At 61.4% G+C, this 50,469-nt stretch carries 53 protein-coding genes and 1 riboswitch (1 of these 54 cut by a window edge); of the genes, 8 read left to right on the top strand and 45 right to left on the bottom strand.

Annotated features, from left to right (window positions below):
- From H7C19_RS26215 to H7C19_RS26380, 34 genes are all read right to left on the bottom strand, one after another.
- On the bottom strand, positions 1-146 hold the beginning of the coding sequence (locus H7C19_RS26215) for a sensor histidine kinase (protein ID WP_185672040.1). Its footprint begins 1,282 nt before the window's first position; only the first 146 of its 1,428 coding nucleotides appear in the window; it begins with the start codon at positions 144-146; the stop codon falls past the left edge of the window.
- Between the two features lie 3 nt (positions 147-149).
- The gene (locus tag H7C19_RS26220) at positions 150-863 is read right to left on the bottom strand and encodes a response regulator transcription factor (protein ID WP_185672041.1); all 714 of its coding nucleotides are present in this window, start codon (positions 861-863) and stop codon (positions 150-152) included.
- A 61-nt stretch (positions 864-924) separates the two neighbouring features.
- Positions 925-2,184, bottom strand: coding sequence for a cytochrome c biogenesis protein CcsA (gene ccsA, locus H7C19_RS26225; protein ID WP_185672042.1), 1,260 nt, complete (start codon positions 2,182-2,184; stop codon positions 925-927).
- Positions 2,181-3,860 (bottom strand): cytochrome c biogenesis protein ResB, encoded by a 1,680-nt coding sequence (resB, locus tag H7C19_RS26230; RefSeq protein WP_185672043.1) that lies wholly within the window; start codon positions 3,858-3,860, stop codon positions 2,181-2,183. The genes ccsA and resB overlap by 4 nt, the downstream gene beginning before the upstream one ends.
- A 16-nt stretch (positions 3,861-3,876) precedes the next feature.
- Positions 3,877-4,413, bottom strand: coding sequence for a redoxin domain-containing protein (locus H7C19_RS26235; protein ID WP_185672044.1), 537 nt, complete (start codon positions 4,411-4,413; stop codon positions 3,877-3,879).
- 100 nt (positions 4,414-4,513) lie between these two features.
- Positions 4,514-5,251 carry a pseudouridine synthase gene (locus H7C19_RS26240; protein WP_185672045.1) on the bottom strand — a complete coding sequence of 246 codons (738 nt, stop codon included), beginning with the start codon at positions 5,249-5,251 and terminating at the stop codon, positions 4,514-4,516.
- Positions 5,252-5,928: 677 nt separating this feature from the next.
- The gene (locus H7C19_RS26245; protein WP_185672046.1) at positions 5,929-6,459 is read right to left on the bottom strand and encodes a spore maturation protein; all 531 of its coding nucleotides are present in this window, start codon (positions 6,457-6,459) and stop codon (positions 5,929-5,931) included.
- Between the two features lie 3 nt (positions 6,460-6,462).
- A complete protein-coding gene (locus H7C19_RS26250) occupies positions 6,463-7,104 on the bottom strand; it encodes a nucleoside recognition domain-containing protein (RefSeq protein WP_185672047.1) in 642 nt (213 codons plus the stop codon).
- A gap of 34 nt (positions 7,105-7,138) precedes the next feature.
- On the bottom strand, positions 7,139-8,248 hold the full coding sequence (locus tag H7C19_RS26255) for a D-alanyl-D-alanine carboxypeptidase family protein (RefSeq protein WP_185672093.1): 1,110 nt from the start codon (positions 8,246-8,248) through the stop codon (positions 7,139-7,141).
- 261 nt (positions 8,249-8,509) lie between these two features.
- The gene (gene ytfJ / locus H7C19_RS26260) at positions 8,510-8,989 is read right to left on the bottom strand and encodes a GerW family sporulation protein (protein ID WP_185672048.1); all 480 of its coding nucleotides are present in this window, start codon (positions 8,987-8,989) and stop codon (positions 8,510-8,512) included.
- 114 nt (positions 8,990-9,103) lie between these two features.
- Entirely contained in the window at positions 9,104-9,796 is a 693-nt protein-coding gene (locus tag H7C19_RS26265) for a DUF2953 domain-containing protein (RefSeq protein WP_185672049.1), read from the bottom strand.
- Between the two features lie 67 nt (positions 9,797-9,863).
- The gene (scpB, locus tag H7C19_RS26270) at positions 9,864-10,481 is read right to left on the bottom strand and encodes an SMC-Scp complex subunit ScpB (RefSeq protein WP_185672050.1); all 618 of its coding nucleotides are present in this window, start codon (positions 10,479-10,481) and stop codon (positions 9,864-9,866) included.
- Positions 10,450-11,244: a segregation and condensation protein A gene (locus H7C19_RS26275; protein ID WP_313732005.1), complete on the bottom strand. Its 795-nt coding sequence runs from the start codon at positions 11,242-11,244 to the stop codon at positions 10,450-10,452. The genes scpB and H7C19_RS26275 overlap by 32 nt, the downstream gene beginning before the upstream one ends.
- A 97-nt stretch (positions 11,245-11,341) precedes the next feature.
- Entirely contained in the window at positions 11,342-11,812 is a 471-nt protein-coding gene (gene ribH / locus H7C19_RS26280; RefSeq protein WP_281384969.1) for a 6,7-dimethyl-8-ribityllumazine synthase, read from the bottom strand.
- Positions 11,813-11,817: 5 nt separating this feature from the next.
- Positions 11,818-13,104, bottom strand: a complete 1,287-nt coding sequence (locus H7C19_RS26285) for a bifunctional 3,4-dihydroxy-2-butanone-4-phosphate synthase/GTP cyclohydrolase II (protein ID WP_185672052.1) — start codon at positions 13,102-13,104, stop codon at positions 11,818-11,820.
- Between the two features lie 18 nt (positions 13,105-13,122).
- Positions 13,123-13,791, bottom strand: a complete 669-nt coding sequence (gene ribE / locus H7C19_RS26290) for a riboflavin synthase (protein ID WP_185672095.1) — start codon at positions 13,789-13,791, stop codon at positions 13,123-13,125.
- Positions 13,772-14,929, bottom strand: a complete 1,158-nt coding sequence (ribD, locus tag H7C19_RS26295; RefSeq protein WP_185672053.1) for a bifunctional diaminohydroxyphosphoribosylaminopyrimidine deaminase/5-amino-6-(5-phosphoribosylamino)uracil reductase RibD — start codon at positions 14,927-14,929, stop codon at positions 13,772-13,774. Before ribD ends, ribE begins: the two co-directional genes overlap by 20 nt.
- A gap of 251 nt (positions 14,930-15,180) precedes the next feature.
- A riboswitch (FMN riboswitch) is annotated at positions 15,181-15,358 on the bottom strand.
- A gap of 251 nt (positions 15,359-15,609) precedes the next feature.
- The gene (locus H7C19_RS26300; protein WP_185672054.1) at positions 15,610-16,044 is read right to left on the bottom strand and encodes a peptidylprolyl isomerase; all 435 of its coding nucleotides are present in this window, start codon (positions 16,042-16,044) and stop codon (positions 15,610-15,612) included.
- Between the two features lie 122 nt (positions 16,045-16,166).
- Positions 16,167-17,498, bottom strand: a complete 1,332-nt coding sequence (gene lysA, locus H7C19_RS26305; protein WP_185672055.1) for a diaminopimelate decarboxylase — start codon at positions 17,496-17,498, stop codon at positions 16,167-16,169.
- 244 nt (positions 17,499-17,742) lie between these two features.
- Entirely contained in the window at positions 17,743-19,431 is a 1,689-nt protein-coding gene (locus H7C19_RS26310; protein ID WP_246469809.1) for a spore germination protein, read from the bottom strand.
- Positions 19,432-19,448: 17 nt separating this feature from the next.
- Complete coding sequence (locus tag H7C19_RS26315; RefSeq protein WP_376775442.1) at positions 19,449-19,877, bottom strand: stage V sporulation protein AB; 429 nt, start codon at positions 19,875-19,877, stop codon at positions 19,449-19,451.
- On the bottom strand, positions 19,870-20,508 hold the full coding sequence (locus H7C19_RS26320) for a stage V sporulation protein AA (protein WP_185672056.1): 639 nt from the start codon (positions 20,506-20,508) through the stop codon (positions 19,870-19,872). The genes H7C19_RS26315 and H7C19_RS26320 overlap by 8 nt, the downstream gene beginning before the upstream one ends.
- A 243-nt stretch (positions 20,509-20,751) precedes the next feature.
- Positions 20,752-21,510, bottom strand: a complete 759-nt coding sequence (gene sigF / locus H7C19_RS26325; protein WP_185672057.1) for an RNA polymerase sporulation sigma factor SigF — start codon at positions 21,508-21,510, stop codon at positions 20,752-20,754.
- A 21-nt stretch (positions 21,511-21,531) separates the two neighbouring features.
- Entirely contained in the window at positions 21,532-21,978 is a 447-nt protein-coding gene (spoIIAB, locus tag H7C19_RS26330; protein ID WP_185672058.1) for an anti-sigma F factor, read from the bottom strand.
- A complete protein-coding gene (gene spoIIAA / locus H7C19_RS26335; RefSeq protein ID WP_185672059.1) occupies positions 21,975-22,328 on the bottom strand; it encodes an anti-sigma F factor antagonist in 354 nt (117 codons plus the stop codon). Before spoIIAA ends, spoIIAB begins: the two co-directional genes overlap by 4 nt.
- 169 nt (positions 22,329-22,497) lie before the next feature.
- On the bottom strand, positions 22,498-23,640 hold the full coding sequence (locus H7C19_RS26340) for a D-alanyl-D-alanine carboxypeptidase family protein (protein ID WP_185672098.1): 1,143 nt from the start codon (positions 23,638-23,640) through the stop codon (positions 22,498-22,500).
- A gap of 659 nt (positions 23,641-24,299) precedes the next feature.
- Entirely contained in the window at positions 24,300-25,046 is a 747-nt protein-coding gene (locus tag H7C19_RS26345; RefSeq protein WP_221469484.1) for a hypothetical protein, read from the bottom strand.
- Between the two features lie 203 nt (positions 25,047-25,249).
- Positions 25,250-26,557 (bottom strand): pyrimidine-nucleoside phosphorylase, encoded by a 1,308-nt coding sequence (locus H7C19_RS26350; RefSeq protein ID WP_185672061.1) that lies wholly within the window; start codon positions 26,555-26,557, stop codon positions 25,250-25,252.
- A 150-nt stretch (positions 26,558-26,707) separates the two neighbouring features.
- Positions 26,708-27,532 (bottom strand): purine-nucleoside phosphorylase, encoded by an 825-nt coding sequence (locus H7C19_RS26355; protein WP_185672062.1) that lies wholly within the window; start codon positions 27,530-27,532, stop codon positions 26,708-26,710.
- A 19-nt stretch (positions 27,533-27,551) separates the two neighbouring features.
- Positions 27,552-28,727 (bottom strand): phosphopentomutase, encoded by a 1,176-nt coding sequence (locus H7C19_RS26360; RefSeq protein WP_185672063.1) that lies wholly within the window; start codon positions 28,725-28,727, stop codon positions 27,552-27,554.
- A 16-nt stretch (positions 28,728-28,743) separates the two neighbouring features.
- Positions 28,744-29,661: a site-specific tyrosine recombinase XerD gene (xerD, locus tag H7C19_RS26365; RefSeq protein WP_185672064.1), complete on the bottom strand. Its 918-nt coding sequence runs from the start codon at positions 29,659-29,661 to the stop codon at positions 28,744-28,746.
- Positions 29,662-29,742: 81 nt separating this feature from the next.
- Complete coding sequence (locus tag H7C19_RS26370) at positions 29,743-29,976, bottom strand: DUF4227 family protein (protein WP_185672065.1); 234 nt, start codon at positions 29,974-29,976, stop codon at positions 29,743-29,745.
- A 353-nt stretch (positions 29,977-30,329) separates the two neighbouring features.
- Positions 30,330-30,875, bottom strand: coding sequence for a glutathione peroxidase (locus H7C19_RS26375; protein ID WP_185672066.1), 546 nt, complete (start codon positions 30,873-30,875; stop codon positions 30,330-30,332).
- 30 nt (positions 30,876-30,905) lie between these two features.
- Entirely contained in the window at positions 30,906-31,370 is a 465-nt protein-coding gene (locus H7C19_RS26380) for a MarR family winged helix-turn-helix transcriptional regulator (RefSeq protein ID WP_185672067.1), read from the bottom strand.
- A 155-nt stretch (positions 31,371-31,525) separates the two neighbouring features.
- Here H7C19_RS26380 and H7C19_RS26385 point away from each other — a divergent pair, with 155 nt between their 5' ends.
- Positions 31,526-32,002 (top strand): glutathione peroxidase, encoded by a 477-nt coding sequence (locus tag H7C19_RS26385; RefSeq protein ID WP_185672068.1) that lies wholly within the window; start codon positions 31,526-31,528, stop codon positions 32,000-32,002.
- Positions 32,003-32,222: 220 nt separating this feature from the next.
- Here H7C19_RS26385 and fur read toward each other — a convergent pair whose 3' ends face one another.
- The 4 genes from fur to H7C19_RS26405 all read right to left on the bottom strand — a co-directional run bounded on the left by fur (position 32,223) and on the right by H7C19_RS26405 (position 35,502).
- Entirely contained in the window at positions 32,223-32,711 is a 489-nt protein-coding gene (gene fur / locus H7C19_RS26390) for a ferric iron uptake transcriptional regulator (RefSeq protein ID WP_185672069.1), read from the bottom strand.
- 86 nt (positions 32,712-32,797) lie between these two features.
- On the bottom strand, positions 32,798-33,457 hold the full coding sequence (gene spoIIM / locus H7C19_RS26395) for a stage II sporulation protein M (protein ID WP_313732006.1): 660 nt from the start codon (positions 33,455-33,457) through the stop codon (positions 32,798-32,800).
- A 292-nt stretch (positions 33,458-33,749) separates the two neighbouring features.
- A complete protein-coding gene (locus H7C19_RS26400) occupies positions 33,750-34,934 on the bottom strand; it encodes an endonuclease Q family protein (protein ID WP_185672071.1) in 1,185 nt (394 codons plus the stop codon).
- 1 nt (position 34,935) lies between these two features.
- Positions 34,936-35,502, bottom strand: a complete 567-nt coding sequence (locus tag H7C19_RS26405; RefSeq protein ID WP_185672072.1) for an NUDIX domain-containing protein — start codon at positions 35,500-35,502, stop codon at positions 34,936-34,938.
- A gap of 108 nt (positions 35,503-35,610) precedes the next feature.
- Here H7C19_RS26405 and mciZ point away from each other — a divergent pair, with 108 nt between their 5' ends.
- A complete protein-coding gene (gene mciZ, locus H7C19_RS26410; protein ID WP_185672073.1) occupies positions 35,611-35,784 on the top strand; it encodes a Z-ring formation inhibitor MciZ in 174 nt (57 codons plus the stop codon).
- 90 nt (positions 35,785-35,874) lie between these two features.
- Here the strand turns inward: mciZ and H7C19_RS26415 are convergent, their stop codons facing one another.
- Both H7C19_RS26415 and H7C19_RS26420 read right to left on the bottom strand, forming a co-directional pair.
- On the bottom strand, positions 35,875-36,699 hold the full coding sequence (locus H7C19_RS26415) for an anti-sigma factor (protein ID WP_185672074.1): 825 nt from the start codon (positions 36,697-36,699) through the stop codon (positions 35,875-35,877).
- Positions 36,692-37,297, bottom strand: coding sequence for an RNA polymerase sigma factor (locus H7C19_RS26420; RefSeq protein WP_185672075.1), 606 nt, complete (start codon positions 37,295-37,297; stop codon positions 36,692-36,694). Before H7C19_RS26420 ends, H7C19_RS26415 begins: the two co-directional genes overlap by 8 nt.
- A gap of 207 nt (positions 37,298-37,504) precedes the next feature.
- Between H7C19_RS26420 and H7C19_RS26425 the strand changes: the two genes are divergently transcribed.
- From H7C19_RS26425 to H7C19_RS26435, 3 genes are read left to right on the top strand one after another with little or no spacing between them, the layout of a single operon-like run.
- A complete protein-coding gene (locus H7C19_RS26425) occupies positions 37,505-38,656 on the top strand; it encodes a COG1470 family protein (protein WP_185672076.1) in 1,152 nt (383 codons plus the stop codon).
- Position 38,657: 1 nt separating this feature from the next.
- Positions 38,658-39,653, top strand: coding sequence for an ABC transporter ATP-binding protein (locus tag H7C19_RS26430; RefSeq protein WP_185672077.1), 996 nt, complete (start codon positions 38,658-38,660; stop codon positions 39,651-39,653).
- Positions 39,634-40,707 (top strand): ABC transporter permease, encoded by a 1,074-nt coding sequence (locus H7C19_RS26435; protein ID WP_185672078.1) that lies wholly within the window; start codon positions 39,634-39,636, stop codon positions 40,705-40,707. Before H7C19_RS26430 ends, H7C19_RS26435 begins: the two co-directional genes overlap by 20 nt.
- 832 nt (positions 40,708-41,539) lie before the next feature.
- Here H7C19_RS26435 and H7C19_RS26440 read toward each other — a convergent pair.
- The 5 genes from H7C19_RS26440 to H7C19_RS26460 all read right to left on the bottom strand — a co-directional run bounded on the left by H7C19_RS26440 (position 41,540) and on the right by H7C19_RS26460 (position 47,491).
- Positions 41,540-43,198 carry a glycoside hydrolase family 13 protein gene (locus tag H7C19_RS26440; protein ID WP_185672079.1) on the bottom strand — a complete coding sequence of 553 codons (1,659 nt, stop codon included), beginning with the start codon at positions 43,196-43,198 and terminating at the stop codon, positions 41,540-41,542.
- A gap of 55 nt (positions 43,199-43,253) precedes the next feature.
- Complete coding sequence (locus tag H7C19_RS26445; RefSeq protein WP_185672080.1) at positions 43,254-44,090, bottom strand: carbohydrate ABC transporter permease; 837 nt, start codon at positions 44,088-44,090, stop codon at positions 43,254-43,256.
- Positions 44,090-44,923 (bottom strand): carbohydrate ABC transporter permease, encoded by an 834-nt coding sequence (locus H7C19_RS26450; RefSeq protein WP_185672099.1) that lies wholly within the window; start codon positions 44,921-44,923, stop codon positions 44,090-44,092. Before H7C19_RS26450 ends, H7C19_RS26445 begins: the two co-directional genes overlap by 1 nt.
- 147 nt (positions 44,924-45,070) lie before the next feature.
- Entirely contained in the window at positions 45,071-46,351 is a 1,281-nt protein-coding gene (locus H7C19_RS26455) for a sugar ABC transporter substrate-binding protein (protein ID WP_185672081.1), read from the bottom strand.
- A gap of 171 nt (positions 46,352-46,522) precedes the next feature.
- Positions 46,523-47,491 (bottom strand): LacI family DNA-binding transcriptional regulator, encoded by a 969-nt coding sequence (locus H7C19_RS26460; RefSeq protein ID WP_185672082.1) that lies wholly within the window; start codon positions 47,489-47,491, stop codon positions 46,523-46,525.
- A gap of 227 nt (positions 47,492-47,718) precedes the next feature.
- Between H7C19_RS26460 and H7C19_RS26465 the strand changes: the two genes are divergently transcribed.
- The 3 genes from H7C19_RS26465 to H7C19_RS26475 form a co-directional block, all read left to right on the top strand.
- Complete coding sequence (locus tag H7C19_RS26465) at positions 47,719-48,243, top strand: PadR family transcriptional regulator (protein ID WP_185672083.1); 525 nt, start codon at positions 47,719-47,721, stop codon at positions 48,241-48,243.
- A gap of 21 nt (positions 48,244-48,264) precedes the next feature.
- Positions 48,265-49,794 carry a DHA2 family efflux MFS transporter permease subunit gene (locus H7C19_RS26470; protein ID WP_185672084.1) on the top strand — a complete coding sequence of 510 codons (1,530 nt, stop codon included), beginning with the start codon at positions 48,265-48,267 and terminating at the stop codon, positions 49,792-49,794.
- A gap of 112 nt (positions 49,795-49,906) precedes the next feature.
- The coding region (locus H7C19_RS26475) for a helix-turn-helix domain-containing protein (RefSeq protein WP_185672085.1) at positions 49,907-50,469 on the top strand (563 nt) is incomplete at its 3' end.

Consider the following 50,469-nt stretch of genomic DNA (forward strand, 5'->3'; position numbering starts at 1 on the left):
AAGAGATGCTTGATCTGGACGAGCGAATCGGTCAGCGTCACGTCGATGACCTTCAGCAGGAACAAGCCTACCGTCGAGATGACGACCGCGACGAGCAGCATGATCGTCAGCCAAAGCTTGCCGACGACGGTTCTCCAGATCGCCATCGCTTACTTCGCCACCTCGAGCTTGTATCCGACGCCCCAGACGGTCGTGATCATCGACGCCGCTTCGGTCGATACCCGGTTCAGCTTCTCGCGAAGCCGCTTCACGTGCGTATCGACGGTCCGCAGATCGCCGAAGAAGTCGTAGTTCCAGACATCCTTCAGCAGGTCCTCGCGCGAGAAGACTTTGTCCGGAGAGCTCGCGAGATAGTGGAGCAGCTCGTATTCCTTCGGAGTCAGGTTGACCTCCTGGCCGCCGGCGGTCACGCGGTGAGCGTCGTGCTCGATGACCAGGTGGGGGAAAACGATGTTGTTGCTGGTGTTCAGCTCCTTGGAGAGGAACGCGGTTGCCGACGAACGGCGCAGAATCGCTTTGATCCGGAAGATCACCTCGCGCGGGCTGAACGGCTTCACGACATAGTCGTCGGCGCCGACCTCGAAGCCTTGCACGCGATTGACTTCCTCGCCTTTCGCCGTCAGCATGATGATCGGCGTCGCCTTCGTCTGCCGCAGCCGCGTACACACTTCCATGCCGTCGATACCCGGCAGCATGAGATCGAGGACGATCAGATCGAATTCCTCCTGCTGCGCCCGGCGAAGGGCGGTCTCCCCGTCCTCCGCCTCTTCGATGGCGTAACCTTCTTTCTCCAGATACATCCGCAGCAGCCGGCGAATCCGCTCTTCATCGTCGACGACCAATATCCGATTGCCTTGATTCATGCGAGACGACCCCTTTCCACGATTGGATTCGGCAATTCTCTATACGTACGCTGGCTGTCGCTTAAGCGCCGGCATAGGAATGCAAGCCCGCGATAACCAGGTTGACCCCGATGAGGGTGAAGAGGACGACGAGGAAGCCGATGACGGCGAGCCACGCCGAACGCGTCCCCTGCCAGCCGCGAGAGAGACGCAGATGCAGATAGGCGCTGTAGAAGAGCCAGGTGATAAGCGCCCAGACTTCCTTCGGATCCCATCCCCAGAAGCGGGACCAAGCGATCTGCGCCCAGATCATCGCGAAGATGAGCGCCCCGAGCGTGAAGATCGGGAAGCCGATCGCGATGGCGCGGTAGCTAATCTCGTCCAGATCCTCCGGATCGATGTCGCCCAGATACGGATGAATGCGGGCGGCCAGCGGCTTGCGGGAGATCAGGCGAAGCACCGCGTACAGGATCAAGCCGGAGAGGACCGACCAGATGACCGTGTTGAGCTTGCGTCCCGCGTTGACGCCGTTCATCCAGGAAGGCGCTTCGAACAGAGGCTCCTTCATGCCGAGGAAGGCGTCCATCGAGAGCTTTTCGCTATTATAAGGTTTGACGATCGGAGGCAGTCCGTATTCGACGGTCTGCACTTTGGAGTGTTCGACGCCCTGCTGGTCGATCGACACCGACTCTTGCTGGAACTTGGCTTCGTAGCCGCCCGCGCGGAAGCCGAACACCGCCACGAGGAAGCCGACGATGATGACCATGAAGAAGAGGACGAACTCCGTCCACCGCTGCTCGCGGCGTCCCTTCTTGTCCGTGCGGGAGAAGTCCACGACGCGCAGCAGCTGAACGAGCGCCGCCGCGAACCCGACCGCGAAGAACGCTTCCCCCGTCGCCGCCGTCGTGACGTGAATTTTCAGCCAGTAGTTGTTCAGGGCAGGAATCAGCGGCTGGACTTCCGAAGGGAAAACGGAAGCATAAGCGACGATGATGACCACGAGCGGGAGCGCGAAGGCGCCCAGCAAGTTGTTCTTGTAGATGAGATGAACGATAATGAACGCGAACATGATTGCCATGGCCAGGAAGGTCATGAACTCGTACATATTGCTGGTCGGGATGTGCCCGCCGCCTGCCCAGCGGGTGAAGAAGAAGGTTAGATGCGCGGCCCAGCCGAGAATGGCGGTCGCGAAGGCGATCCGGCCCCAGCGGCGGTTGTGGGCTTCGGGATCGCGATTGCTCCAGCGCTTGCCGCCGATCGCTACCGCATAGAAGATAAACGCGGCACAATAAAGAAAGAACGCGATTATAAACGCCGTGCTGCTAATGTCCAACCAATTCAACTTGAACTCCTCCTGTTATCCAGCGTCTTCGGCTCTACGGCGACGCCGCATTTGCCCAGCGCCGATGCCACTTCGCTGCGAATGCCGTACGTGTTCTTGTTCGTATGCGCGCCGAGCGAGAGCCGACCGTCGTCGATACGCAGCCAGATCCGGCGATGCTGCCAGTAGAAGCCCATGACGAGGCCGATCATCGAGATGGTCGCCCCGACCCAAACGTAAGGCATGGCCCGGTCTACGCGCACATTCAGGTAAGTCGTGTACTGCGAGAAGCTGACGTTCTCCATCTTGCCTACCTGGAACGAGAAGCGCCCCGTATTGCTGCCGAGTTTCTTGAAGCTGTCGTTGATCTGCTTCTGTACGGCTTTGTCGTCGCCGCTCGGCATCGGGAAGTAGATGTACATCTCGCCCTTCTCGTTCAGGCCGGGCCCGGTGACGACGAAGACGAACGCCGGATTGTTCGGATCCCGGGTCTTCGTCATCGGTCGGCCTTGCGCGTCGAGCCCGAAGTCCGGGAAAACGGCCGACAGCGTCAGCTTGTACGGTCCCGCCTCCACGGAAGGAGGCGGATCGTTCATCGGCAGATCGAACGGGCCGTACGACTCTCCCGTCGTACTGTCCACGAGCATCGGCTTCACCTCGATCAGGCGAACCCGTTCTTCGTAGTTGTACTGATAGAGATTGAGTCCCTTGTAGGAGAGCGGCGAATTCACTTCGATGGCGTGCGCTTCGACTTCCTTCAGCTCCGGCTCGTGCAGCGGATCGTCGTTGCAATACTTCGTACACGTGTAGAGCTTGGCGTCCGTTCGGTACAGCTTCGCCCGGTTCGTGCCCTTCAGCTTGTCCGGGAGCTCTTCGTCCTTGTAGTACTCGACGGTGAACTTCTCGTTCTGGACGTAGTAGTTCGTGTTCGGAATTTGTACGGTCTGATGCTCGTCGACGCCGATGTACTTGTCCATATGCCAGGCCGGAACGCCGCGGCCGAGTACCGCCAAGAGGAAGATGATCAACCCGATATGATTGATATAAGGCCCCCACCGGCTGAACCGGTTCTTCTCGGCGAGCAGCGCGGTCCCGTCCGTCCACACTTTGTAACGCTTGCGCTTCAACTGCTTGCCGAATCGCTCGATCCACTCGTTCGGCTCCGCCGCGAGCTCGGAGGCGTATACGGTCTGCTGCCGGTCGATGAAGGTCTGATGCTTGCGCACCTGCTGCTTGGAGAGCGCCTTGTAGAGCGGCAGCACCCGGTCCAAGCTGCAGATCACGAGCGAGGTGCCGATCATGACGAGCAGTCCGATGAACCACCATGACTCGTAAGTCCGCGACAGCCCGAGCGCATGATAGACCGTGCCCCACGTGCCGTAAGTTTCTTTGTAGTACTTACCCGGATCGTCCAAATTAATGAACGTGCTCTCCTGTGGATAGATCGTGCCCAGCGCAGCCCCGATCAGGGTCAGTACGATGAGGTAGATCGCGATCTTCACCGAGGAGAAGAAGTTCCATATCCGGTCGATAACGGCCGGATTCGCTTTCTGAGAGCGACGGGCCGCGCCGTCGTATCTCATCTCGAGCGGACTGTCCAGCGGCAAGTCCGGGTCCAGCGGCTTTCCGCACGATTCGCACAAGACGGTGCCTACCGGGTTCTGGTGTCCGCATTCGCATTTGGTGTTCTTAATCAACCCCCGCTGCCTCCCATCACTGTCGATCGGACGCGAACAGTTTTTCGATCCGCGTGCCGATCGTCTCCTCGCTCATCGGCCCCCCGATGACGATGTCTTGAATCTTGCCGTCCGCCGTGATGAAGTACGTGGTCGGATACTCCTTGAGTCCGTATTTCTTCTCGGTCTTCTTGTTCTTGTCGAGCAGAATCGGAAAATGGACGCCGTACGCCCGAACGAAGCTGTTCACGCTGACGCGGTCTTCGCTCAGGTTGATGCCGACGAGCTGCAGCCCTTTGTCCTTCCACTTGTCGTACTGCGCCTGCAGCGCAGGCATCTCGTCCCGGCACGGCGGGCAGAACGACCCCCAGAAATTAAGCACCAGCGGTTTGCCTTGGTAGGAAGCCAAGTCGTGGACTTGTCCGTCAAGCCCGAGCAGCTCGAATTCGGGTGCGGCATTACCGGTCGTCAGAACCGTCTTAGACGTGAAAAAGGACTGGCCGATCGCGTATCCTCCAATGAGCAGGACGGCTGCCAGAATAACATATTGTATCGGTTTCCGATAACGCTTCACTGTTTCACCACCAACCGCTTTTTTACCATTATAACGAAAATACCGGGGTCAGAGACAATCGCCCCGACCTCCGGTTTGAACATTGTGTGACATAGGGGTACTATGTACGGGGTCCCGCCTGCTCGGCCGCGTCGCGCAGCATTTGCACCTCTTGGGCGCTCAGCTTGCGGTACTTCCCGCGCTGGAGATTGTCGAGCGTCAATCCCGCGAACGACACCCGCTTCAAGCGGATGACGGGGTGATGGATCGCCTCGAACATCCGGCGTACCTGACGGTTGCGTCCTTCGCGGATCGTGATCGCGATCGTCGCCTGCTTGCCCTCCGGATCGACGTCGTGGTACTCGACCTCGGCCGGGGCGGTCATGCCGTCTTCCAGCTTGATGCCCTTCTGCAGCTTCTCGAGGGCGGCGCCGTGGGGCACCTTCTCGACGGTCGCATGATACGTCTTCGGCACGTGATGGCGGGGATGCGTCAGCAGATGCGCGAGATCGCCGTCGTTGGTCAGCAGCAGCAGCCCTTCCGTATCGTAGTCCAGCCGTCCGACCGGATAGACGCGCTCCTTGACGTCCTTCAGGTAGTCGGTCACGACGCTGCGTCCCTTTTCGTCGTGCACGCTCGTAATGACGCCCTTCGGCTTATTGAATAACAGGTACAATTTGCTCTCGGTTCGAATCCGTTTGCCGTTCACCGCGATGACGTCCTTCGTCGGGTCGGCTTTGACGCCGAGCTCCTTCACGACTTCGTCGTTCACGGTCACTTTGCCGCTCGCGATCAGTTCTTCGCATTTGCGCCGCGAAGCGACGCCGGCATTGGCGAGTATTTTCTGCAATCGTTCCACTGGTCGTTCACCTCACCCCTCATCATACTCTGTTGGCAGGGTTTTCACAACATTCGGCCGGGGCAAACCGCTGGCGGAGAGGCTAAGGCCGCACGCGCCTCGCAACCTCTAGCTCTAGTTCGAGGCTTCATGCCTTCGCTCCGGAAATGCACGTTTGCTTCCGCCCACGGTTGCGCCCCCGTTCCTCTGTTCGGATGAGGCGGTGAGGACGGGGCCGCAAAGGCGGGACGTAGACTCTCCAGCAAACGTGATTTCCTCCCGCTACGGCCGCCTTCTACTGGCATTGCCTCTTGCTCGCTGCTTCGCAACCCCTAGCTCTAGTTCGAGGCTGCATGCCTGCGCTCCGGAAATGCACGTTTGCTTCCGCCCGCGGTTGCGCCCCCGTTCCTCTGTTCGGATGAGGCGGTGAGGACGGGGCCGCAAAGGCGGGACGTAGACTCTCCAGCAAACGTGATTTCCTCCCGCTACGGCCGCCTTCTACTGGCATTGCCTCTTGCTCGCTGCTTCGCAACCCCTAGCTCTAGTTCGAGGCTGCATGCCTGCGTGCTCCGGCCGCCTCTTGCCTAGGAGACCTCTTCCGGCCAGCCTGCATCAACGCCAAACAGGATGCCTCACGCCTTACGGCCCGATGCACCCTGTTTAGGGAGCTATTGGCGGAATTGCGAAAAGCCTCTCCGCTAGAACAACAACCAACAGGCAAACACGGCCGCAAAGAAACCGACCGCGTCGGAGAAGAGGCCGACCTTGAGCGCATAACGGGCGTTGCGGATGCCGATCGCGCCGAAGTAGACGGTGAGCACGTAAAGCGTCGTATCGGTACTGCCCTGGATGGTGGAAGCGATGCGGCCGATGAAGGAATCGGGGCCATGGGCTTTGATCAGGTCGGTGGCGAAGGCGAGAGAACCCGCGCCCGTGATCGGACGAAGCAAGCCGAGGGGCAGCACGTCGCCGGGGATGCCGAGGCGCTCGAAGAGCGGCTTCACGGCAGCGACCAGCATGTCCATCGCGCCGGAAGCGCGGAACATGCTGATCGCCGTCAGCATGCCGACCAGATGCGGGATAATGCTAACGGCCGTCGAGAAGCCGTCTTTGGCGCCGTCCACGAACGTTTCGTAGACCGGCACCTTGCGAAAGGCCGCATAGAGCGGGATCAGCACGATAAACATCGGGATCGCCCAGGCGGACAAAGCGTGCAGAAAGGCGACCATCCGTCATCCCCCCTTGAACGGCATCGCGCCGGTTCCAGCCGGCGCATGCGGCAGCGATGCCGGAGGGCGGCCCGCGCGTCGGCGGTACCAGCGGTCGGCCAAGATCGCGGCGCCCGTCGAGATGGCGGTCGCGAGCAGCGTCGGCGCGATGATATCGGCCGGGTGCGCCGACCCGAAGTTCATCCGGATCGCGATCAGCGTGGTCGGCACGATGGTGATGCTCGCGGTGTTGAGCGCCAGGAGCGTGCACATGGCCGGCGTCGCGGTTCCCGGATCCGGGTTCAGCTTCTGCAGCTCCTGCATCGCGCGAATGCCCATGGGCGTGGCGGCGTTGCCGAGTCCGAGCAGGTTGGCGCTCATGTTGGACAGGATGAATCCCAGCGCGGGATGATCCTTGGGCACATCCGGAAACAGCCATCGCACGATCGGCGCGAGCAGCCTGGACAGCTTGCGGACGAGACCGGATACTTCGGCGATGCGCATCAGCCCCATCCAGAAGACGAGGATGCTGATGAGGCCGAAGCAGACGGTGACGCCGGTCTGCGCGCCGCTGAAGGCGGCTTCCGTCACTTGGTCGACCCGGCCGGTCGCAGCCGCGAAGACGACGCTGAATACGATCATGCCGAGCCAGATCCAATTGACCAAGCGAATCGCCCCTTCCCAACAGAATGATCGTGCGTCAGCCGAACGACAGGATCGAACGCAGCGAGCGGCGCAGCGCTTCGCCGAAGGTCATCCGGAGCGTGCCGTCCATCACGTCCGGCTCCGCCAAGGTTGGCGCAGCCGTATCCGGACTTGCATTCGCCACGCCGGGCTGCGGCAGCAGGAAGACGCTGCCCAGCGTCTGCTCGCCCAGCCGGAAGGTCAGCTTGCCGCGATAGCCGAGCGCGTAGTCGGTGCCGCCGCTCTTGTACGGCGTGAGCCGAATGCGCAGCTGCTCCCGCTCGCCCGCTGCGAACGGGTAACGAAAATCGGCGGACGTGCGGTAAGGGTAACCGGCTACGCCCTCATCCTGCTTGACGACCTGCTGAAGCGGATAGTTCATGAAGCCGAAGTCGAGCAACCGTTGATGATCCGCCCAGTCGTCCCCGTCGTTCAGCGTGACGGCGACCAGCTGTTGGCCGTTGCGGGTCGCGGAGCTGACCAGGCAGCGCAGCGCTTGCTTGGTGTAGCCGGTCTTGACGCCGTCCGCGCCGTCGTACATGCGCAGCATCTTATTTTTGTTGAGCCATTCGTAATCGCGGTTGGAGACGAGCTTTTCCTTGGTCTTGACGATCTCCTTGAACGTCTTGTTGTGCATGGCGTAAGCGGTCAGCTTGGCCAAGTCGTTCGCGGACGAATAATGGTCTTTGTGATCGAGACCGGACGGATTGACGAAATGACTGTTCGCGAGCCCCAGCTCTTCCGCCTTGCGGTTCATCAGGAAGGCGAATCCGTCGATCGACCCGCCGACATGCTCGGCGATCGCCGTAGCGGCGTCGTTGCCGGAGCGCAGCATCAGTCCGTACAACAAGTCTTGTAGCGGCATCTTCTCCCCGGCTTTCAGGTAGATCGACGAGCCTTCCACCTTTGCCGCGCGCGGGCTGACCTTGACGACATCCGTGAGCTTGCCGTTCTCGATCGCGACGATGGCGGTCATAATCTTCGTCAAGCTGGCGATGAGCATCCGATCGTCTCCGTGGTCGCTGTACAGCAGACGGCCGGACGTGACGTCGATCAGCGCCGTCGCTTTGGCGTGGGAGACGGGCTTGTCCGGCGCCGCATAGGCCGTCCCGCCCGGCCGGACCATCGAGGCCCAGAGGACGGCGATCGATGCGATGCATAGAAGCCCGATGCGGCGGGCATGCCAATCCGTAGCGTTCAATCGTATTCCTCCTTGCTTGGCGCGCCTCGGCGCTTGCTACCATAGTATGCGGGCGTGTCCCAAAATATGATGAGCGGCGCTCGATCCGCCAATGGCCTGCGAATTCGCCTTCTTTAATTAACCCCGCTTTTTCCAACCTTTATCGAATCCCGCAAAAAAGCCGGCCTTCCGGCCGGCGCTCTGCCGTCAGTGCGAGGAACCGTGCGTTTTCGACACGTTGGCCGACAGCGTGGAGGACTCCGTCTCGTCCATCCGGTTCGGCCGCTGAATCATGGATTGAATCTTGTCCACCCAATGCGGCGCCGCGTCGATCAGCCGCTCGAACAGATGCGTTTGGTTATCGAGCGGCACGACCTTAACGCCCTGCGATCCGACGACCAGGAATGCGATCGGACTGATCGAGACGCCGCCGCCGCTGCCGCCGCCGAACGGCAGCTGCACGCTGGCGTTCTGGTTATCCGAACCGCCGTTTTGCTGCTGCTCCTCCATCATGCCTTGGAATTCGCTGCCGCCTGCCGCAAATCCGAATCCCACTTTGGAGATCGGCATAATAACGCTGCCGTCCGGCGTCTGAACCGGCTCGCCGACGATCGTGTTGACGTCGACCATTTCCTTGATATTTTCCATTGCCGTCTGCATCAAGCCTTGAATCGGGTGCTCGGACATCGGTTTGGCCTCCTGTTCTTTCGCGCGTGACATAAGGAATATTGATTTGCATCCTTTAGCTTGCCCAGCGGCGACTTGAGTATGTACTCCGCGCGCATGGACGATCCCGTTCGTTCATGCTTGTTCCGGCGGCGACATCCAACTTCGCCATGCCCGCAGCGCTTGACGGAAATGGGAAGTGCGCCCGCCCAGCCGAAGCACCGACAACACGGCCGTCCCGACCCGGATCCGGAAGTCCGCTTCCCAGACGACCGCGAATTCGGTCGTCTTGAAGTTCGGCGACACGGAGCCGTGGGGATGCGTCCTTAGCTTCAGGAAGTGTCCGGTCAAGCCTATTGCCGTCCCGATTACCGTCCAGAACAAGCCTGCGGCCACGCCGGTCAGCGCCGCGTCTCCCGTCCCGATCCGCACGTCGAGCCGCCATCTCGTGCATTCGACCTTGCGCATGAACGACAGCGCCAAAGTCTTGAAGTCTCGCGTCGACCGCAGCAAGATCCGCACGGCTCGCCTTTTGCGCCGGATCGTATCTAGGCCGATCTTCCGCTTAGCCTCCTGTTGCCCTTGCGAGGCGCCCGCCGTCTGCTGCGACTGCCGCTCCTTATAGACAATGTTCATGCCGCGAAGCGTGATGGACGGAATCTCCTTCTGGATCCGCACCAAGCCGAACAAGCCCCGCACGACGACCGCCAGCTGATCCCTTTCGCCGCTGCGCGAATAGCGCACGCGGACGCGCACGTGAGACAGGCATGCCGCGACGGCGAAGACAGCGACGATACAGACCATCGCTCCCCCAATCCAAAAAGCCATACTACTCCCGCCTTTCGCCTGGGAGTAGTATGGCCTTCTCGCTTCGCTTCATTCTGTTGGCTGCGCTTCAGTTCGTTTCCATGACCCGGTCCAGATCGTCCATCGACAGCTGACGCCCCTCGATCCGCTCGAAGAGCATCCGCGTCCGCTCTTCCATCTCGTCGTCCTCTTCCGACACGATCGGATCGGGCAGCTGCCCGATGTCCGCGAGGCCGAAGTAATCGAGGAAGGACTTGGTCGTGCCGTACAGGATCGGTCGTCCGATCTGTTCCGCGCGGCCGACTTCCTCGATGAGGTCCTTGGCCACTAGCGTATGGATCGCGCGGTCGGACTTCACGCCCCGAATCTCCTCGATGTCGATCCGCGTGATCGGCTGCCGATAGGCCACGATCGAGAGCGTCTCGAGCGCCGCTTGGGACAGCGAAGACCGGGCGGGCGAATAAGCGAGCTTCTCGAAATAAGGCGCATGTTCGGGCACGGTCGTCAGCCGGAATCCGCCGGCGACCTCCGCGATGCGGATGCCGCGGCCGTCGCGGACGAGATCGCTCTTCAAGTCGCGCAGCACGTCAAGCACGACGTCCGCGTCCATGCCGACGACTTCGGCGATCGTCTTGCCGTTCAAGCCCTCGTCGCCGGCGACGAACAGCAGCCCTTCAAGTACCGACTTCAATGTCGAATAATCCATCGTCATCGGCCTCCCTTCCCGTCCAGGTCAATACGATCTCGTCAAACAACTGGTTCTGATGGCAGGTGACCCAACGCCGCTTCATTAACTCCAGGACGGCGAGGAATGTCGCGACGATGTCGTTGCGGTCCATGACGTCTCCGACGATCTGGGAGAACAGCACCTTCGGCTCGCCGAAGGCCGCTTTCTCCTTCAGCACGGCCATGATCTCGCGAATGCGGTCCTTGACGGAGATCTCGTCGCGCTGGATGGCGGCGATCCGATTGCGGCCGGCGACACGGCGGAGCGCCTTGCGGAAGGCGCGCACGAGATCGTCTACGTGTAGCCCTTCGACCGGATTCTGCTCCTCGTTCGTCGCGAACGGCGCCAGATCCGACGGCTCGCGCGTGAACACCTGGCTCCGCTCGAATTCGTGCTCGCGCAGCTGGCTAGCGATCGCTTTGTATTTGCGGTATTCGATCAGCTTGCGGATGAGCTCCTCCCGCGGATCGATGCCGTCGTCCTCGCCCTCCGTCAGCCAAGGCTCGTCCGTCACCGGCGGCTTCGGCAGCAGCTGCCGGCTCTTCATGGAGAGCAGCGTGGCCGCCATGACGAGGAATTCGCTCGTGACGTCCAGCTCCAGCTCCTGCAGCGCGTCCAGATACGCGATATATTGGTCCGTGATGTCGCTGATCGAGATGTCCTGGATGTCGATCTCCGCTTTGTCGATCAGATGGAGAAGCAAGTCCAGCGGCCCCTCGAAAGTCTCCAGCTTGTACAGCACCGTTGCCCCGATGATCGTTCACCCTTTCCCCGCTCCGACTCGCCGTCCGGCCAGGAACCGTCGCGGTCCCCTCGCCGGTATTCGTTCGGCGTTCGCGTCAGCCCTTCAGCGCGCGGGTCAGGTTCGCCATCTCGATCGCGGACGCCGCGGCTTCCCAGCCTTTGTTGCCGGCTTTGGTGCCCGCGCGTTCGATCGCCTGCTCGATGCTGTCGACCGTCAGCACGCCGAAGATCGTCGGCACGCCCGTCTTCAGACCGACGGCGGCGACGCCCTTGGCGGCTTCGTTGCAGACATAGTCGAAGTGCGGCGTGGAGCCGCGGATCACCGCGCCGAGCGTAATGACCGCGTCGTACTTGCCGCTCTCGGCCATCTTCTGCGCGATCAGCGGAATCTCGAAGGCGCCGGGCACCCAAGCGATCTCGACTTCATCGTCTTCCGCGCCGTGGCGCTTGAAGGCGTCGAGCGCGCCGCTCAGCAGCTTGGAGCTGATGAATTCGTTGAACCGGCCGACGACGACCCCGTACTTCAAACCTTGCGATACTAAATTCCCCTCATATACGAACGCCATATCGTTCATCCTCTCTCCGGCACTGCGCCTTGTTGTTCGTCCTGCTCGACATCGCCCGACACACGGCCCTGTCTCTGCGAATCCTCGGCGAACGTGAGCAGATGGCCCAGTTTCGCCTTCTTCGTGCGCAAGTATCGTTTGTTGTCTTCCTTCTCGCTCATCTGAATCGGTACGCGCTCGACCACTTCAAGGCCGTAGCCCTGCAAGCCTTTGATTTTGCGCGGATTGTTGGTGAGCAGCCGTATTTGGCGCACGCCGAGATCGCGCAGGATCTGCGCTCCGATGCCGTAATCCCGGAGATCCGGAGCGAATCCCAATTGGATATTCGCTTCGACGGTGTCCAATCCCTGCTCTTGCAGCTTGTAGGCCCGTAGTTTGTTGATGAGGCCGATGCCCCGGCCTTCCTGCCGCATATACAATAAAACACCGCTGCCCGCTTCGTCAATCTGTCTCAGCGCAGCTTCGAGCTGCGGACCGCAGTCGCAGCGCTGCGAGTGGAAGACATCGCCCGTCAGGCATTCGGAGTGGACGCGGACGAGCACCGGCTTCGAGCTGTCGATGGTGCCCTTGACGAAGGCGACGTGCTCCTTCCCGTCCACTTCGTTCGTATAGGCGACCGCCTCGAACGTCCCGAAGTCCGTCGGCATCCGGACGGCGACTTCGCGCTGGACGAGCTTCTCCTGCGCATTGCGGTAGCGGATCAGGTCCTGGATCGTGATTAACTTCAAGCCGTGCTGCGCCGCGAATTCCGTCAAGTCGGGCAGGCGGGCCATCGTGCCGTCTTCCTTGATCACTTCGCAGATGACGGCCGCGGGAGTGGACCCGCTGAGACGCGCCAGGTCGACTGCGGCTTCGGTGTGTCCGGACCGGCGCAGGACGCCGCCCGGCTTCGCAATCAACGGGAACATGTGACCGGGTCTGCGGAAGTCGGCGCCGCCGGCTTGCGGATCGATCAGCCCCTTGACCGTCATCGAACGCTCGTGCGCGGAGATGCCGGTCGTCGTCGACACGTGATCGACCGACACGGTGAACGCCGTACCGTGATAATCCGTATTGTGACTGACCATCGGCGGCAGGTCAAGCTGTTCCGCGCGTTCCGGCGTGATCGGCACGCACACGAGGCCGCGGGCTTCGGTGATCATGAAGTTGATCACCTCGGGCGTCGCCTTCTCCGCCAAGACGATCAGATCGCCCTCGTTCTCGCGGTCCTCGTCGTCCACGACGAGGATCATCTTGCCTTGCTTCAGGTCGGCGATCGCTTCTTCAATCGTATCGAACCGAATCTCTTCCATCTATGACGCCTCCCTCGATTAGAATCCGTATTCGCGCAAAGCCGCCTCGGTCAAGCCGCCGCCGCGTCCGGCCGGCGCCGCTTGCGCTTGCCGCTGGCTTAAGAGATGATCGACGTATTTGCCCAGGATATCGCACTCCACGTTGATCGTATCGCCCGGCTGCTTGGCTTGGAGCGCCGTCTCGCGCAGCGTGTGCGGAATGATCGAGACCGTCAGCGCGCCTGCGGAGCCGTCCACGCTGACGACGGTCAAGCTGATGCCGTCCAGCGTGATCGAGCCTTGCGGCACGACGTGGCGGAGCAGCTCCCGGCGATGCGGCTTCGCCGTGAAGACGACGGCGTTCGCATCCTTGCGCCGGGACGCGATGACGGCCGTGCCGTCCACGTGCCCTTGGACGATATGCCCGCCGTAGCGTCCGCCCGCGAGCATCGCCCGCTCCAGGTTGACGGCTTCGCCGGGCTTCAGCTCCTGAAGATTCGTATGCCGGTAAGTCTCCGGCATCACGTCGGCGGCGAACGTGCCGCCGTCAGCAGATACGACCGTCAGGCAGACGCCGTTGACGGCGATGCTGTCGCCCAGCTTCACGTCTTCCAGCACCTTGGACGCGGCGATCGTGAGGATCATCGCCTCCCCTCGGCGCTGCATTCGCCGGAGCACGCCGACTTCCTCAATGAGACCCGTGAACATCGGCTTCCCCTCCAGCTTCCCTTGTAATGTCTGCAGCATACGACTCTCCTTCCGGCGGATAGGCCGTGACGCACCAATCGTCGCCGTAGCGTTCAATCCCCGCGATCCGGAGGCCGATCGCGTCGCCCATCGCTTCGGGGCCCCGAAGGGAGAAGGCCGATGGGGCTTCGTCTCCCGCAATCTTGGCGGCGTAGAAGAGCATGATCTTGTCGGCGAGGCCGGCTTCGAGGAGCGCGCCGTTCAGGACGCCGCCGCCTTCGACGAGCGCGGAGCCGATGCCCCGATCGCCCAGGGCGGCCAGCCCTGCCCGCAGGTCGACGCGCGCCCCATCCCCGCAGGGGATGACCTCGGCGCCTAGCGCCCGCAGCGCGGCTGCCTTCGCCGGGTCGGCCCGTCGCGTCGCGAGGACGATCGTCGGCGCCGCGCCGTTCAGCACGCGGGCGTCCGGCGGCAGTCGCAGCGCCGAATCGACGATGACGCGCACCGGGTGCAGTCCCGGCACCGACAGGCGGGTCGTCAGCTCCGGATCGTCGGCCAGCACCGTTCCGATGCCGACCATGATCGCGTCGTGCCGATGACGCAGCGTATGAACCGCTTCACGCGCCTCCGGACCCGTGATCCACTTGCTGTGCCCGGTCCGCGTGGCGATGCGGCCGTCGAGCGTCACTGCGGTCTTGATCGTGACGAACGGGCGCCCGGTGACGATGAACCGGTTGAACGCCTCGTTCAACGCCCGGGATTCCTGGCCGAGCAGTCCGACTTCCACTTCGATCCCCTGCGCGCGCAGCCGCTCGACGCCGCTTCCCGCGACCAGCGGATTCGGGTCGGTCGTCGCGACGACGACCCGCGCGACGCCCTCGGCGATGAGCAGGTCGCAGCAGGGCGGCGTGCGGCCGTGATGGCTGCAAGGCTCCAGCGTGACGTACGCCGTTGCGCCCCGCGCTTCGGCCCCCGCCATCCGGATCGCATGCACTTCGGCATGCGCCTCGCCCCGCCGCAGGTGCGCGCCGATGCCGACGATGCGGCCGTCCCGGACGACGACGCAGCCGACCATCGGGTTGACGCCCGTCTGACCGGCCGCCCCAGCGGCCGCGTTCAAGGCCAGCCGCATGTAGAATTCATCGTTCAGCACTTCCATTCGGCTCGCCTCCTCTCTCCGGCAAAACACAATAAAACCCCGGGGTCTCATGCTCCCCGGGGTCGATGCACAGCGTGAAACAGAACTGTAGCGCACGTCTGACGCGCACAAGGCGAACGCAAAGAAGACGACACGGCGGTCGACGGCTTGGTTGTTGTTGTGAAAAAAAGAACAAACAGGCTCGCCTATCGCCGCGCACGCGCGACGTTCCCTCTCCTTGCTGCACGAAAGACGCGGCTAGAGCCGCGCTGCGCTTCCTTCTCCCATCCAGACTGTTACTGTCGGTCCCGGATTTGCACCGGGTCCACCGCCTCGCGCCACCGGCTGACCGGAAGTGCGACGACGGGTCACGGACTGACGGCTATGCCGCCCGTTGGCGGAACGCCGATCACCGCCGGTGGGGAATTGCGCCCCGCCCCGAAGGTAAGCTGCTGATTCGTTACGCTTCAAGCTAGACGCTGACGCCTACCTGAATCGTTGAGTGAAAGTTTACCACCACGCTTTGCAAATTGCAAGCAAATTCAGACTTGCGCGGTCGGATTAGCTATCGCTAGTCCTCTCCGGCTTGGTCGCCGATTCCACGCGAACTAGATAAAAGTTGGATGACCAAAAAACCTCGGAGCCCGCGCGCATAGCGGGATCCGAGGTTCCGACGAAGGCATTGCGCCTCCCGTATTCGATTAGGCTTGTTCGGTGACTTCGATCTTGTCGAACTTGTCGCCGCCGCGGAACGCGTCGACGTGCTCCATCCCGGACACGACTTTGCCGAAGACGGTATGAACGCCGTCCAGGTGCGGCTGAGGCGCGTAGACGATGTAGAACTGGCTGCCGCCCGTGTTCGGTCCCCGGTGCGCCATCGCGAGGGCGCCGCGCTCGTGCTTGTTCGGGTTGATCTCGCAGTCGATCTCGTAACCCGGTCCGCCGGTGCCGTTGCCGTTCGGGCAGCCGCCTTGGGCGACGAAGCCCGGAACGACGCGGTGGAAGGTCAAGTTGTCGTAGAAGCCGGAATTCGCCAGCTTCTCGAAGTTCGCCACCGTATTCGGAGCGTCTTTGTCGAAGAGCTCGATGACGACTTCTTTGCCGTCCGCGAGTTTGATTGTCGCTTGTTTGGACATGAGATAAACCCTCCTTCATTAGAACTCGTCTTATCATACTACATTTTCGCGCAAATGGAAAAGCCGCCCGGCTGCTTGTCCAGCCGGACGGCTGCCCCGAAGGCTGCCTTAGTGTACGCCGATTACTTGGCGACGGCTTGCTTGCGGAGGCGCTCCGGAATGACATCGTTGCCGACGATATTCTCGAACGATTCGCGCGCCACGACCAGGTCGGCCTGGCCGTCCTTGACGAAGACGACGGCCGGACGGCGGATGCGGTTGTAGTTGCTCGCCATCGCGTAGTTGTAGGCGCCCGTGCAGAAGACGGCCAGCAGATCGCCCGTCTCTACCGGCGGCAGATTCAGATCCCAGATGAGCATGTCGCCGCTCTCGCAGCATTTGCCGGCGACGGAGACGATCTCCTTGGCGGCGTCGTTCGCGCGGTTCGCGAGCACGGCTTCGTACTTGGACTCGTACAGCGCCGGACGCGGGTTGTCGGTCATGCCGCCGTCGACGGCGATGTACTTGCGCACGCCCGGGATATCCTTGCTCGTCCCGATCGTATACAGCGTCGTGCCGGCGTCGCCGACGATGCTGCGGCCCGGCTCGACCCAGATCTCGGGCAGCGGGTAATCGGCGGACGTGAACGAAGCGATGATCGCTTCGGTGATCGCTTTGACATAAGTGCCGACAGGCAGCGGCGAGTCGCCCTCGACGTAGCGGATGCCGAAGCCGCCGCCCAGGTTGATGACGGAGAACGTCTTATCCAGCTTGGCGCGGATCTCGATGGAGAACGCGGCGACCTTCTCGACGGCCATGCGGAAGCCTTCGACTTCGAAGATCTGGGAGCCGATATGGGAGTGCACGCCGAGCAGCTTCAGTTGCGGCTGCTTCAACGCTTCTTCGACGGCGCGGAAAGCCGTCCCGTTGCTGATGTCGAAGCCGAACTTCGAGTCTTGCTGGCCGGTCGAGATGTAGTCGTGCGTATGCGCTTCGACACCCGGCGTGACGCGGAGCAGGACGTTCACCGTCTTGCCGTGCTCGGCGGCGATGGCGTTCAGCAGGTGCAGCTCGACGAAGTTGTCGACCACGAAGCAGCCGATGTTCGCCTGGAGCGCCATCTCGATCTCTTCCGGCGTCTTGTTGTTGCCGTGGAAGTGAATGCGCTCGGCCGGGAAGCCGGCTTGGAGCGCGGTATACAGTTCGCCGTCGGAGACGACGTCGAGGCTCATGCCTTCCTCTTCGGCGACGCGGCACATGGCCATGACGCAGAAAGCCTTCGAAGCGTAAGCGACTTGGAACTTCAGTCCCGTCTCGCGGAACGCCTCCACGTATTCTCGGGCGCGCTGGCGCACGAGCGCCTCGTCTACGATATAGAGCGGCGTGCCGAAGTTGCGGGCCAGATCCGTGACGTCGCAGCCTCCGATCTCGAGATGTCCTTGGTCGTTAATGCGGCTTGTTCCATGCAAATACATATGCGATTCCCCTTTGGTCATGATTCGGATGCGCGCGGGCGAGCAGCCCGGTTCCGGGATACGCAGGCGATTCGGACAAGCTCGCGCGATGCGCGTTCGTCAGAATCGTCTACGGTAAAAACGTGTCGCCGCTTGGAAAGACGGCATAGGCGTTTTTACTTGGATTATCCTGAGTATAGCCGATATCCGCCGCGGGGGAAATGGAGGATTCGCCAAAACATTTGCATTCTCTGGCGCAGCCCGCCTACACCGGTTGCTTGTTGTTCTGCTTCGTCCGGTTCAGGGACGGACGTCTCAGGTTGCGCGGTAGCGGACGTCGGAAAATGACGTTTAGCATCGCCGGGCCGTTGAATGGCAGAAACGGCCACAGATATGGCGCGTTGTACGAACGCACGAACGCCATGGAGATGAAAATGGCCGTGGCGCACACGACGAAGCCTTGCATCTGGAAGAGAAACGTCGCTAGCAGCAGCGCGAGCCGCACGATCCGGTTCGCCAGTCCGAGCTCGTAGCTGGGCGTGGCGAACATGCCGATCGCCGCCACCGCCATGTAGAGGATGACTTCGTTGATGAACAGCCCGGTCTTGACCGCGATGTCCCCGATCAAGATCGCCGAGACGAGCGACATGGCCGTGACGAGCGGAGACGGCGTATGCACCGCCGCCAGACGCATCAGGTCAACCCCGATCTCCACCATCAGGAACTGGAGGATGAGCGGCAGATCGCCCGTCTTCTCGGCGCCGAGGAACCACAGCCAGTGCGGCCGCAGATGCGGCGATTCGGCATACATGTACCAGAGCGGCAGCAGGAAAATCGAAGCCAGCACGCCGAAGAATCGGACCCATCGCAGATAGGTGCCGATGAACGGATTCTGGCGGTTCTCCTCCGCATGCTGCACGAGGTCGAAGTAAGTGGTTGGCAGCAGGATGACGCTCGGGGACGTATCGACCAGGACGGTCACGCTGCCGTTCAGCAGATGCGCGGAGACGACGTCCGGCCTTTCCGAATAGCGGACGAGCGGGAACGGGTTCCAATTCGTCTTGACCGTCATTTCTTCCAGTTGCTTGTCTCCCAGCGGGATCCCGTCGATCTTCACGGCCTTGATCTTGTCTCGAACCGCCTCGACCAGCTCCTGGTCGGCGATGTCGTTAATGTACGCGATGGCTACGTCCGTCTGCGTCCGGTCGCCCACCTTCATGATCTCGAACCGGAGATTCGGATCGCGCAGCCGGCGGCGAATGAGTCCCACGTTCGTGAGAATGCTCTCGGTGAAGCCGTCCTTGCTGCCCCGGACGACTTTCTCGAGCACGGGCTCGTCCGGATTGCGCCCCGGGTACTGCTTCGCGTCGAAGAGCAGCACCCGCGGCTCGCCGTCGACATAGAACGCCGCGTTCCCCATCAGCACGTCGTTGATCATCTCGTCGAACGATTCGCTTTTGCGGATCTGAACCGTCGGGATATAGTGCGTGAAAAAGCTCTCCAGCGCGTCGTGGCTGATGTTGCCCGGTTCGAGATACGTGAGGCGCTTCAGGATCTCGGTCAGGGAGGCGTCCTTCGACAGGCAGCTTAGAAACAGCAGCCCCGTTCGGTGTTCGCCGAACGTCATCTCGCGGACCTGCACGTCGAAGTTGGTATCGAGCCCCAAGCGATCGCGAAGCTGCTCCAGCCATCCGTCGATCTCCGGCGCGATGCGGTCGTCCGGCTTGGGTTCCGCCTTTGCTTTTTTCGACGCATCGCCCGCCGAAGCGGCCGGTTTGCCTCGCGAACGCCTTCTCGATCCCGGCTTCGTCGCTTCTTCGCCCGGTTCGACGCGCGAACGCCTCTCTTCCCCTTCCTCCGGCGATTCTCCGCTCGGATCGGCGCCCGGATGCGACGACGATTGAGGCGGGTCCGGTTCGTTCATGTCCATGCTGCCATGTTCCGACGTATTCATGCGGTCGTTCCCTCCTGTCATTTCGGTTGGAGCACGAGCCAATCCACGAGCGAGCCTACGACTTTGCCGAGCACCATGGCGATGAGCAGCGCAAAGAGGAACGGATCGAGACGCAGCCGTTTCGCCACGATGGGAATCACGTTCAGCACCTCCGTCAGCGCCGCCGCGAACATGCCGACGAAGATGCCTTGGAACAGCGAGGGGATGAGCAGCCATCCCGCGTGGAGCGGGATGACCCAGCCGAACAAGTCTGCGCAGCTCCAGTAGAGGACGCCGCAGAGCAAGGCCGACTCGAAGATGACGGACTTGCGGTAGGCGCGAGTCAGCTGTACCAGACGAGGCACCAGATCCAGCACGATGAGGAGCGCGACGAAGGCGCTGCCGACCGAGAACCCGCCGGCGAGACCGGCCATCGCCACGAGGATGCTGCCGGCGAGATCAGTCACGCCCCGCGCCCTCCGGCTGCCCGATCTTCTTGCGGTACTCTTCCGTGATGACGTACCGATTCACGTTTTCCTGGTACATGAACATCTCCACCTCGAGCGGATTCGGCTCGTCGTTCAGTCGTCGCCTGAACACCCGGTTGAAGAACAGGAGCATACCGAGGCCCAATCCGAGCGAGTACGGGATCTCGAACAGCCACGGATGCCGATCGTTCCGTCCCGTCAGCAGCTCGATGATTCTCCGCTGGACTTCCGGCATATTGACGTCGGCGTGGAAGTTCAGAATCGCCATGCCCGAACCGAAAAAGAGCAGCAGCCACGTCGCGACGAGCAGCGCCCAACGCGGCCGAATCTCGCGGCGCTCCGCCACCTCCAGCAGGACGTGCGGTTCGCCGAACGTCTCGATCGTCATCTGCGGGGCGACTTCCCGGATGCGGCGGACGACATGCAGCATATCGAACATGAGCAGGTTGCCGTCCTCCGGACGGATCCGCCATATCGGCAGCTGGGCCAGCTTCCGGGCCGCCGACGGTTCGGTTACGAGGCTGGCGACGTCGCCGAGCAGCACCGTCGACTTCGGCGCCACGACGACGCGCCGATGAAGGCGAACGTATACGACGTCCGTTGATTCCATTCGCTCCACCTCCAGGCGAACGTTTCCTGTAGTATGGGACAAATGGGCGCTCCGTACTCCCGCGTTCGCGTCGGCGCCGTCCGATCGGCCGCGCGTCCGTGCGCGAACGAAGCCCGTCGTTCGTCCGCATGCAGCTCGCGGAACGCAGCAAAAACCGCGCCGTTGCCGCCGCCTTTTCGCTCTGGCGAGCGAAAGGCATGCGGCCGCGAACGCGGTCCGGTTCGATCGCGCGCGGCGGTATGCTCACTGCGCGATCTGGTCTTTGATATTTTGCAGAATCTTTTTCTCCAGCCGGCTGACCTGCACTTGCGAGATGCCCAGTCTGCTGGCCACCTCCGATTGCGTCTGGTCCCGGAAATACCGGAGGAACACGATGAGCCGCTCGCGGTCCGACAGCCCTTGGATCGCCTGGGTCAGCGCGAGCTTGTCGAACCACTTTTCCTGCGAGTCGTCCGCGATCTGGTCCATTAGCGTGATCGGATCGCCGTCGTTCTCGAACACCGTCTCGTGAATCGAGGTCGGCGGCTTGTTCGCTTCCTGCGCGAACACGATCTCTTCGGGCGTCGCGCCGACTTCCTCCGCCACTTCGCTGATCGTCGGCTGGCGGCCGAGCCGCTTCGAGAGCTCGTCCTTCACCTTGCGGACGCGGTTGGCCATCTCCTTCAGCGAGCGGCTGACCTTGAGCGTCCCGTCGTCGCGCAGGAATCTCTGAATCTCTCCGATGATCATCGGGACCGCATAGGTCGAGAACTTGACCTCGTACGATAGATCAAATTTGTCGACCGACTTGAGCAAGCCGATGCAGCCGATCTGGAACAAGTCCTCGGCATCGTAGCCGCGATTCGCGAACCGCTGCACCACCGACCAGACCAACCGGATGTTGCTCGAGACGAGCGTATCGCGCGCGGTGCCGTCGCCCGATTGGCTAAGCGCGATCAACCGTTTGACTTCCGCATCGTCAAGATAACCAGGCGGCGATGATCGCTTCCATTCGATTTCCATACCCCCAACCCCTGCCGCGGTTTAGTTGAACAATGCTTTCTTCGATTCGATCCGCTTCTTCATGCGAAGTCGGGTGCCTTCGTTCGGTACGCTCGTCACGTCGAACTCGTCCATGAAGTTCTCCATGATCGTGAAGCCCATGCCGGACCGTTCGAGCTCCGGACGGGAAGTGAACAGCGGCTGGCGGGCCAAGTCGAGGTCTTCGATGCCGCGGCCTTCGTCGCGGATCGAGATCGAGACGGTATCGCCCGCGATCTCCGCCTCGAGATGGACGATGCCGTCCTCCCGATTCTCGTAGCCGTGAATGATGGAGTTGGTGACCGCCTCCGACACGACCGTCTTAATATCGTTTAACTGATCCAAGGTCGGATCGAGTTGCGAGACGAAGGCGGCGACGGCGACCCGCGCGAACCCCTCGTTCTCCGAACGGCTTGCGAATGACAGCTTCATGAAATTGTCGCGGCTCATGATACGACCTCCAGACCGGCTAGCGCCGAACGTTCCGTGTCATAGAAAGAGAGAATCTTGTATAAGCCGGACAATTCGAAGAGTCGCTTCACGCTTGCGTGCGCGTCGCAGACGACCATCTTGCCGCCGCGGCTCTTGACCAGCTTGTACCGCCCAAGGACGACGCCGAGTCCCGAACTGTCCATGAACTGCAACTCTTTGAGGCTGAGCACGACGTGGTCGCAGCGGCCTCTTAGAATCGCGTCTTCCATCTTGAAACGGACGATATCCGCAGTGTGGTGATCCAGTTCTCCTTTCAAGCGTACGACGAGCACGTTGCGGTGCTGCTCCAGTTCCACTTGCAATCCCATGCCGTTTCCCCTCCAGTGCGAGCTCATTTTGTGGTAGAACATTCAATTCTACGAACCCGCTAGCCATTCCTGCCCCCCGACAAAACTAGAAGCTACCCTTCGCAACGCGACAAAATACGGCAAAGAGGCGGCGACGAAAACCCCGTCGTACCGCCTTGCTTCGCCCGATTCAGTCAGCGAGGAACAACTTGCCGGTCGAACGCTTGAACAGCTTCCAGTAGCCCGCGCGGTCCACGTGCGACGGCGCCTCGATCGGGAATTCCGTCAGCATCTCGTTGCCTTTGTAGACCGTCAGCTTGCCGACCCGCTGACCCGCCTTGACCGGCGCCGTCACCTTGGCCTCCAGCTTCAGCTCGTGGCGGATGTTTTTGCCCGCCTCGCCTTTGCGGACGAGCACGCTGTACGGATGCTTGGCCGTGATCGGGAGCTTCTCGGTCGCGCCTTTGGCTACCTTCAGCGTACCGATCGTGTCGCCCGTCTTGTAGATCGAGACGTTCGTGAACTGGGCGAACGCGTAGTCGAACAGCTTCGACACCTCGGCATTGCGCGTCTTCGTGTTCGGCTCGCCCATGACGACCACGATCAGCCGCAGATTGTCGCGGCGCGCCGTCGCCGACAAGCAGAATTTCGCTTCGCTGGTGAATCCGGTCTTTAAGCCGTCCGCGCCTTGGTAGAAGCGCACAAGCTTGTTCGTGTTCACGAGCCAAAACGGCTTCGGCGTGTCCTTGCGCAGATAGTCCTGGTAAACGCCCGTATACTTCGTGATCTCCGGGTGCTTCAGCAGCTCGCGGGACATGGCGGCGATATCGTGCGCGGACGACACGTGCCCCGCCAGCGGCAACCCGTTGCAGTTGGCGAACTTGGTGTCGTTCATGCCGAGCTCCGCCGCGCGCTGGTTCATGAGCTTGACGAATTCCGCCTCGCTGCCGGCCAGCTTCTCCGCCAACGCCACCGAAGCGTCATTGCCGGAAGCCATCGCAACGCCCTTCATCATGTCGTGGACCGTCATCTCTTCGCCCGGTTCGAGGAAGATCTGCGAACCGCCCATCGATGCCGCGTATTCGCTCGTCTGCACCTTATCGTCCAGCTTCAGGCGGCCGTCGTCGATCGCCTCCATGACGAGCAGCATCGTCATGATCTTCGTGATGCTGGCGGGCGGCAGCGCCGAGTGGCTGTTTTTCTCGTAAATGACCGTGCCGCTATCGGCATCGATCAGAATCGCGGAGCGGGCGTTCGCGGCCAGGTCGGTCTGCGGCCCGGCGTTTTTGCCTTTGGCGACCTCCTGCGCCCAAGCGGCCGAAGATGGCAGCATTAGAGCGGTGGCGCAGATCGCCGTCGTCAGTCTACGGACCAAGCGGCTTCGAAAGTGGTTCAAGCTCGGGTTCCCTCCTGCTGGCCTGTACGAGGCCTGATGTCTCATCTTTGCTACAGTCTGCCCCTCGTCGCAGGAAAATATTCCAAGCCTTTCCGCGGAGAACGAGCGATTCAGTAACGACAAATATGCATCTTTACAGACTGTCCTCTGTGCGTTTGTGCGTGGAAGCCTTGATTAACACTCCTGAACCTTCGCCCCACCGTGCAAAGCGGATTTTCCGCCTTTATCCGCTCCTGTGTACCTTCGTCAGCCGAATAGAGCGGATTTTCCGCCTTAATCCGCTCCTGTGTACCTCCGCCAGCCGAATAGAGCGGATTTTCCGCCTTAATCCGCTCCTGTGTACCTCCGCCAGCCGAATAGAGCGGATTTTCCGCCTTAATCCGCTCCTGTGCACCTTCGCCAGTCGAATAGAGCGGATTTTCCGCCTTAATCCGCTCCTGTGCACCTTCGCCAGCCGAATAGAGCGGATTTTCCGACTTAATCCGCTCCTGTGCACCTTCGCCAGCCGAATAGAGCGGATTTTCCGCCTTATCCGTTCCTGCATTTTGTATTTCCGGCTAACCCCGCTTTTTCGCACGCCTGATTTCATAGCATCCTTACTTGGATCGATGAAGCAGCTCAACAGCCTTTTCTGTAATGCGATAGGTATGACGCCGAGCCGCTCCTCCCCCGCGCGGTTCGATTAAATCCTTCGACTCCAATGACCGCAGGATGCCCCGACATGCCTCGTTCCGAAGTTGCAGCCACATCGCCACATCCGCTATCCGAAATAAACCTTGGTGAAACAACCCCATCCTCAACACCTCCCGCTCATAAACGGGCAACTGCAGCAGGCCCGCATCATGATGTTGACCCACCCGACCGATGAGCTCGTACAGGTTCCGCTGGCAAAAATCCATCTTTTTATCGAGCTCGTCCCTGCTGTACGGAAAGTAAACGTACCCCAGCGTAGCGACCGAGCGTGCCCGCGCCCGTTCGAACGCGTATCGATCTCTCGTAATCTTCTCTGCATGGGTGACGTAATGCTCCTCCTCGAAAACGGTTCGCAGCTTAGGATGATAAACGTCTCCGTAGATCTTCACGCCGGACAGACTCACCATCTCATGCTCCAATATCAAACCGTCGAACGAGCCGAATACAGTCAGCAGCACCGTTTCCAACATCTTTTTCGTGCCCGTCAAGTCCCGCTGCAGCATCTCCTGCCGTTGCCCTTTGGCCAAACGGACCTGCTCCTTCCAGAACGCTTCAAATCGCTTCTCGAACAATTCGTCGCCCTCCCCTGCCAAAATAAAAACGCCGCCGGCTCCGAGATTCGGAGCTAGCGGCGTGTGCTTCACGCGCAAGTTCATTTGATCTTAGTTTGTATTATATGCGGTTCTAGGTACTGGGCGGAAGAAGTCATTTTCAGCGTTTATCTGCATTCGGCGATATTCCATTCCGGTCCCAATCGCCGAAGCTTCGGCACATGTAAAATACCAGCCGAGAACGGAGTAGGTCATTCCGGTGGAAGCTCTTACTCCTGGACCGCTACTGTCCGCCCTGTCGCCTACCCCACGATCCCTTGCAGAAGCGGCTGGACGTCCGGACGCGATGGCGAGAACCGGTAGGCGGCGGCGACCGACGCGGCGGCTTGCTTGGCTTTGTCGTCGTCCGCCCGGGCGTGCAGGACGGCCAAAGTGTCGCCCGCTTCGACCGCGTCGCCCAACTTCGCGACCAGCTCGAGGCCGACGGCGTGATCGATCGCGTCGTCCTTCTCCGCCCGGCCGGCGCCGAGGATCATCGCGGCGAGCCCGATCTGCTCCGCGTCGATGCCCGCGACATAGCCGGCGCCGGCCGCCTTCACCGCGACGCGAGCCTCCGCCTGCGGCAGCAGCGACAGATCGTTCGCCACCGCGGCGTCGCCGCCTTGCGCGGCGAGCAGGTCGGCGAACTTGCGCAGCGCGGCGCCGGAAGCGATCGCTTCCTCCAATTGCGTCCGCGCAGCCGTAGCGTCCGCCGCGCGTCCGCCCAGCACGAGCATGTGGGAGGCCAGCACGAGGCAAAGCTCGCGCAGATCATCCGGCCCTTCTCCGCGCAGCACCTCGATCGCCTCGCGCACTTCAAGCGCGTTGCCGACGGTCCGGCCGAGCGGCTGATCCATGTCGCTGATCACCGCGACCGTCCGTCTCCCGACCTGCGCGCCGATGGCGACCATCGCCTCGGCCAGCGTCCGCGCATCGTCCGCCGTCTTCATGAAGGCGCCGCTGCCGAACTTGACGTCCAACAAGATGGCGTCCGCGCCCGCCGCGATCTTTTTGCTCATGACCGAGCTCGCGATCAGCGGCACCGATTCGACCGTCCCGGTCACGTCGCGGAGCGCGTACAGCTTCTTGTCCGCTGGCGCGATATTCCCGCTCTGTCCGATGACCGCCACGCCGATCTCGTTCACCTGGCGGAAAAAGTCCTCGCGGCTCAGCTCCGTATGGAACCCCGCGATCGACTCGAGCTTGTCCACCGTGCCGCCGGTGTGGCCGAGTCCCCGCCCGCTCATCTTGGCGACGGGAACGCCACAGGCCGCCACGAGCGGCGCGACGATAAGCGTCGTCTTGTCGCCGACGCCGCCGGTGCTGTGCTTGTCGACCTTCGTACCTGCGATCGCGGACAGATCGACCGTATCGCCGGACTCGGCCATCGCCAGCGTCAACGCGGCCGTCTCGCGAGCGGACATGCCGACGAAGCAGACCGCCATCGCCCAAGCCGCCATCTGATAATCGGGAACGGTTCCGTTCACAAGACCTTCGATAATGAAGCGGATCTCCCGTTCTTCCAGCTCGCCGCCATGACGTTTCTTGCGGATCAAATCAACCATGCGCATAGGTGCTGCCTCCCGATTTTTCCGTTCTATGCTTTAATCGTTATGAAGTTCAATCGTTCAAATTGGGGAGTTCGGCCGAAAGTGCCACACCGATAGATGGGAATCCCGACCCATTGGCGGCAGCATCCGTAGCTCCGCCTTGCCTCCGCCCTACAGCTTCGGCAGCAGCGCCGACACGAGCTGCAGGAACTGCTGCTTCACGCGCTCCGTCGTCTCCATTACTTCTTCGTGGGACAACGGCTGGTCGAGGATGCCCGCGGCCATGTTGCTGATGCACGAGATGCCGAGTACCTCAAGGCCGGCGTGACGCGCCACCAGCACCTCGGATACGGTCGACATGCCGACCGCGTCCGCGCCCAACACCCGGAGCATCCGGATCTCGGCCGGCGTCTCGTAGTTCGGACCTAGCAGGCCGACGTAGACGCCTTCGCGGACCGGAATGCCGAGCTCGGCCGCCGTCTCCTTGGCGATTCCCCGGAGGCGGCGCGTATACGCGTCGGACATGTCCGGGAACCGGACGCCCAGCGCGTTGTCGTTCGGCCCGGCGAGCGGGTTGCGGCCCGTCAGGTTGATATGGTCCGAGATGATCATCAGATCTCCCGGCCCGTATTCGAGATTGACGCCGCCCGCCGCATTGGTGACGAACAGCGTCCTGATACCGAGCGCCTTCATGACGCGAACAGGCAAGGCGGTCCGCTCCGGCTCGTAGCCTTCGTACATGTGGAACCGTCCCCGCATGAGCGCGACGTCGCGGCCTTGGAGACGGCCCAGCACGAGCTCCCCGGCATGTCCTTCGACCGTCGAGACCGGGAAATGCGGAATGTCCCCATAGGGGATCGTTACGGCGTTCTCCAAGTCGTCTCCGAGCACCCCGAGGCCGGATCCGAGGATGAGCCCGACCTCCGGCCGGGTCTCGCTTTTGCTGGCAATATAGTCGGCCGCTTCTTCGATTACGGATTTGGATGGGTAGATCATCGAATTCCTCTCCCTTGTCCTATTTCAATAAGTTTGTCATCGATGTCCCGTTCGCGGGCATCGCCGCTTGGAGACGGTCCGCGATCGTCGCGGCCAGGTCCGCAAAAGTCGAACGTACGCCAAGATCTCCGGGCGTCTGCAATCCCGGACCGGCGACGAGGATCGGCACGTACTCCCGCGTATGATCGGTGCCTGCATGTACCGGATCGTTGCCGTGGTCCGCCGTGACGATCAAGAGGTCGTCCGGCCCCAGCTTGTCCAGCAGCGCGGGCACGGCTCGGTCGAATTCCTCCAGCGCTCGCGCATACCCTTCGGGATCGCGGCGGTGGCCGTATAGCGAGTCGAAGTCGACCAGATTCGTGAACAGGAGCCCTTCGAAGTCCCGATCCATCTCCCGCAGCGTCGCCGCGATCCCGTCCGCATTGCTTTTCGTCGGGATCGCCTTGGTAATGCCCTCTCCGCTGAAAATATCGTTGATCTTGCCGACCGCCACCACCTCGCGCCCCGCGCGCTTCAGCGCGTTCAAGACGGTCGGCTGCGGCGGCTTCACGGCATAGTCGTGCCGGTTCGGCGTGCGGACGAACGCGCCCGGCTTCCCGACGTAAGGACGCGCGATGACGCGTCCGACGGAGAAGGCGTCCTGGAGCGTCAGGCGACGCGCGATCCGGCAAGCTTGATACAGCTCTTCAAGCGGAATGACGTCCTCGTGCGCCGCAATCTGGAACACGCTATCGGCGGACGTGTATACGATCCAAGCGCCGCTTCGCATCTGCTCCTCGGCCAGTTCGTCCAGGATCTCCGTCCCGGAAGCCGCCTTGTTGCCGATGACGGAGCGGCCCGTCTCGGCTTCGAACGCCGCGAGCAGCGCATCCGGGAAGCCGTCCGGGAACGTGCGGAATGGCGTGTCGATCTTCAAGCCCATGAGCTCCCAATGCCCGGTCATCGTATCCTTGCCCACGGAGACTTCCGCCATCTTGCCGTAATAAGCGCCTGGCGACGCTTCGGGCTGCCAGCCGCCGATGGGCGCAATGTTGGCCAGGCCGAGCTTGCGCAGATGCGGCAGCGATACGTCCGGCACGCGGGATACGATATGGCCGAGCGTATGCGCGCCTGCGTCTCCATACGCCGCGGCGTCGGGCAGTTCCCCGATGCCTACGCTATCCAGTACAATGGCGATTACTTTGCCTAACGACATGTACGGTCCTCCTCGATTAACGATCTTCATCCGGCGCCTTCCGGCGGGAACGCGGGTGCGCTTGCTCGTAGACGTCCTTCAGCCGACTTTTGGCCGCCGTCCGATAGACCAGGGTGGCGGATAGATCCGCGTGGCCCATCATCTCCTGGACCGCGCGCAGATCCGCGCCGCCTTCCAGGAGGTGAACGGCAAACGAGTGACGCAACGTATGCGGCGTCACGTCCGCGTCCGCGCCCGCCGCCACCGCATGCTTCTTGATCAGCTTCCAAAAACCCTGCCTCGTCATCCGATTGCCGTGTTGGTTCACGAACAGGGCATCCGTGTCAGGCTTGTCCGCGGTCAGCGCCGGACGCGCCTCTTCCGTATATTTTACCATCCAATCGCAGCATAGGGTACCGATCGGAATCATCCGCTCCTTGCCGCCGGTTCCGCGGCAGGCGATGATCCCGAGCTGCGTCCGGACATCCGTCCGGTCGAGCGAGACGAGCTCGCTCACGCGCATGCCCGTCGCGTAGAGCACTTCCAGCATCGTCCGATCCCGGACGCCCGCCGGCGTTCGGGTATCGGGCGCTTCGAGCAACCGCTCGACGCCCGCGATCGTCAGCGCGCGGGGCGTCGTCCGCTCGAGCTTAGGGGCCTCAAGCTGCAGCGCGGGATTGATCGCCAGTCCCTCGTGGACCTGGAGGTACCGGAACCACGCGCGGATCGACACGATGCGCCGGGAGATCGTCGCCGGCGACCGGTTCATTCTTCGCAGCTGCTGAACGTAGCTGCTGAGATGGTACGGACGGACTTGCTCCGGCTGCGCGATCCCCTGGCCCGCCAGCGTCCGCGCCAAATCCTCCAGATCCCGCCGGTAGCCGTCGAGCGTATGGGGCGAGAGCCGTTTGGCCTCCATGAGATGGTCTGCGAATTGCGCGATCTCTTCTTTCATGAATCAAGATCCCTTCAGCTTATCTAGCTTGCCTACCCGTTAGGAATTCCACGCGCGAAGACCCGATTCCTCCCGAGACGCTTATTCCCCTAGCCAATAAAAGAGCTTCAGCCGGTCTCCGGGCGTGACTGTGCCGCTCTCCGCGTCTCCCGCCTGGAACACTTTGGTCGCGCGTCCTTCCGGTACTTTATAAGGATCGATCGGCGTCATGATCGTCTGCATCCATCCGTACAAATGATGCACCAGCACCGTCAGCACGATAAAAAGGAGCGTAAACTGCAGACGCTCCCACCATTTCTGGAGAGGTTCGTTCACCTGGCTCCGCCTCCTCCGGTCTTGTCCTTATTACAACCGTATGTAAACGCGAGAAGGTTCATGCCATGCGCGCCGGGACGCCCGGCCCGCATTGGCGACCACCCCTCGTCCTGCGCGCGTCCATGCGTTTCCCGGAGAGCGACGACTCGTCATTCCGGCGCGCCTCACGGACAAAAAGTAGGGAATTCGAGCTTAACGGCAGCAGGTCGCTCCGTCGCCTTGTCACCTTAGGCGTCATTAAGGCCGCCTCGGAACGGCGCTTCCCGCACCCCCGCTCCCTCCGCAAACGCAGCAAAGCCAACCGCCTCCGCACGCGGACGGAGACGGTTGGCTTGCGGTGCGGTCGCCGAAGATTAGAGCAGCGCTTCGATCCGGGAAGCCATGGACGCGGGATCGACGGTCGATTCGAAGCGGTCGACGACCCGGCCTTCGCGGTCGACGAGGAACTTGGTGAAGTTCCATTTGATTCCGTTGCCCACATAGTACTCGGGCAGCTTCTCCTGCAGGAACGACTGCATCTTTGCGCCGCCCGGCGTCGCGGTGTCGAAGCCTTCGAACGGCGCTTCCTCGGTCAGATATTGGAACAGCGGCGCCGCTTCCGGTCCGCGGACGAGCGTCTTCTCGAACAAAGGGAACGTAACGCCGTAGTTGATCTTGCAGAATTCCTCCACTTCGGCCTCGCTGCCCGGCTCCTGGCCGCCGAACTGATCGCACGGGAAGCCAAGGATTTCCAGGCCTTGATCCCGGTACTGCTGGTACAGCGCTTCGAGGCCTTCGTATTGCGGCGTGAAGCCGCACTTGCTGGCGGTGTTCACGATAACGAGCGCTTTGCCTTCATAGGCGGACAAGCCAACGGTTTCGCCCTTGATCGTGCGGGCGGAATATTCATATACGGACATAGGTTTACTCCTCCTTGGGATGCTTTTATTTCAATCCGGCGTCGTTTCTGCAACGGCCGCGACCGGGTGGATGGCGCGCATAAGCTCCGTCATCTGAACCCGAACCTTCATAAGCTCGCTCGCGGGCATGCCCGCTTGACAGAACACTTTCTCGGGCACGTCATAGGCGCGTTCCTTCAGCGCCCGGCCCGCGTCCGTCAACTCGATCAGCAGTTGACGCTCGTCGCTGCGGTCGCGGATCCGGGAGACGAAGCCTTGCGTCTCCAGCTTCTTCAGCAGCGGCGTCAACGTCCCGGAATCGAGATAGAGCCGCTCGCCGAGCTCCTTCACAGATACGCGGTCCCGTTCCCAGAGCGCGAGCATCGTAATGTACTGGGTATAGGTCAGACCGAGTTCCTTCAGCACGGGATGGTACAGCTTCGTGATCTCCTTCGCGCAGGCATAGATCGCGAAGCAGGTCTGATTCTCCAGCTTGAGCGATTCGTCTCTCTCCATCGATCAGCCTCCTTTCGGCCGAGCCGTAATCAAATTGCACGCAATTGAATCAAATGCAATTCTAATAGACGCCGACGCCGATGTCAACCGCTTGACGCCTTCAATTGAATTGCATACAATTAAATTGCGATCAATCACGCGAGGAGGAGATCCGGATGTCGATCTATGAGATGGAAGTCACCACGAATCGCGGAGAACGCCGCCAGCTGTCCGAATATAAAGGCAAAGTGCTGCTTGTCGTCAACACGGCGACGAAGTGCGGCTTCGCGCCGCAATTCAAGGGGCTGCAGCGCCTATACGAGACCTACGGCGACCAAGGCTTCGTCGTCCTAGGGTTCCCTAGCAATCAATTCGCCAACCAGGAGCCCGGCGACGACGCGCAGATCGCCGAAGCTTGCGAGCTGAACCACGGCGTCTCCTTCCCCCTGCATGCGAAGATCGACGTGAAGGGACCCGATGCGGACCCGCTCTTCGTCTATTTAACGCGCGAAGCGCCGGGCTTCCTCGGCTCGCGGAACATCAAGTGGAACTTCACCAAGTTCCTGATCGACCGCCGGGGCCGGGTCGTCAAGCGCTTCGCGCCTACCGTGACCCCGGAGAAGATCGAGAGCCGCGTGCGCGCCTTGCTCTAATAGACGGGAAGCCGTTCCTCCGCCCGTCCTTGCAAAGGGCCATATAGAGATGCACGCCGTCATAGGACGGCCGTTGGACGCCGGTGCGTCGGGCACGGTTGCCGACCGGCCGGGCGCAACGAGCCATCGGGAAAGCTCCATTCGCCCGGCCGCTACGCATGACAGAAGGATGCCATTCCTGCGCGGTATCGCGCGGGAATGGCATCCTTCGTCTTGTCATTTATGTGACGGAGGAGGACGCAGTCGGATCCGATGCGTTGGCTGCCTCCGCTTTGGCTTTGCACTTGGCGCAAATGCCTTGGAAGTCGAGTCGGTGATCGAGTACCGTGAAGCCGTACTCGCGCTCGAGGCGCTCCTCCAGCGGCGTCAGCCAGTCCTCCATAATCTCGGACATGGTGCCGCACTGGACGCAGATCAAATGGTGATGGTGATGCTTGTTCGTATCCGTACGCAAGTCGTAACGGGCTACCCCATCGCCGAAGTTCAATTTCTCGACGATATGCATCTCGCTCAGCAGCTCCAAGGTGCGGTACACGGTCGCAAGCCCGATCTCGGGCGCGATGTCCTTCACGAGCATGAAGACGTCTTCCGCGCTCAGATGGTCCTCCTCGTTCTCTAGAAGCACTCGGACCGTCGCTTCGCGCTGCGGGGTCAGCTTGTAGCCCTGGGACTGCAGTTGCTGTTTCACTTTTTCAATGCGGGCTTCCATAGTCTCCCCCCTCCGGCCGAACGGCGCACTTGATTTCATTATAGGGGGAGGCCCTTTAAGAAGTCAAACCCTCTCGTCGAAGCTTGCTAGAATCTAGCAAATATCGCGGACCATTCCGCCTGCGCGGCGATGCCCGACACCCGCTCCAACAGCAAAGGAGACACATAAGCTTCGAATAATGCGGCGCAGGACACGAGCGCCAGCATCATGGCCGCGACGGCCGTGTGCGCGACGAAGGGGGGCATCAGCTGCCCTTTCTTGCGGAACAGCCGCTCCCGGGCGACGAACGAAGCGAATCGCGCGGCGGAGACGCTGGCCATCACGAACGCCGGGACGACGAGCAGATTTTGCGGCGCCACGGCCGCAAGCGCGACCAGCACGCCTTTCCAAGCCAAATGCCGCACGATCAGACCGACCGCGAACCCGAGGAGCACGCCCTTCAGGAAATCGAGCACAAGGACGACCGGCAGGCCGATCACCGACAATCCCAGCAGCCAGATGAGCGCCAGCCACTTGGCGTACAGCAGGAAGCTGTCCCGGAACGCTTCGCCCGCATGGAGCTTGTCCGGCTGGCCGGCGCTCGTCAGATAGCGGCCCAGCTCGCCTGCCAAATCTTGCTGCTGTTCCAGCGTTAGGGCGTTCACCAACAGCGCGCCGAAGACGGCGCCGACGACCACGAGAACCCCGACGAAGACGTACAGATTGAGATTGTCGCGGGCCCCCAGGTTCCATGGGCGAATGTTCACGGCGTTCCCTCCTTGTCCCCTTTGCGCAACCATACGCTCGCGAATCCGAACCGATTCGTCTACGGCAGAAACGCGTTCCGCCCTTTTTCGGAAGGAACGAAACCCGTTTGGTCATACGGAATATTCAAGCTTCACGCCTATCCATTCCTGTATGTCCGCCGATAAAAACGGATTGACCGCTTCCGAGAAGACGGCAAAGCCGTTTTTACTTGCCTATGTGTATGCGGGACAAGACCCGTTTATTCGCCTGCGGCCCCCGCAGCACGCGCCCGAAGCCCGCATTCGCCCGTCTCTATTCGCCGATCCGACCGTAAGCGCCGCCGCTCCCCGCCGTCATCCGCAGCCGTCCCTCCCGGGCGGCGACGATCGCGTCCGCCAGCTTCTCCCCGGCCGCCTCCGCCAGCCGCTCCCGTTCCGCGAGATGGAGGATCTCCATCTCGGTCCCGATCTCCGACAGCAGGCGCGCGCGCATCTTGGGCCCTACGCCCGGGAAAAAGGACAGCGGCACCTGATGCCGGTAAACCGGCCGATGCGGCGGCCAGCAAGGCTCCGCCCGGTCCGCCAGCTGCTCGACGCGCCCGGCCACGCCGCGGACGAGACGGGCGCTCCCGCAGCCCGGACAGGCTTCCGCGTCTTGGCCGTCCGGCAGCGCGCGCCGGCAAGCCGTGCAGTAGGTGGTATGGTACTTCCCCAGCTTCGGATGCAAGCCGAGGTTGGCCGTCACCCGCCGCCCTTCCGCGCCCCGCAGCGCCATCGACAGCTCGTCGAAGGAAGGCTCCGCGAGCAGCAGCTCGTTGCATTCGCGGCCGATCATGCCGGTCGAATGGGCGTCGGAGTTCGTCAGGAAGGCGAACCGGTCGAGCTCGGACAGCCGTCCGGCCATGGCGCTGTCCGCGCTCAGCCCCAGCTCGATCGACGCTATGCCGTCCAGCTCCAGCCGGTCGGCGAGGCGGTCGGCCGAACAGCCGAGCAGCCCGCGATGCGGCGTGAAGACGTGAGCCGGCACCAGCAGGCCGCCCCGCGCAAGCAGTTCGTCCTGCAGCTCGCGGGCCGTTGCCGAGATCCGCTGCGAGCTGAGATTGACGTTCTTCATGCGCGGACGCATCCAGGCGGTCCATTCCCGCATCGCCGCCAGGGTGGGCAGATAGGCAAGCAGATGAAAGGGCCCGCCTCCCGGCTCCCGAACCTCGATCTCGCTGCCGGGCAGGATGACGGTGCGCCGATAGCGGATCCCTCCGCCCGGCGCTTCCGACATCTCGCCTGCATCGAGCAGCCGGTCGATGTCGGCTTGAACGGCGGGCGAGTGACAGTCGATGACGCCGACCAAGGCGATGCCCTTGCGCGCCGAAGCCTCTTCCGCGATCGCCTGGAAGGTCAGTTGGCGGCTGGCGCTGATCTTCACCGGATCGCCCGCGCCGCTGCTGCCGATATGCACGTGCAGATCGGCAAAGAAGGGCCGCAGCCCCGGTTCCGGCATCTTAGAGCTCACCCGACTGCCGGTATGCCCGCCAAAGATGGACCGCCAGCAGCGTCTTGGCGTCATAGATCCGCCCTTCGCGGATATAGGCGTCCGCCTGCTCCGGCGTGATCGCCTCGCAGGTAAGGAACTCTTCTTCGTCCAAGTGGACTTCGCCCTTCTCCAGGTCGTCGGCGAAGTACAGATGGATCAGCTCTTCCGCGAAGCCCGGCGAGGTGGAGAACGTCTGCAAGTGGCGGATGCTGCGGGCGCGATACCCGGTCTCCTCCTCCAGCTCGCGAACGGCCGCCTGCTCCGGCGCTTCCCCGGGGTCGAGCTTGCCGGCCGGAATCTCGACCTGCACGCGCTCCAGCGCTTTGCGGAACTGCTCGACGACGAGCATCTTGCCGCCTACGAGCGCCAGCACCGCCACCGCGCCGGGATGGCGCACGATCTCGCGCGTGGCCGTCTCCCCGTTCGGCAGTCTCACCGTATCGACTTGCAGCGCGATCATTCGGCCTTCGAAGATGGGCTTCGTCTCGATCGTCGTCTCGTAAAAGGGATGGTTTTTGGATTGAACATCGTGCATGCGCGTTTCCTCCCGTCATGTTCTTGCCTTGAACCGCATAGGTACAAGATATAGGCTTGTCCGCTCGAATGCAAGCGACTCGCCCGACGAGGCGGAGGAGGAATGACGATGTTGAAGCGATATGCGGCCGACAGCCGGATCCAATGGGTCGGCAAAGCCTGGGAGATCAAGCAGGCGCTGCGCCAAGAGCGCCGGCGGGCAGGGGGAGACGCCCTTCTGGCCGACCTGCTTCCGAAGAGCCGCCAGGATGCGGCGCTTCAACGCGCCCGGCCCAATCCTTAACAAGCCGCGGTCGAAAACGCCGTCGGTGCAGGATGTCGTCCGTATCCGGACGGTATGCGGCCGTACTGTGCCGCCCCTTGCGCCGCTTCCTCAGCGGCCCCCGTGCCGCAAGCTGATGACGACGGCTTCCGGCGATGTCGGCTGCGCGCTGCCGCCCTTCGGCTCGATCGAGAACGCCAGCGCTTCCCACTTGGCCGGCAGGTTGTTGCGCGAGTAGAGATGCGCTTGCCGTTCATGGAATTCCAGCAAACCCAGGTTCTCGCGCCGGCCTTCGTATTCCGCCCACGCCTGCACGTCCCGCTCGCGGGACGGGAGCATGCCCTGGATCAGCACGAACACCTCCCGCGTCCTGCCGTTCACCCATGCCGTTCCGTTCGCGTGCACCGGCACGATGTCCGCGCCGAGCCCGCCGGACGCGTCGTCGCCCCCGCCGTCCCATGCATAGGCGACCGTGTCCGGACGGCCCATCACCGCTACGCCCTGCGGCGCGAAGACTTGCGCGTACCGCACCGGGTCCGTGCCGTCCCCGCCTCCGGCCCGCAGCGCGGCTACGAGGAGGACGACGAAGGCGGCGAAGGCCGTCCCGGCGACGGCGAGTACCCGGGCCTTGCGTCGTCCTTCGCGTCTCGGCTCGCGGCGCTTCCCCCATCCCTGCAGCCGCACGCGCAGCCGCAGCGCCTCTCTCCGCCAGGCCGGCAGCGCCCTCGAAGCCTCCAGCGCCCTCGAAGCCTCCAGCGCCCCCGAAGCCACCAGCGCCTCCGCCGCCAACAGATCGCCCCATTGCGCCCATCGTTCGTAGCAGCAAGCGCATTCGGCGCGATGCAGCGCCAGCTCCCTCTCCTCTTCCTCCGACAGCCTGCCCAGGTGCCAGTCGATCCATCGTTCTTCGGCGATTCCCCGGATGCAATCAGCCATGGCGCTCGCCTCTGCTTTCTTCCTCCCAGCCCAGCCGGACGAGGACTTTGCGCAGGTGCGCCAATCCGTAGCGCATGCGGGACTTCACCGTGCCGAGCGGCACTTGCCAAGTCTCGGCCAGCTCGCGCAGCGTCCGAGACCCGAAGTAGGAAGCCGCCAGCACCTCTCTTTGCGTCACCGGCAGCTGCGCCAGCGCCTTGCGAAGCAGCTCGCCGTCCATCCGGGCGACGACGGCATCTTCGGGCAAGGCGGAGCCGTCCGCCTTCGCGGGCCAGTCCGCGGGCGCGATCCGATTGAAGACCGTCTTCTTCCGTTTGCGCAGCCGATCCAGACACCGGCTCTTCGTCTGCATGGCGAGCCAGGCCTCCACCGATCCGCGCGCCGGATCGTAGCGTTCGGGATGCAAGATGACGCCGAGCAGCACGTCGTGGCAGACGTCCTCCGCTTCCATCCGGTCGCCGAGCAGTTGGCAGGCGATGGGGATGAGGAACGGCGTGATTCGAACGTAGAGCAGGTCGAACGCTTCGACCGAGCCCTGCCCGACGTCGGCGAGGCAGGAGACAAGATCGTCGGCTTGCAGGTTGCGGGCTGGAATCATCTTTTTCGTACCTCCGTATGCGATCGAACGCTTCTCCTTTTTACATAGCAAATTCCGCCTCGTTTGAGAATGTCTCCGGACCCGAATTTAAGTTCCTTTAAGCTTCCTTTAAGCGTTTTTTTATCTCCGGACGGCCGCCGAACCTAAATCCGCGAAAGCCCCTGATGCGTAATCCGGTTGAAAAAATCAAAGGAGGGTTCTTGTTCCATGCACAGATTCGCCAAAAAAATGAGCGTCGGCCTGACGCTCTCGCTCCTCGTCGGCTTGCTGTCGTTCGCGGCGACGTCCTTCGCGGCCGGCGGCAAGGTCTACACCCCCTACACGAGCTTGTCGGCCGCGCCGGGCGAGACGGTCTCGTACGACATCGACCTGATCAACGACGGAACGGACATTCAGAGCGCCGATCTGAGCTTCGACGACGGCGGCCATGGCTGGAAGGCGACGCTGACGGCGGGCGGACATCCGATCCGCCAGGTATCCGTGAAGCCCAAGGAATCGCAGACGGTGAACCTCAGCCTGGAAGTGCCGCTGGAGGTGAGCAAAGGGGATTATGCGTTCCGGGTCGACGCCGGCGCTTTCGGCGCGCTGCCGCTCAAAGTGAACGTGTCGGAAGGCGGCACGTACAAGTCCGAGCTCGCGACGGAACAGCCGAACATGCAGGGGCACACCGATTCGACCTTCACCTACGCGATGACGCTGAACAACCGCACCGCTTCGAAGCAGCAGTACGCCTTGACGGCCGAAGCGCCCGCCGGCTGGGACGCCAAGTTCCAGGTAAGCGGCACGAACGTGACCTCGGTCGACGTCGGGCCGAACGGCTCCCAATCGATCACCGTCAATCTGACGCCGGCCGATAAAGCGTCCGCAGACACGTACGCGATCAAGGTACATGCCGCGAACAACAATACGAGCGCGGACGCCGAGCTTCAGGCGGTCATCACCGGCACGTACGGGCTTGACTTCACCGCGAGCGACCAGCGGCTCAGCGCGAACGTGACGGCGGGCGGCACGCGGCATCTGGAGATGGTCGTGCACAACACCGGCTCCGCCGAGCTGACGGACGTCAGCCTGACGAGCCAGGCGCCGACGGATTGGGACGTCACGTTCGAGCCCAAGACGATCCGCTCGCTGAAGCCTGGCGAATCCGCGCCCGTGACGGCGACGATCAAATCGTCCGGCAAGTCGCTCGCCGGCGACTACGTCGTCGGCTTGACCGCCCAATCCGCGGAGAAGTCGAAGGATGCGGCGATTCGCGTCACGGTCAAATCCTCCGTGCTGTGGGGCTGGATCGGGGTGTTGATCATTCTCGCCGTGCTGGCGGGTATCTACGGACTTTTCCGCAAGTACGGGAGGCGATAAGGTGGAGCCGGCAGTCATCGAACTCTCGAAGCTGACGAAGCGATACGGCGAATTTACCGCGGTGAACGCCTTGGATCTCGCGATCCGTCCCGGCGAGATCTACGGACTGCTCGGTCCGAACGGCGCGGGCAAGACGACGACGATCCTCATGATGCTCGGCTTGACCGAGCCGACGTCCGGCACGGTGCGCGTCTGCGGCATCGACGCGACGCGCTCGCCGCTCCTCGTGAAGCGGCGCGTCGGCTACATGCCGGACGATATCGGCTTCTACGAGGACCGTACCGCGCTCGACAATTTGATCTATACCGCGCAGCTAAACCGGATTCCGCTGCCGGAAGCTCGGGCGCGTGCGGAGCTGCTGCTGAACCAGGTCGGGCTGGCGCACGCGGCCGGCAAGCGGGTCGGCGCCTTCTCGCGGGGCATGCGGCAGCGGCTGGGACTGGCGGACGTGCTGATCAAACGGCCGGAGATCATCATCCTCGACGAACCGACGCTCGGCATCGACCCCGAAGGGGTGCGGGAGCTGCTCCTGCTCATTCGCGAGCTGAGCCAGAGCGAGGGCCTCACCGTCCTCCTCTCTTCGCACCACCTGCACCAGGTCCAGCAGATTTGCGACCGCGTCGGCCTGTTCGTCGGCGGCAAGCTGATCGCTTCGGGCGACATCGCGTCGCTCTCCCGGCAACTGGACGGCGACACGACGTTCGAAGTCGAAGTGGACGTCCGCGATCCGGACGGCAGCGTATCCGAGCGGCTCGGACGCCTGGACGGCGTCCTCTCGGTCGAAGCGGCCGCCTCGGACGCCCTCGCCGTCTCCGGGACGGGCAGCATCGCCACCTACCGGGTGACGAGCGCCGTCGAGCTGACGTCGGCGCTGGCGCTGGCCGTCGTGGAGCACGGCGCGCCGCTGCTCGGCCTCCGTCCCGTCCGGGCGGGGCTCGACGACATCTACCACAGCTACTTCGAAGGAGGTGCCGCGCATGAGCGCCTGGATGGCTAAGCTGCGCGAACGCGCTGCGATCTCCCCGTTCCGCTCCGCGGCGGCTCCTGGCTCCGAGCGGGACTCCGCCCCCGGCCGCCGGCCCCCTTCTCCCTTCTGGATCATGGTTCAGAAGGAGTTCGGCGATCATATCCGCAGCTGGCGGTTCATGATTCTGCTGGGCATCGTGACGCTCGCCTGCATCGGTTCGATCTACGCTTCCGTGACGGCGCTGAAGAACGGCGCGGGCGCGTCTGGCGCGAGCGGCCAGGCGGATGCCGCGTCCTCGTTCCTGTTCCTGAAGATGTTCACGGAATCCGACGGATCCTTGCCGAACTTTCTGACGTTCTTGTCGTTCCTCGCGCCGCTCATCGGGATCGCCATCGGCTTCGACGCCGTCAACTCGGAGCGCAACAAAGGGACGCTGAGCCGGGTGATCTCCCAGCCGGTTCACCGGGACGACTTCTTGAACGCCAAGTTCGTCGCGGGGCTGCTCCTGATCGCCGTCGTCGTCTTCTCGCTGGGCTTTCTCGTGATGGGCATGGGCTTGTTGACGATCGGCTATCCGCCGTCGCCCGAGGAGTTCTGGCGCGTCGTCGTCGCGCTGATCGTGACGACGGTCTACGTCGGCCTATGGCTGAACCTGTCGCTGCTGTTCTCCGTCCGCTTTCGCCAAGCGGCCACGTCTGCGCTGAGCGGCATCGCGATCTGGATCTTCTTCCTCGTCTTCTACGGGATGATCGTGAACCTGGTCGGCAACGTGACCGCGCCCTCCGACCCGAGCGACGCATTGGCAGTCATGCACCAGCAAGACTGGCTGATGCTGCTGCAGCGGCTGTCGCCGGCCTATCTGTTCCAGGAGGCGGCTTCGACGCTCCTGCTGCCGGACGTTCGGACGCTGAATCCGTTCGTCACCCAGGATCAGGCGTACTTGGCCTTAAACGCCCCGCTGCCGTTCGGCCAGAGCCTCCTGCTCGTCTGGCCGCAGGTCGTCGCGATCGTCGCGGAGACGGCGCTGTCCTTCGCGGCCTCCTATGTCGCCTTTATGCGTCAGGAGATTCGTTCCCGGTCCTGAGCCGGCCGTCTTGGCGCGAAGGGCGGGTCATACCCGCCGTCTGATCCCTGTTGCATGAATCCCCGAACATTCGAGTATCGTTACAGCGGCCGACCTACGCCTCGCGTGCTCTGCAACGATAAAAAGTATCGATACAGCGGCCGACCTACGCCTCGCGTGCTCTGCAACGATAAAAAGTATTGTTACAGCGGCCGACCTACGCCTCGCGCGCTCTGCAACGATAAAAAGTATCGTTACAGCGGCCGACCTACGCCTCGCATGCCCTGTAACGATAAAAAGTATCGTTACAGCGGCCGACATGCGTCTCGTGTGCTCTGTAACGATAAAAAGTATCGTTACAGCGGCCGACCTACGCCTCGCATGCCCTGTAACGATAAAAAGTATCGTTACAGCGGCCGACACGCGCCTCGCGTGCTCTGTAACGATAAAAAGTATCGTTACAGCGGCCGACACGCGCCTCGCGTGCTCTGCAACGATAAAAAGTATCGTTACAGCGGCCGACCTACGCCTCGCATGCCCTGTAACGAAAAAAAAGTATCGTTACAGCGGCCGACATACGTCTCGCGTGCCCTGTAACGATAAAAAGTATCGTTACAGCGGCCGACATGCGCCTCGCATGCCCTGTAACGATAAAAAGTATCGTTACAGCGGCCGACATGCGCCTCGCATGCCCTGTAACGATAAAAAGTATCGTTACAGCGGCCGACATGCGCCTCGCGTGCTCTGCAACGATAAAAAGTTTCGTTACAGCGGCCTGCGAGCGTCACACATGTGCTTTCACAAGGAAACGCCCTCCGCTCGGTCTGTTCGGCCGGTCGGAGGGCGTTTTGGATTATTGGGCGTCGTTCAAGATCTCGTAGATCCGCGCTTCGTGCGGCCGAAGCTGCGCGGCGGCTTCTCCTTCGTGCGCGGCCGGATAATTGGCCAGCAGCAAGCGAAGTGACGAGCCGCGAAGCCGTTCCGGCCAATCGAGCGAGACGGGCTCGTCCGAATGGTTCAACACGATCAGCCAGCGCGTTTCGTCCAGCGCGCGCTCGTAGACGTACATCCGCTCGTCCGCCATCCATTCCGGCCACTCCGCGAAGTCGCCGTACGTCATGACGTCATGCTGCTTGCGCAGCCGGATCAGCGCTTGATAATACCGGTAAACGGAATCCGGATCCGCCAAATCCTTCGCCGCGTTGATCTCGGCGTAATTCGGATTGACGCGGATCCAGGGCGTGCCCTTCGTGAAGCCGGCCTGGGGCGAATCGTCCCACTGCATCGGCGTCCGGGAGTTGTCGCGGCTTAGCGGCTGCAGACGCGCGAGCGTATCTCCCGGATCCGCGCCGTTGCCGACCTCCTCGGCGTAGCGGTTACGCATCGCGATGTCGTTGTAATCTTCGATCGCGCCGAAGCGGACGCCGGTCATCCCGATCTCTTCCCCTTGATAGATATAAGGAACGCCCGGCAGCGTATGCAGCATCGTCGCCAGCAGCTTGGCGGACTGCACGCGATATTGGCCGTCGTTTCCGTACCGCGTCACTTGCCGCGTATGGTCGTGATTGTTCAAGAACTGGGAGTTCGTGCCTTTGCCCCATAGCCCTTCGTACCACCTGCGCTGAATCTCCTTGAAGCGGCGCATGTCCCAAGCCGGCATCTCGTCGCACACCTCGAAGTGGAACAGCATGTTCAGCTCGCACCGGTCTTCACCGACGAACATCAATCCTTCTTCAGGCGTGACGAACGCAGCTTCGCCGACGGTAACGATGTCGTATCGGGAGAACACCCGCTCGTTCATCTCCCGCAGGTAGCCATGAAGGCCGGGGTTGTTCGTCAGGTACCGTATATCCTCGGGCCGCTCCGCGTCGGGGAAGCCGTCCGGCTTGGCGAGCAGCGCGATCGCGTCGAGCCGGAAGCCGTCGATGCCTTTGTCCAGCCAGAACGTCATCATCCGGTAGATCTCCTCGCGCAATTCGGGATTGCGCCAGTTCAAATCCGGCTGCTCGGACGCAAAGGAGTGGAAATAGTATTGTTCCGCAGCCGCGTCCCATGTCCAGGTCGACGGCGCGAAGTAGGAGCGCCAGTTGTTCGGCGCCCCGCCGTTCTTCGGTTCCTTCCATATATACCAATCCCGCTTCGGGTTGTCCCTCGACGAGCGCGCTTCCGCGAACCAGGGGTGCCGGTTGGACGTATGGTTGACGACGAGATCCATGATCAGCTTCATGCCACGCCGGTGAACCTCGGCCAGCAGCCGCTCCCACGTCTCCATCGTGCCGGCCTTGGACATGATCGCCTCGTAATCGGAGATGTCGTAGCCGTTGTCCAGATCGGGGGATTCGTAGACGGGATTGAGCCAGATGACGTCGACGCCCAGCTCCCGGATATAATCGAGCTTGCGGATGACGCCCTCCAAATCGCCGTATCCGTCACCGTCCGCGTCGTAAAAGCTTCTCCAATACACTTGATAGACGACGGATTTTTTCCACCATGCAGGTTTTGAAGGCGCCAAATGTCATACCCTCCGTTAGTTGATCTCTTGACGGCAGCCGCGCGCGGCGGCGCGATTACTTCACCGCGCCGGCGGCAATGCCTTTGATAATGTATTTCTGCGCGAACACGTAGAAGATGACGACCGGAATAATCGTCAGCGTCAGTCCGGCCATCGCCAGGTTCCATTGGATCGTGAATTCGCCGAAGAAGTAGAACGTCGACAGCGGAATCGTCCGGAGCCCTTTGTCCGACAGCGTCAGAGAAGGCAGCAGATAGTCGTTCCACATCGCAATGACGTCGAGAATAGCGACCGTGATCGATATCGTCTTCAGCATCGGGAAGACGATCCGCCAGAAGACGCCGAACTTGCTGCAGCCGTCGAGCGTGGCGGCTTCCTCAAGGGCGACCGGCACGGACTTGATGAAGCCGTGGTACAGGAACACCGCCATGCTGGCGTGGAAGCCTATGTTCATATAAATGAGGCCCCCATGCGTATTGAGCATCGGGATATGCAGATTCGAACGGATCCAGTCCATCACCTGCATGAGCGGCATCATCAGCGTCTGGAACGGGATGAGCATGGTCGACACGAAGACCAGGAAGATGATGCGGCTCAGCCTGTCGTCCGTGCGTACGAGCATCCAGGCCGTCATCGAAGCCAGCACGACCACGAAGACGACGGAGATGACCGTCACGAACAGCGAGTTGCCGAACGCCGTGAGGAAGCCCATCTTCTCCATCGCCTTGGCGTAATACTGAAAGCTGAAGGAGGACGGCAGCGCCAGCGCGTTGCGGTACAGCTCCGCCCGGTCCTTGAAGGAGTTGACGAGCATCAGATAGATCGGCGACAGAAAGGCCAGCGACAGCAAGACAAGCAATACGTTGCCGACGGTACGGCTCATTGTCTTCATCAGTACTGGACCTCCCTCTTCTTCGTGATGATGACCTGGGTCAGCGTGACGGCCGCCACGATGACGAAGAAGACGATCGCCTTCGCCTGGCCGAGCCCGTAATGGCCGTAACCGAAGATTTCATTGTAGATGTTCATCGCGAACATTTCCGTCGCGTTGTTCGGCCCGCCTTTGGTCAAGGACAGGTTGACGTCGAAGATCTTGAACGCGCCGGATAGCGTCAGGAACAGGCAGATCGTAAAGGACGGCATCAGGAGCGGGAAGACGATGCGCGTGAGCCGGTGCCACAGGTTGGCGCCGTCGACGCGGGCCGCTTCGTTCAGCTCGTCCGGAATGCCCTGGATGCCGGCGATGTAGATGATCATCGTATAGCCCGCCATCTGCCAGGTGAAGACGACGACCATCGCCAACAGCGCGAATTGCGGATCGATCAGCCAGTTGAAGAAGACCGACTCGAGCCCCGTCTTCTGCCCGATGTACTTGAACGCGTCGGTAAAGACGAACTGCCAGATGTAACCCAAGATGAGGCCGCCGATCAGGTTCGGCAGGAAGAACATCGTGCGGGCCACATTGCTGACGCGAAGCTTCGCCGTCACGAGCAGCGAGAAGAGCAGCCCGAGCACGTTGACGAGCACGAGCGCGAGCACCGTGAACGCGATCGTATGCCAGGCCGACGTCAGGAAGCGATCGTCATTCAGCAGCTCGGCGTAATTGCCGAAGCCGACGAACACTTTGGGGTTGGCGGGAATGCCGTCCCACCGGACGAAGGAGTAGCCGATCCCGATCAGGAAGGGAATGATAACTACCGTCGTGAAGACCAGCAGCAGCGGCATCGTGAACAGCGCGTACCAAGCTTTGTCTTTTCGTTTGCGAGTCGACACATCGGTTCACCTCTTTCCGGAAGATAAAACGAAAACCTAACGCCTCGAAAAGAAGGGTTAGGCTTTCGTTTGGTTGAAACGGACGCCGTATCCGACGGATTACTTGGCGCCTTTAGCCCATGCGGCGTCCAGGTTCTTCAGGAACTGTTCGCCGGTCATCTTTTTGTCCAGGAAGAACGCCTGCGTCGCCGGAGCCAGGTCGTTGACGATGATGCCTTGCGGGAAGTAGTTCAGCGCCCAAGGGATCGTCTGGCCGTTCTTCGTCGCCTCGTACACTGTCTGGGACAGCGGATCCAGGTTGGCGGCTTCGATATTCGTCATCGCCGGGATGAACTTGAACTCGTTGACGATGGCATTTTTGCCGCTGTCGCTCGTAAGCATCCAGTTCAGGAAGCCTTTGGCCGCCTTGATCTGATCCGCGTCCGCCTTGCCGTTGACGACCCAGTTGCTGGCGACGCCGACGGCGATCTTGTCGTTGCCGGCGAGCGGCAGGCCCATCATGCCGACGTCGAAGCCCAGGTCGCCGTAATCCTTCAGCATGCCGTAGCTCCAGTTGCCTTGATGAACCATTGCGGTCTTGCCCGTTGCGAAGTCGCCCATCTGCGTGTCGTACTTGACTTCCATCGGATTCGGGCTGTTCGCCTTGATCGCTTCCATGAACTTGGCGAACTCCTGGAACTCCTTCGTGTCCGCCATTTTGACTTCGCCTTTGTTCAGCTTGGCGATGAAGTCTTGCGGATCGGCTTGCAGCGCGAACGGCGTATTGATGATGTGCCCGATCAGGAAGTACGCTTCCTGCGAGAGGCTGAATCCGTTTTTGCCGTCGGCTTTGACCTTCTCCAGCGTCTTCGTGAAGGAGGCGAGGTCGGTTACGTCTTTGGGATCGACCAGGCTTTTGTTGTAGACGAGCCCGAAGCCTTCGACCCCGTACGGCACACCTACGACTTTGCCGCCGTCCGTCAGCGCCATGTCTTTCGCGATATCCTTCGCGAACGGCTCGCCGCTCAAGTCTGCGTAGTAGGACTTGAATTTATCGGCTTCCGCGCCGGTGGCGACGCTGAAGATCGTAGGTCCTTCGCCGGCGGCCAGCTTGGCTTGCAGCTGCGTCGCATAAGCGTCGCCCGCGGAGCCCCATACTTCTACGTCATTGCCGGTTTCTTTTTTATAGGTCTTGGCGAGCGCTTCCAACGATTCCGCGATTTCGACTTTGGATTGGAACAGCGAAATTTTCTTCAGCTTCTCAGGGGCTGCGGACGAAGTTCCGGATGCGGCCGGCGAGCCGGATTCCTTGTTACCGTCCGTAGAACTGCCGCAGGCGGCCAGCAAGCCGACCATCGCCGTAGCCGTTAGTAAAATCGAAACTTTTTTTACTTTTTTCAAAGCGTTTTCCCCCTTATTTTCTAATTCGAAGTGAAATTTAGTATAACCGATCACATGCTCATATTATTCAAAAAATAAAGCGCTGTCAATGGTTTTTGACAGCGCCTGCGATATATTTTAGTAAAATTTTTAGTAAAACACGAAAAATATCGCGAAATAATCCCATTATTTTTATTTTACCGATTTCCGCCACTTGATCTCCGCGCCAATCTTGAAAGGCTCTTTGACGGCGGTCCCCTGGATCATCTCGAGCAGCTTCTTGGCCGCCAGGTAGCCGGTCTCGTACCGGGGAATCGAGATGGTCGTCAGCCCCGCGACGGCGGCCGTGTCGGAGTCGTCGAAGCCGGTGACGGCGATGTCCGCCGGCACCCGGAGGCGGCTCTCCTCGAAGGCCCGAATGGCGCCGATCGCCATGTTGTCGTTCGCGCACACGAGAATCTCCGGCAGATCGTTGCTGAGCAGCATGAGCTTGGCCGCTTGGTATCCGCTGTTCTCGCGATAGTTGCCGTGATAGTAGTGCTTCTGGTCGAAGGCGATATCGTTGCGGGCGAGCGTGTCCGCGAATGCGGCGAAGCGCTCCTTGTTGTCCATCGTATAGCCGAGTCCGCCGATAAAGCCGAGCTTGCGATACCCTTTGTCGATGAGCGCCTGCACCATGTCGCACATGACCGGATAGTTGTCGACGACGACGCTGCTCGCGTTCAACCGTTTGTTCTCGATGATCCGGTCCATCATCACGACGGGCATCTCGGCGGACGCGGCGGAGACGACGACCTCGTCCGACATGCTCCCGTCCAGGATGATAGCGCCGCTCGCGAAGCTGGCCCGCAAGAAATTGGTGCTCGATTTATTGGTGCAGATGACGAGGTCGTATCCGTTCTCCGTCAGGCAATCGCTCAACCCTTGAATGATTTTCAAGTAAAAATCCCGGTCGAAATCGCTGAATATAAAGACGATCGTACGGCTTGCGGCCGGTTTTTCCTTTTTGTCCGCCGCGCCCAAGCTGTAGCCGTGCTCCGCGCATAGCCGCAGCACCTTCTCGCGCGTCTCCCGACCGACGTTTTTGCGCCCGTTCAGCACGTTGGAGACGGTCGAGATCGACACTTCAGCCAATTGCGCGATTTCCTTTAATCCGATCATGCGTCCGGCCCCCCCTTGTTATTCTGATCTTTGATTTAAATATAACAACGGTTTTATTTTTTGTAAATTTTACTTTAGTAAAAACGGAAATGAAATAAACGGAAGCACTGCCTCCCCCCTCCGGACGTCGAATGGAACTACTCCGAAAACTATATTGACTCGATATATATCATGTCGATATAATGACGATGGAAACACGGAAGAAACGCATCAAAGGAGCTGTCGCCATGAATAGCCAAGACGTCATTCTCGGGTTGCTGCACCGGCGCCCGTTGACCGGTTACGAGATCAAGAATTCGTTCGAGATGCCCCTCTCCTTCTTTTTCGACGCGGGCTTCGGCACGATCTATCCGACGTTAGCCAAGCTGGAGAGCCTGGGCTTCATCACCAAAGAGAGCGTAGAACAGGACAATCGTCCCAACAAAAACGTCTATTCGCTCACGGATGCGGGACGCGCGCGGTTCAAGGCGTATCTCGACTCTCCGCTCGAGCGGGATCTGTACCGCTCCGACTTTATGGTGCGGCTCTTCTTCGCCCACTATCAAGATCGGGAGACGCTGATCGGCTGGGTTCGGCAGGAGATCGCCACGAGCGAATGGGAACGCCAGATGATCCTGGACAGCCTGGCGGAATGGGAGCCTCAGATGACGCGTTCCCAGTCGCTGTGCGCCCGCATCGGCATCGCGTCGATGGAGGCGAAGACGAAGGCGCTCGCCGAAGGATTGGCCGCGCTCGAGAGAGAGAATCCCTAAAAGAGACAGGAGCGAAGAGAAATGAAAGGATCGCAAAAAACGGGATTGATCATCCTGTCCATGGCGCTTGGCCTGCTCATGGCTTCCTTGGACAATACGATCGTATCGGCCTGCATCAACAAAGTCATCGCGGACGTCGGAGGGTTCGACCGGATCACCTGGGTGTTCACCGCCTACATGCTGGCGTCGACGAGCACCATGCTGATCTTCGGCAAGCTGTCGGACTTGTTCGGACGCAAAAGGTTCTATCTGATCGGCATCGGCTTGTTCCTGATCGGCTCCGCGCTCTGCGGGATGGCCACCAGCATCGACCAGCTTATCTGGTTCCGCGTCATTCAAGGGATCGGTTCGGGGTCCGTTTTCCCGATCTCCTTCTCGATCATCTTCACGTTGTTCAACGATCCGAAGCAGGCGGCGAAGCTGTCCGGCGTCATGGGCGCCGTCTTCGGCCTGTCCTCCGTGGCGGGTCCGCAGCTGGGGACGCTTATCTCCGAACATCTCGACTGGCGCTGGTGCTTCTACGTGAATCTGCCGATCGGTCTCGCCTCCTTCCTCGTCCTTCTCTTCTCGCTGAAGGAATCGCGGTCCGACCGCAAGCCGAAGATCGACTACCTGGGCGCGGTACTGCTCATCGTCTCTACCGTCTCGCTCATGCTCGCGCTGGAGCTCGGCGGCAAGAACTATGCCTGGGGCTCCTGGCAGATCGTTCTGCTGTTCGTCCTGGCGGCCGCGGGTACCGCGGCGTTCCTCTTCGTCGAGTCGCGGGCATCCGAGCCGATGCTGCCGCTGTCCATCTTCCGCAACCGCGTCGTGCTCGGCACGAGCATCCTGTGCTTCTGCCAGGGCGTGATCATGTTCTCGGCCATCACCTACCTGCCGATCTACGCGGTCGCGGTGCTGGAACGCTCCAACTCCAACGGCATCCTCACGCCGATGATGGCATCGCTAATCTGCGGCGCGATCCTGTCCGGGTTTCTCATCGCGAAGTTCAAATTCCGCACGATCATGACGTTGAACATGGTCCTCGGGGTGGCCGCCTCCCTCCTGCTCATGAAGATGACGCCCGCCACGCCGTTCTGGCAGGTCGTCTGCATCATGGTCCTGCTGGGTCTCGGGGTGATCGGCCCGCTCATGAGCATGGCGCAGAACGCGGTCGCGATGAGCGTCGACAAGCGCTATATCGGGATCTCCTCCTCCGTCGTCGGCTTCTGGCGGAATATCGGGGGCATCATGGGCGCCTCCGTCATGGCCGTCCTCGTGAACGGCTACTTGAAGGATTCCGCGGTGGAAGCAGGCCGCAAGTTCGGGATTCCCCAAGACCAACTCGGGACGCTAGCCAATCCCGAGAACGTCATCCGCGGCGCCGACAAGCTGCAGCCCGACTTGCTCGCCTTCCTGCGGGAAGCGATCGGCACGGCCGTGAATCACGGCTTCGTCCTCTCGCTCTGCGTCACGGCCGCGGGCGTGATCGTCGCCCTCTCGATCGGCAGCGCCCGGTCCGCGTTCGTCAAGAAGGACGCCGAGCAGCCTGCCGTCGGGCATAGCGCATAAAGATGCCATAGGAAGCGACAAAAAAAAGACTGGCTCGCACCCGGAATGATATGCTCCCCTTTAAGTAGACAGGTTAAATAAACAAACCTGCTGCTTGGAGGGGAGTATTTCTTTGGCCAAGAAGAATGAATATTCCGCTGGAGCGAAGTTGAGGATTCTTAGAGAACTGGAATCAGGTGAAGGCACTCGGATGGAGGTCGCCCGCAAACATAACATCAGTGTCCAAACGCTGGTGACATGGCGGCATCGCTATGAACGGTATGGAATGAACGGTTTAGAGATTCAAGCTCGTAACCGCAGGTATTCAGCGGACTTGAAAATGAAGGCAGTTGAAGATTATCTCTCCGGCCAGTATTCACAATATGAACTCATCGATAAATACCAAATTGCAAGCCGTACACAACTCAAAAACTGGATAGACAAGTATAATCGTCATAGCAGCTATAAATCGGTTGACGAGGGAGCAAACGCTATGACGAAAGGTCGTTCTACTACCTGGCAAGAGCGAATCGAGATCGTGCTGTACTGCACGGCTAATCAGCGCGACTACGGGAAGACAGCAGCGCAGTTTAAGGTCTCCTACAACCAAGTGTACCAGTGGGTCAAGAAGCACGAGGAAGGCGGAGAGGACGCCCTGCAGGACGGCCGGGGCCGGAAGAAGGCGCCGGAGGAGCT

Origin of the sequence: Cohnella nanjingensis (assembly GCF_014212125.1) — a bacterium.
GTDB lineage: Bacteria > Bacillota > Bacilli > Paenibacillales > Paenibacillaceae > Cohnella > Cohnella nanjingensis.

What these genes read in the sequence shown, in the direction of transcription:
- H7C19_RS26220 (WP_185672041.1), bottom strand. Translation starts at nt 863, where the DNA reads ATGAATCAAGGCAATCGGATATTGGTCGTCGACGATGAAGAGCGGATT.
- H7C19_RS26245 (WP_185672046.1), bottom strand. Translation starts at nt 6,459, where the DNA reads ATGGTCGCCTTTCTGCACGCTTTGTCCGCCTGGGCGATCCCGATGTTT.
- H7C19_RS26255 (WP_185672093.1), bottom strand. Translation starts at nt 8,248, where the DNA reads ATGGTCCGGCCGGGCGGGACGGCCTATGCGGCGCCGGACAAGCCCGTC.
- ytfJ (WP_185672048.1), bottom strand. Translation starts at nt 8,989, where the DNA reads ATGTCCGAGCACCCGATTCAAGGCTTGATGCAGACGGCAATGGAAAAT.
- H7C19_RS26265 (WP_185672049.1), bottom strand. Translation starts at nt 9,796, where the DNA reads ATGGCTTTTTGGATTGGGGGAGCGATGGTCTGTATCGTCGCTGTCTTC.
- scpB (WP_185672050.1), bottom strand. Translation starts at nt 10,481, where the DNA reads ATGGATTATTCGACATTGAAGTCGGTACTTGAAGGGCTGCTGTTCGTC.
- ribH (WP_281384969.1), bottom strand. Translation starts at nt 11,812, where the DNA reads ATGGCGTTCGTATATGAGGGGAATTTAGTATCGCAAGGTTTGAAGTAC.
- H7C19_RS26285 (WP_185672052.1), bottom strand. Translation starts at nt 13,104, where the DNA reads ATGGAAGAGATTCGGTTCGATACGATTGAAGAAGCGATCGCCGACCTG.
- ribE (WP_185672095.1), bottom strand. Translation starts at nt 13,791, where the DNA reads ATGTTCACGGGTCTCATTGAGGAAGTCGGCGTGCTCCGGCGAATGCAG.
- ribD (WP_185672053.1), bottom strand. Translation starts at nt 14,929, where the DNA reads ATGGAAGTGCTGAACGATGAATTCTACATGCGGCTGGCCTTGAACGCG.
- H7C19_RS26300 (WP_185672054.1), bottom strand. Translation starts at nt 16,044, where the DNA reads ATGTCCAAACAAGCGACAATCAAACTCGCGGACGGCAAAGAAGTCGTC.
- lysA (WP_185672055.1), bottom strand. Translation starts at nt 17,498, where the DNA reads ATGTATTTGCATGGAACAAGCCGCATTAACGACCAAGGACATCTCGAG.
- H7C19_RS26310 (WP_246469809.1), bottom strand. Translation starts at nt 19,431, where the DNA reads ATGAATACGTCGGAACATGGCAGCATGGACATGAACGAACCGGACCCG.
- H7C19_RS26320 (WP_185672056.1), bottom strand. Translation starts at nt 20,508, where the DNA reads ATGGAATCAACGGACGTCGTATACGTTCGCCTTCATCGGCGCGTCGTC.
- sigF (WP_185672057.1), bottom strand. Translation starts at nt 21,510, where the DNA reads ATGGAAATCGAATGGAAGCGATCATCGCCGCCTGGTTATCTTGACGAT.
- spoIIAB (WP_185672058.1), bottom strand. Translation starts at nt 21,978, where the DNA reads ATGAGCCGCGACAATTTCATGAAGCTGTCATTCGCAAGCCGTTCGGAG.
- spoIIAA (WP_185672059.1), bottom strand. Translation starts at nt 22,328, where the DNA reads ATGGGATTGCAAGTGGAACTGGAGCAGCACCGCAACGTGCTCGTCGTA.
- H7C19_RS26340 (WP_185672098.1), bottom strand. Translation starts at nt 23,640, where the DNA reads ATGCTGCCATCTTCGGCCGCTTGGGCGCAGGAGGTCGCCAAAGGCAAA.
- H7C19_RS26350 (WP_185672061.1), bottom strand. Translation starts at nt 26,557, where the DNA reads ATGCGCATGGTTGATTTGATCCGCAAGAAACGTCATGGCGGCGAGCTG.
- H7C19_RS26355 (WP_185672062.1), bottom strand. Translation starts at nt 27,532, where the DNA reads ATGATCTACCCATCCAAATCCGTAATCGAAGAAGCGGCCGACTATATT.
- H7C19_RS26360 (WP_185672063.1), bottom strand. Translation starts at nt 28,727, where the DNA reads ATGTCGTTAGGCAAAGTAATCGCCATTGTACTGGATAGCGTAGGCATC.
- xerD (WP_185672064.1), bottom strand. Translation starts at nt 29,661, where the DNA reads ATGAAAGAAGAGATCGCGCAATTCGCAGACCATCTCATGGAGGCCAAA.
- H7C19_RS26375 (WP_185672066.1), bottom strand. Translation starts at nt 30,875, where the DNA reads ATGTCCGTATATGAATATTCCGCCCGCACGATCAAGGGCGAAACCGTT.
- H7C19_RS26380 (WP_185672067.1), bottom strand. Translation starts at nt 31,370, where the DNA reads ATGGAGAGAGACGAATCGCTCAAGCTGGAGAATCAGACCTGCTTCGCG.
- H7C19_RS26385 (WP_185672068.1), top strand. Translation starts at nt 31,526, where the DNA reads ATGTCGATCTATGAGATGGAAGTCACCACGAATCGCGGAGAACGCCGC.
- fur (WP_185672069.1), bottom strand. Translation starts at nt 32,711, where the DNA reads ATGGAAGCCCGCATTGAAAAAGTGAAACAGCAACTGCAGTCCCAGGGC.
- H7C19_RS26400 (WP_185672071.1), bottom strand. Translation starts at nt 34,934, where the DNA reads ATGCCGGAACCGGGGCTGCGGCCCTTCTTTGCCGATCTGCACGTGCAT.
- H7C19_RS26405 (WP_185672072.1), bottom strand. Translation starts at nt 35,502, where the DNA reads ATGCACGATGTTCAATCCAAAAACCATCCCTTTTACGAGACGACGATC.
- mciZ (WP_185672073.1), top strand. Translation starts at nt 35,611, where the DNA reads ATGTTGAAGCGATATGCGGCCGACAGCCGGATCCAATGGGTCGGCAAA.
- H7C19_RS26415 (WP_185672074.1), bottom strand. Translation starts at nt 36,699, where the DNA reads ATGGCTGATTGCATCCGGGGAATCGCCGAAGAACGATGGATCGACTGG.
- H7C19_RS26420 (WP_185672075.1), bottom strand. Translation starts at nt 37,297, where the DNA reads ATGATTCCAGCCCGCAACCTGCAAGCCGACGATCTTGTCTCCTGCCTC.
- H7C19_RS26425 (WP_185672076.1), top strand. Translation starts at nt 37,505, where the DNA reads ATGCACAGATTCGCCAAAAAAATGAGCGTCGGCCTGACGCTCTCGCTC.
- H7C19_RS26435 (WP_185672078.1), top strand. Translation starts at nt 39,634, where the DNA reads ATGAGCGCCTGGATGGCTAAGCTGCGCGAACGCGCTGCGATCTCCCCG.
- H7C19_RS26445 (WP_185672080.1), bottom strand. Translation starts at nt 44,090, where the DNA reads ATGAAGACAATGAGCCGTACCGTCGGCAACGTATTGCTTGTCTTGCTG.
- H7C19_RS26450 (WP_185672099.1), bottom strand. Translation starts at nt 44,923, where the DNA reads ATGCCGCTGCTGCTGGTCTTCACGACGGTAGTTATCATTCCCTTCCTG.
- H7C19_RS26460 (WP_185672082.1), bottom strand. Translation starts at nt 47,491, where the DNA reads ATGATCGGATTAAAGGAAATCGCGCAATTGGCTGAAGTGTCGATCTCG.
- H7C19_RS26465 (WP_185672083.1), top strand. Translation starts at nt 47,719, where the DNA reads ATGAATAGCCAAGACGTCATTCTCGGGTTGCTGCACCGGCGCCCGTTG.
- H7C19_RS26470 (WP_185672084.1), top strand. Translation starts at nt 48,265, where the DNA reads ATGAAAGGATCGCAAAAAACGGGATTGATCATCCTGTCCATGGCGCTT.